At 62.5% G+C, this 53443-nt stretch carries 67 protein-coding genes and 1 pseudogene (1 of these 68 cut by a window edge); 36 read left to right on the top strand and 32 right to left on the bottom strand.

What is annotated here, in order from left to right; all coding sequences use genetic code 11:
- From I2H38_RS11575 to rpsF, 3 genes are all read right to left on the bottom strand, one after another.
- On the bottom strand, positions 1-492 hold the 5' portion of the coding sequence (locus I2H38_RS11575; protein WP_196272022.1) for a DUF2232 domain-containing protein. The gene continues 480 nt to the left of window position 1, outside the view; 492 of the gene's 972 nt are visible here — the first part of the coding sequence; its start codon is at positions 490-492; its stop codon lies beyond the left edge, outside the window.
- A gap of 263 nt (positions 493-755) precedes the next feature.
- Positions 756-1010, bottom strand: a complete 255-nt coding sequence (gene rpsR / locus I2H38_RS11570; protein WP_196272021.1) for a 30S ribosomal protein S18 — start codon at positions 1008-1010, stop codon at positions 756-758.
- Positions 1011-1012: 2 nt separating this feature from the next.
- Positions 1013-1420: a 30S ribosomal protein S6 gene (gene rpsF / locus I2H38_RS11565; protein ID WP_196272020.1), complete on the bottom strand. Its 408-nt coding sequence runs from the start codon at positions 1418-1420 to the stop codon at positions 1013-1015.
- Between the two features lie 379 nt (positions 1421-1799).
- Between rpsF and I2H38_RS11560 the strand changes: the two genes are divergently transcribed.
- Genes I2H38_RS11560 through I2H38_RS11550 form a run of 3 tightly spaced genes read left to right on the top strand, consistent with a single transcriptional unit; the run spans position 1800 to position 3239 of the window.
- Positions 1800-2408, top strand: a complete 609-nt coding sequence (locus I2H38_RS11560; protein WP_196272019.1) for a LysE family translocator — start codon at positions 1800-1802, stop codon at positions 2406-2408.
- Between the two features lie 13 nt (positions 2409-2421).
- On the top strand, positions 2422-3009 hold the full coding sequence (locus I2H38_RS11555) for an alpha/beta fold hydrolase (RefSeq protein WP_196272018.1): 588 nt from the start codon (positions 2422-2424) through the stop codon (positions 3007-3009).
- Between the two features lie 59 nt (positions 3010-3068).
- On the top strand, positions 3069-3239 hold the full coding sequence (locus tag I2H38_RS11550) for a hypothetical protein (RefSeq protein ID WP_196272017.1): 171 nt from the start codon (positions 3069-3071) through the stop codon (positions 3237-3239).
- 74 nt (positions 3240-3313) lie between these two features.
- Here the strand turns inward: I2H38_RS11550 and I2H38_RS21260 are convergent, their stop codons facing one another.
- Positions 3314-5260, bottom strand: a complete 1947-nt coding sequence (locus I2H38_RS21260) for a M10 family metallopeptidase C-terminal domain-containing protein (RefSeq protein WP_196272016.1) — start codon at positions 5258-5260, stop codon at positions 3314-3316.
- Between the two features lie 205 nt (positions 5261-5465).
- On the opposite strand from I2H38_RS21260, the gene I2H38_RS11540 reads away from it, so the two are divergent.
- From I2H38_RS11540 to era, 5 genes are all read left to right on the top strand, one after another.
- On the top strand, positions 5466-6221 hold the full coding sequence (locus I2H38_RS11540) for a pyridoxine 5'-phosphate synthase (RefSeq protein WP_196272015.1): 756 nt from the start codon (positions 5466-5468) through the stop codon (positions 6219-6221).
- Between the two features lie 32 nt (positions 6222-6253).
- On the top strand, positions 6254-6655 hold the full coding sequence (gene acpS / locus I2H38_RS11535; protein WP_196272014.1) for a holo-ACP synthase: 402 nt from the start codon (positions 6254-6256) through the stop codon (positions 6653-6655).
- A 98-nt stretch (positions 6656-6753) separates the two neighbouring features.
- Complete coding sequence (gene lepB / locus I2H38_RS11530) at positions 6754-7530, top strand: signal peptidase I (RefSeq protein ID WP_324617384.1); 777 nt, start codon at positions 6754-6756, stop codon at positions 7528-7530.
- Positions 7531-7533: 3 nt separating this feature from the next.
- Positions 7534-8244 (top strand): ribonuclease III, encoded by a 711-nt coding sequence (rnc, locus tag I2H38_RS11525; RefSeq protein WP_196272013.1) that lies wholly within the window; start codon positions 7534-7536, stop codon positions 8242-8244.
- A complete protein-coding gene (gene era, locus I2H38_RS11520; protein ID WP_196272012.1) occupies positions 8231-9145 on the top strand; it encodes a GTPase Era in 915 nt (304 codons plus the stop codon). The genes rnc and era overlap by 14 nt, the downstream gene beginning before the upstream one ends.
- A 151-nt stretch (positions 9146-9296) precedes the next feature.
- On the opposite strand, the gene I2H38_RS20970 is transcribed toward era, so the two are convergent.
- Positions 9297-10223 (bottom strand): OmpA family protein, encoded by a 927-nt coding sequence (locus I2H38_RS20970; protein ID WP_229426679.1) that lies wholly within the window; start codon positions 10221-10223, stop codon positions 9297-9299.
- 41 nt (positions 10224-10264) lie between these two features.
- Between I2H38_RS20970 and I2H38_RS21255 the strand changes: the two genes are divergently transcribed.
- The 5 genes from I2H38_RS21255 (at position 10265) to I2H38_RS11495 (ending at position 16549) form a co-directional block, all read left to right on the top strand.
- On the top strand, positions 10265-10723 hold the full coding sequence (locus tag I2H38_RS21255; RefSeq protein ID WP_267875962.1) for a hypothetical protein: 459 nt from the start codon (positions 10265-10267) through the stop codon (positions 10721-10723).
- A gap of 807 nt (positions 10724-11530) precedes the next feature.
- A complete protein-coding gene (gene recO, locus I2H38_RS11510; protein ID WP_196272010.1) occupies positions 11531-12262 on the top strand; it encodes a DNA repair protein RecO in 732 nt (243 codons plus the stop codon).
- A 65-nt stretch (positions 12263-12327) separates the two neighbouring features.
- Positions 12328-14571 (top strand): DNA topoisomerase IV subunit A, encoded by a 2244-nt coding sequence (parC, locus tag I2H38_RS11505; RefSeq protein WP_196272009.1) that lies wholly within the window; start codon positions 12328-12330, stop codon positions 14569-14571.
- A 235-nt stretch (positions 14572-14806) separates the two neighbouring features.
- Complete coding sequence (locus I2H38_RS11500; RefSeq protein ID WP_196272008.1) at positions 14807-15229, top strand: YciI family protein; 423 nt, start codon at positions 14807-14809, stop codon at positions 15227-15229.
- Positions 15230-15286: 57 nt separating this feature from the next.
- Positions 15287-16549, top strand: coding sequence for an RNA polymerase sigma factor (locus tag I2H38_RS11495; protein WP_196272007.1), 1263 nt, complete (start codon positions 15287-15289; stop codon positions 16547-16549).
- Between the two features lie 21 nt (positions 16550-16570).
- Here the strand turns inward: I2H38_RS11495 and I2H38_RS11490 are convergent, their stop codons facing one another.
- From I2H38_RS11490 to hemB, 7 genes are all read right to left on the bottom strand, one after another.
- A complete protein-coding gene (locus tag I2H38_RS11490; RefSeq protein ID WP_196272006.1) occupies positions 16571-17812 on the bottom strand; it encodes an MFS transporter in 1242 nt (413 codons plus the stop codon).
- A gap of 118 nt (positions 17813-17930) precedes the next feature.
- On the bottom strand, positions 17931-18470 hold the full coding sequence (locus I2H38_RS11485; protein WP_196272005.1) for a hypothetical protein: 540 nt from the start codon (positions 18468-18470) through the stop codon (positions 17931-17933).
- Between the two features lie 80 nt (positions 18471-18550).
- The gene (locus I2H38_RS11480) at positions 18551-19297 is read right to left on the bottom strand and encodes an arginyltransferase (protein WP_196272004.1); all 747 of its coding nucleotides are present in this window, start codon (positions 19295-19297) and stop codon (positions 18551-18553) included.
- A 106-nt stretch (positions 19298-19403) separates the two neighbouring features.
- Entirely contained in the window at positions 19404-19889 is a 486-nt protein-coding gene (locus tag I2H38_RS11475; protein WP_196272003.1) for an RDD family protein, read from the bottom strand.
- An 11-nt stretch (positions 19890-19900) separates the two neighbouring features.
- Complete coding sequence (locus I2H38_RS11470) at positions 19901-21142, bottom strand: threonine ammonia-lyase (RefSeq protein WP_210324783.1); 1242 nt, start codon at positions 21140-21142, stop codon at positions 19901-19903.
- A 27-nt stretch (positions 21143-21169) separates the two neighbouring features.
- The gene (locus tag I2H38_RS11465; RefSeq protein ID WP_196272002.1) at positions 21170-22525 is read right to left on the bottom strand and encodes a branched-chain amino acid ABC transporter permease; all 1356 of its coding nucleotides are present in this window, start codon (positions 22523-22525) and stop codon (positions 21170-21172) included.
- A 19-nt stretch (positions 22526-22544) separates the two neighbouring features.
- The gene (gene hemB / locus I2H38_RS11460; protein WP_196272001.1) at positions 22545-23582 is read right to left on the bottom strand and encodes a porphobilinogen synthase; all 1038 of its coding nucleotides are present in this window, start codon (positions 23580-23582) and stop codon (positions 22545-22547) included.
- Between the two features lie 193 nt (positions 23583-23775).
- Here hemB and I2H38_RS11455 point away from each other — a divergent pair, with 193 nt between their 5' ends.
- The 16 genes from I2H38_RS11455 (at position 23776) to I2H38_RS11380 (ending at position 38290) form a co-directional block, all read left to right on the top strand.
- Positions 23776-24828 carry an enoyl-CoA hydratase/isomerase family protein gene (locus I2H38_RS11455; protein WP_196272000.1) on the top strand — a complete coding sequence of 351 codons (1053 nt, stop codon included), beginning with the start codon at positions 23776-23778 and terminating at the stop codon, positions 24826-24828.
- On the top strand, positions 24828-25292 hold the full coding sequence (locus I2H38_RS11450; RefSeq protein ID WP_196271999.1) for a DUF6163 family protein: 465 nt from the start codon (positions 24828-24830) through the stop codon (positions 25290-25292). The genes I2H38_RS11455 and I2H38_RS11450 overlap by 1 nt, the downstream gene beginning before the upstream one ends.
- Positions 25293-25612: 320 nt before the next feature.
- Positions 25613-26878, top strand: coding sequence for a L,D-transpeptidase family protein (locus tag I2H38_RS11445; RefSeq protein ID WP_196271998.1), 1266 nt, complete (start codon positions 25613-25615; stop codon positions 26876-26878).
- Between the two features lie 113 nt (positions 26879-26991).
- Positions 26992-27204, top strand: coding sequence for an alkylphosphonate utilization protein (locus tag I2H38_RS11440; RefSeq protein WP_196271997.1), 213 nt, complete (start codon positions 26992-26994; stop codon positions 27202-27204).
- A 184-nt stretch (positions 27205-27388) separates the two neighbouring features.
- Positions 27389-28693, top strand: coding sequence for a serine hydroxymethyltransferase (glyA, locus tag I2H38_RS11435; protein ID WP_407664065.1), 1305 nt, complete (start codon positions 27389-27391; stop codon positions 28691-28693).
- Positions 28694-28740: 47 nt separating this feature from the next.
- A complete protein-coding gene (locus tag I2H38_RS11430) occupies positions 28741-29136 on the top strand; it encodes a hypothetical protein (protein ID WP_196271996.1) in 396 nt (131 codons plus the stop codon).
- Positions 29136-29642 carry a transcriptional regulator NrdR gene (nrdR, locus tag I2H38_RS11425; RefSeq protein ID WP_196272226.1) on the top strand — a complete coding sequence of 169 codons (507 nt, stop codon included), beginning with the start codon at positions 29136-29138 and terminating at the stop codon, positions 29640-29642. The genes I2H38_RS11430 and nrdR overlap by 1 nt, the downstream gene beginning before the upstream one ends.
- Positions 29642-30781, top strand: coding sequence for a bifunctional diaminohydroxyphosphoribosylaminopyrimidine deaminase/5-amino-6-(5-phosphoribosylamino)uracil reductase RibD (gene ribD, locus I2H38_RS11420; RefSeq protein ID WP_267875961.1), 1140 nt, complete (start codon positions 29642-29644; stop codon positions 30779-30781). The genes nrdR and ribD overlap by 1 nt, the downstream gene beginning before the upstream one ends.
- Positions 30781-31416, top strand: a complete 636-nt coding sequence (locus tag I2H38_RS11415) for a riboflavin synthase (protein WP_196271994.1) — start codon at positions 30781-30783, stop codon at positions 31414-31416. The genes ribD and I2H38_RS11415 overlap by 1 nt, the downstream gene beginning before the upstream one ends.
- A gap of 193 nt (positions 31417-31609) precedes the next feature.
- The gene (ribH, locus tag I2H38_RS11410) at positions 31610-32101 is read left to right on the top strand and encodes a 6,7-dimethyl-8-ribityllumazine synthase (protein WP_196271993.1); all 492 of its coding nucleotides are present in this window, start codon (positions 31610-31612) and stop codon (positions 32099-32101) included.
- Between the two features lie 2 nt (positions 32102-32103).
- Positions 32104-32586 carry a transcription antitermination factor NusB gene (gene nusB / locus I2H38_RS11405; RefSeq protein ID WP_196271992.1) on the top strand — a complete coding sequence of 161 codons (483 nt, stop codon included), beginning with the start codon at positions 32104-32106 and terminating at the stop codon, positions 32584-32586.
- Positions 32587-32594: 8 nt separating this feature from the next.
- On the top strand, positions 32595-33584 hold the full coding sequence (gene thiL / locus I2H38_RS11400; protein WP_196271991.1) for a thiamine-phosphate kinase: 990 nt from the start codon (positions 32595-32597) through the stop codon (positions 33582-33584).
- Positions 33559-34782, top strand: a complete 1224-nt coding sequence (locus I2H38_RS11395; RefSeq protein WP_196271990.1) for an MFS transporter — start codon at positions 33559-33561, stop codon at positions 34780-34782. The genes thiL and I2H38_RS11395 overlap by 26 nt, the downstream gene beginning before the upstream one ends.
- A gap of 162 nt (positions 34783-34944) precedes the next feature.
- Positions 34945-37068, top strand: a complete 2124-nt coding sequence (locus I2H38_RS11390) for a sodium-translocating pyrophosphatase (protein WP_196271989.1) — start codon at positions 34945-34947, stop codon at positions 37066-37068.
- Positions 37069-37259: 191 nt separating this feature from the next.
- Positions 37260-37460, top strand: a complete 201-nt coding sequence (locus I2H38_RS11385; RefSeq protein ID WP_196271988.1) for a hypothetical protein — start codon at positions 37260-37262, stop codon at positions 37458-37460.
- Positions 37461-37729: 269 nt separating this feature from the next.
- On the top strand, positions 37730-38290 hold the full coding sequence (locus tag I2H38_RS11380; RefSeq protein WP_196271987.1) for a DUF2087 domain-containing protein: 561 nt from the start codon (positions 37730-37732) through the stop codon (positions 38288-38290).
- 191 nt (positions 38291-38481) lie between these two features.
- On the opposite strand, the gene I2H38_RS11375 is transcribed toward I2H38_RS11380, so the two are convergent.
- Complete coding sequence (locus tag I2H38_RS11375; protein ID WP_196271986.1) at positions 38482-38940, bottom strand: outer membrane protein assembly factor BamE; 459 nt, start codon at positions 38938-38940, stop codon at positions 38482-38484.
- 100 nt (positions 38941-39040) lie between these two features.
- On the opposite strand from I2H38_RS11375, the gene I2H38_RS11370 reads away from it, so the two are divergent.
- The 6 genes from I2H38_RS11370 (at position 39041) to I2H38_RS11345 (ending at position 43447) form a co-directional block, all read left to right on the top strand.
- On the top strand, positions 39041-39586 hold the full coding sequence (locus I2H38_RS11370) for a ubiquinol-cytochrome C chaperone family protein (RefSeq protein WP_196271985.1): 546 nt from the start codon (positions 39041-39043) through the stop codon (positions 39584-39586).
- A complete protein-coding gene (locus I2H38_RS11365) occupies positions 39583-40095 on the top strand; it encodes a YceD family protein (RefSeq protein ID WP_196271984.1) in 513 nt (170 codons plus the stop codon). Before I2H38_RS11370 ends, I2H38_RS11365 begins: the two co-directional genes overlap by 4 nt.
- A 347-nt stretch (positions 40096-40442) precedes the next feature.
- Positions 40443-41477, top strand: coding sequence for a phosphate acyltransferase PlsX (gene plsX, locus I2H38_RS11360; RefSeq protein ID WP_196271983.1), 1035 nt, complete (start codon positions 40443-40445; stop codon positions 41475-41477).
- A 15-nt stretch (positions 41478-41492) separates the two neighbouring features.
- On the top strand, positions 41493-42470 hold the full coding sequence (locus I2H38_RS11355) for a beta-ketoacyl-ACP synthase III (protein WP_196271982.1): 978 nt from the start codon (positions 41493-41495) through the stop codon (positions 42468-42470).
- A 130-nt stretch (positions 42471-42600) separates the two neighbouring features.
- A complete protein-coding gene (locus I2H38_RS11350; RefSeq protein ID WP_196271981.1) occupies positions 42601-42912 on the top strand; it encodes an integration host factor subunit alpha in 312 nt (103 codons plus the stop codon).
- A 22-nt stretch (positions 42913-42934) separates the two neighbouring features.
- Entirely contained in the window at positions 42935-43447 is a 513-nt protein-coding gene (locus I2H38_RS11345) for a MerR family transcriptional regulator (protein WP_196271980.1), read from the top strand.
- Positions 43448-43594: 147 nt separating this feature from the next.
- Here the strand turns inward: I2H38_RS11345 and I2H38_RS21405 are convergent, their stop codons facing one another.
- On the bottom strand, positions 43595-44707 hold the full coding sequence (locus tag I2H38_RS21405; RefSeq protein WP_324617383.1) for a tyrosine-type recombinase/integrase: 1113 nt from the start codon (positions 44705-44707) through the stop codon (positions 43595-43597).
- A 23-nt stretch (positions 44708-44730) separates the two neighbouring features.
- Positions 44731-44877 (bottom strand): annotated as a pseudogene (locus I2H38_RS21500) (helix-turn-helix domain-containing protein); the annotation flags it as partial.
- A 52-nt stretch (positions 44878-44929) separates the two neighbouring features.
- Here I2H38_RS21500 and I2H38_RS11330 point away from each other — a divergent pair.
- Positions 44930-45172 carry a DUF982 domain-containing protein gene (locus tag I2H38_RS11330; protein ID WP_196271977.1) on the top strand — a complete coding sequence of 81 codons (243 nt, stop codon included), beginning with the start codon at positions 44930-44932 and terminating at the stop codon, positions 45170-45172.
- Between the two features lie 390 nt (positions 45173-45562).
- Here I2H38_RS11330 and I2H38_RS11325 read toward each other — a convergent pair whose 3' ends face one another.
- The 17 genes from I2H38_RS11325 to I2H38_RS11245 all read right to left on the bottom strand — a co-directional run.
- Positions 45563-46216, bottom strand: coding sequence for a hypothetical protein (locus tag I2H38_RS11325; protein WP_196271976.1), 654 nt, complete (start codon positions 46214-46216; stop codon positions 45563-45565).
- A complete protein-coding gene (locus tag I2H38_RS11320; protein ID WP_196271975.1) occupies positions 46209-46619 on the bottom strand; it encodes a hypothetical protein in 411 nt (136 codons plus the stop codon). Before I2H38_RS11320 ends, I2H38_RS11325 begins: the two co-directional genes overlap by 8 nt.
- 83 nt (positions 46620-46702) lie before the next feature.
- Positions 46703-46978 (bottom strand): hypothetical protein, encoded by a 276-nt coding sequence (locus I2H38_RS11315; RefSeq protein ID WP_196271974.1) that lies wholly within the window; start codon positions 46976-46978, stop codon positions 46703-46705.
- Positions 46975-47112 (bottom strand): hypothetical protein, encoded by a 138-nt coding sequence (locus tag I2H38_RS11310; RefSeq protein WP_196271973.1) that lies wholly within the window; start codon positions 47110-47112, stop codon positions 46975-46977. The genes I2H38_RS11315 and I2H38_RS11310 overlap by 4 nt, the downstream gene beginning before the upstream one ends.
- Complete coding sequence (locus I2H38_RS11305; RefSeq protein ID WP_196271972.1) at positions 47105-47638, bottom strand: VUT family protein; 534 nt, start codon at positions 47636-47638, stop codon at positions 47105-47107. The genes I2H38_RS11310 and I2H38_RS11305 overlap by 8 nt, the downstream gene beginning before the upstream one ends.
- Positions 47635-48321 (bottom strand): hypothetical protein, encoded by a 687-nt coding sequence (locus I2H38_RS11300; RefSeq protein WP_196271971.1) that lies wholly within the window; start codon positions 48319-48321, stop codon positions 47635-47637. The genes I2H38_RS11305 and I2H38_RS11300 overlap by 4 nt, the downstream gene beginning before the upstream one ends.
- Positions 48321-48851 (bottom strand): hypothetical protein, encoded by a 531-nt coding sequence (locus I2H38_RS11295; RefSeq protein WP_196271970.1) that lies wholly within the window; start codon positions 48849-48851, stop codon positions 48321-48323. Before I2H38_RS11295 ends, I2H38_RS11300 begins: the two co-directional genes overlap by 1 nt.
- Positions 48848-49078: a hypothetical protein gene (locus I2H38_RS11290; RefSeq protein WP_196271969.1), complete on the bottom strand. Its 231-nt coding sequence runs from the start codon at positions 49076-49078 to the stop codon at positions 48848-48850. The genes I2H38_RS11295 and I2H38_RS11290 overlap by 4 nt, the downstream gene beginning before the upstream one ends.
- Positions 49075-49404: a hypothetical protein gene (locus I2H38_RS11285; protein ID WP_196271968.1), complete on the bottom strand. Its 330-nt coding sequence runs from the start codon at positions 49402-49404 to the stop codon at positions 49075-49077. Before I2H38_RS11285 ends, I2H38_RS11290 begins: the two co-directional genes overlap by 4 nt.
- Positions 49404-50153 carry a hypothetical protein gene (locus I2H38_RS11280; protein ID WP_196271967.1) on the bottom strand — a complete coding sequence of 250 codons (750 nt, stop codon included), beginning with the start codon at positions 50151-50153 and terminating at the stop codon, positions 49404-49406. Before I2H38_RS11280 ends, I2H38_RS11285 begins: the two co-directional genes overlap by 1 nt.
- Entirely contained in the window at positions 50150-50536 is a 387-nt protein-coding gene (locus I2H38_RS21495) for an HNH endonuclease (RefSeq protein ID WP_196271966.1), read from the bottom strand. The genes I2H38_RS11280 and I2H38_RS21495 overlap by 4 nt, the downstream gene beginning before the upstream one ends.
- Entirely contained in the window at positions 50533-50865 is a 333-nt protein-coding gene (locus I2H38_RS11270; RefSeq protein ID WP_196271965.1) for a hypothetical protein, read from the bottom strand. The genes I2H38_RS21495 and I2H38_RS11270 overlap by 4 nt, the downstream gene beginning before the upstream one ends.
- Positions 50866-50875: 10 nt before the next feature.
- Positions 50876-51337, bottom strand: coding sequence for a single-stranded DNA-binding protein (gene ssb, locus I2H38_RS11265; RefSeq protein WP_196271964.1), 462 nt, complete (start codon positions 51335-51337; stop codon positions 50876-50878).
- Entirely contained in the window at positions 51334-51999 is a 666-nt protein-coding gene (locus I2H38_RS11260; protein WP_267875960.1) for an ERF family protein, read from the bottom strand. Before I2H38_RS11260 ends, ssb begins: the two co-directional genes overlap by 4 nt.
- The gene (locus I2H38_RS11255; protein WP_196271962.1) at positions 51999-52727 is read right to left on the bottom strand and encodes a hypothetical protein; all 729 of its coding nucleotides are present in this window, start codon (positions 52725-52727) and stop codon (positions 51999-52001) included. The genes I2H38_RS11260 and I2H38_RS11255 overlap by 1 nt, the downstream gene beginning before the upstream one ends.
- A 112-nt stretch (positions 52728-52839) precedes the next feature.
- The gene (locus tag I2H38_RS11250) at positions 52840-53010 is read right to left on the bottom strand and encodes a hypothetical protein (protein WP_196271961.1); all 171 of its coding nucleotides are present in this window, start codon (positions 53008-53010) and stop codon (positions 52840-52842) included.
- The coding region (locus I2H38_RS11245; protein ID WP_210324781.1) for a hypothetical protein at positions 53007-53443 on the bottom strand (437 nt) is incomplete at its 5' end. The genes I2H38_RS11250 and I2H38_RS11245, both read right to left, overlap by 4 nt.

The following is a 53443-nucleotide window of genomic DNA, read 5'->3' as shown; positions in this document are numbered from 1 at the left end:
GCGCAGTTCCGGGTCGAGGCTGTTCGGGCCACTCGACGAGAATTGCAGGTTGACGAAAGTCTCGGCCGTTCTCCGTGCGGATTGATGGAAGGCATCGAAATTGCCGCCCGTGGAAATGAGCGACGCCGCGACGATGGTCAGAGCCGCCGTGGCCGCGATCCAGGCCAGCAATCGCCCAAGCGGATACCACTCGATGACGCCGTTCGCGTCCTGGCGTCCCAGGAGGGCGAGATAAGCCAGCCACCAGGCGGGCAGGGCGGTGATGATGACAAAGCCGAGTCCGCTCATCGGGGACAGGAACGCGGCAATCGCCAGTCCCCCGACCACAGCGGCAACGAGGCCGGAGCGATGGTTCCAGCCGAGCGAGACGATCAGGACGGGAATGGGGGCGAGCAGATACAAAAGGCCTGCCAGCAGCGTCGCCTTGACGATCACCGCCGTGAGAAGGGCCGAAACGAGGCCCGCGCCTATGCCTGCAACAAGAAAATTCATGGTCTCGCTGTCCCGCTGCTCTTCGCAGGGTTAGGGGCCGCTGCCCCAACTGACCCGATGGATTTTCACCGTCGGGCGACGTTTCGTTTGTTCATCCCGATCCCTCAATCCTGAGGAGGACCGCAGGTCCGTCTCGAAGGAGGGTCCGGAGGGAACTGGAACCGCCATCCTCGTCCTTCGAGACGCCGCCGATGGCGGCTCCTCAGGATGAGGATGGCTGATCGTTCAGCCAGCCAATCGTCAGATCGGCTGGCTTGTTTTTCTTAGCGGATCACGTAGGGCAGCAGGCCCATGAAGCGGGCGCGCTTGATCGCCTGGGCGAGTTCACGCTGCTTCTTGGCCGACACGGCCGTGATGCGCGAGGGCACGATCTTGCCGCGCTCGGAAATGTAGCGCGAAAGGAGCTTCGTGTCCTTGTAGTCGATCTTCGGAGCGTTGGGGCCCGAGAACGGGCAGGTCTTGCGCCGACGGAAGAAAGGACGACGGCCACCACCGCCGCCACCAGCACCGAATGCCATGATTAAGCCTCCTCGCCTTCGTTAGACCCGAAACCGACGCCATCGCCGTCACGCTCGCGGCGTTCACGGTCCTTGCGCTCGTCACGGTCGCGCTTCTGCATCATCACAGACGGCTCCGACTCGAGTTCTTCGACGCGGATGGTCATGAAGCGCAGGATGTCTTCGCTGATGCGCATCTGACGCTCCATCTCGGCAACCGCCGGAGCGGGAGCATCGAGGTTGAAGAGGGTGAAGTGCGCCTTGCGGTTCTTCTTGATGCGGTAGGCGAGGGACTTCACGCCCCACATTTCGGTCTTCTCGACCTTGCCACCGTTCTGCTCGATGACGGACTTGTAGGTCTCGACCATCGCTTCGACCTGCTGGGACGTGACGTCCTGGCGAGCCAAAAAGATATGCTCGTAGAGAGGCATAGTGGGCCTTTCTCAGGTTTGAGTTCAAGCCTTGGCACTGTTTTTGAGTGTCTTGGCCGGTTTCGCGCGTCCGATCGGCGCCAAGCCCTTCGAGCCTGCAAGGCCCGAGCGGTTGTCGAAGGCGGAGACACCGGACGACGGGTCTTCAAAAGACCCTGCATGGAAACCATACCGCCCGTTCAGCCCCCGGCCGGAGCGAACGCGAAGCGGTGGCTATAGTCGGTTTGTCGAGGAAATGCAAACCGGCGCAATGCGATGAATAGCAAGGCGGCTTCCAGGGGGAAATCTCGTCTCAAAGCTCGGCACTGGAAGCGGCAACATTGTGTCTTTATGCTCGCGATAGACGAAGAATACGGGCGATTCAGCTTAAGGGAAACCGATGGATTTCACATCTTTAGCAATCTTCACCGCAGCCTATGCGATCATGGTCGCCACTCCGGGCCCGGGGATCGCGGCCCTCGTGGCCCGCGTCCTGGGGCGCGGCACGAAGGGGGCTCCCGCATTCATTGCAGGCTATGTGATCGGGGATCTTTGTTGGTTCACCGGGGCCGCTCTTGGGCTTTCCGCGATTGCGAAAACCTTCGCCACCGCATTCCTCGTGATCAAATATATCGGCGCGGCCTACCTTCTTTATCTGGCCTACAAGATGTGGGCGACGCCAGTCGTTGTCGCGGCCAGGGACGAGGGCGAGGACGCGACCCCCAGGGAACTCTTCACGGCGAGCCTGACCCTGACACTCGGCAATCCGAAACCCATGGCCTTCTTCCTGGCGCTGCTGCCCACCGTGATCGATCTCGAGGTGCTGACGCCGCTTGCCTTTGCTGAGCTTGCAATCATCATCGCCGTCGTTCTGGCGATCAATCAGGCCCTCTACGTGATTTTGGCGGACCGGGCGCGTCGTTTCGTATCGGATGTCCGTGCGATGAGAATCGTAAACCGAATTTGCGATGGAGCCTTGGTTGGGGCTGCCGCTGCAGTGGTGCGGTAAGTGGTTGAACCCTATGGCTGCCCCCCTTGATCTCGCAGAAGGCGTACGAGGCTTTTTCCAAGCGGGTTCGGTTCGTCCGTCCTATGTCGATTTCGGCGGGTCGGATGAGGCCCCCATCCTCGTCGCCCTCCATGGCCATTTCGGATGCGCCCGGAACTTCGCGCCTCTGGCCGAAGCGATGCGGCCGCATTCCTGGCGGGTGTTGGCTCTCGACCAGCGCGGACATGGCTGGAGCGACCACCCGGAGACTTGTGGGCGCGTCGATTATGGTCGCGATGCGGAAGCATTCATTCTTCACATCGCGAAGGGCAGACCCGTGGTGCTGCTGGGGCATTCGCTCGGCGGCGTGAATGCCTATCAACTCGCCGCGCGCAGGGCTGATCTCGTCAAAGCTCTCATCATCGAAGACGTGGGAGCCCGCATCGACCCGCTTCCGGCTTTCGCTCTCGACTGCCGGAACGCTTTTCGTCGCTGTCCCAAGTGCTCGCGTTTATGGAATCGAGAAGCATCGGCGGTGACCGCCACTTCCTCGACAGTCTTTATGAAACCGAAAGCGGCTGGAAATTCAGGTTCGCGCCTGCCTGGATCGCCCGTTCCCTGAAGGCGGTGACGGGCGATTGGAGCGAGGATTGGTGCGCGACGACGTGCCCTTGCCTCTTGATGCATGGACTCAAGAGCTGGGCCGTCAGCACGACCGAGATCGACCGCATGGCCCAGATCAGGCCCGTGGTTACGAGAGTGGTCAAATTCGATTGCGGCCACACCATCCATGACGAAGCGACCACAGAGTTCGCCGATGAGGTCGCCTCATTCCTGTCCCAGTTTCGTTAGGTTGGCCTGTTCACGCCCCCCGTCCGTAAGCTGGGGCGGGCCGCCTCGCGATCCGGTTGTCGCGGCCCACCCCGTCAGATGATAAGGAAGTCGTGGTGGGTGAGGGCGAGGCCCTTCTTCACCTGGGCAAACAGGATCTTCGCCTGGCTTCCGGTGCCGTCGACGTCATAGTAAAGCGCGCCGGCGGTCTTGTCGTAGACGATCCGGTCATTTGAATCATGCGCGGCCTTGCCGGCGTAGAACGCTGAGGACGGCAGCGCGCCCGCTTTCGCGAACCGCGCAAAGATCAATTTGTCGAGGACGATGCGGTCTTCGCCGGGCTTGAAGTCCGTGATTGTGTCGACATTCGTGCTGGCGTTGAGCTTGGTGTCGAAGACGAACGAGTCGCGGCCCGGCCCACCCGACAGGATGTCGTTGCCAAGGCCGCCATGAAGTTCGTCGTTTCCGGCCTGGCCATACAGCACGTCATTGCCGGCGACGCCGAATATCTTGTCGTCTCCGTCTCCTGCGCGGGCAATATCGTTGCCCGACCCGAGAGCGATCACGTCATCGCCCTGGGACGCGAGCACAATATCAGCGCCGCGCGTGCCATTGATGGCATGCTTGGCCGGGGCCGGGACCACCTTGGTGTCGATGATGACATTGTAGGTCTGCGTTGCAGCAGGAGCTTTGCCGGACGCCGTTATCCTCACGGCGTAGACGCCATCGGCCTTGTAGGCGTGGTCGAGGCGTGCGTCGCCAAGAAACGCCGATGTGGTCGCCGCGCCATCGCCCCAGACGACGCTGACTTTCGCGGTGTCAGTCGCCTTGATGTTGAGCACGAGATCGCGCCCGATTCCGGCTGCCGCATTCAGTCCCAGTGCATGGGTGTCGATTAGTACGAGCTTGCTCCCGAGGGTGTCCCGGGCCGGGTCCACCTTCTCGACAGAAACGAAGCGACCGTCGTTCGAGATCTCCTTGACCATAAAGCCGACGGTGCTTCCGCTCGAGTACGGCGCTCCAAGGTCGAAGCTCGTCACCGCGCCGCTCGATCTGTCGGTCACGATCAGCGCGACATTTGCGCCGACAGCGACTTCCTTGGGCAGTGTGGCGACAAAGCGGCCATCGTTCGAGGCGGCTGCGTTGCCGGTGGCGGCCAGTTTGATGAGTTGCCCCGTCACGAGGTTCTTTTGGTAAAGCTCGGCGCTATCACCGAGGATCCTCTTGAAAATAACGGATCGGCCGTTCGCGGAAATGGCAAGGTCGGGGCCGATTTGTCCGGAGATGAACTCCTGGCCGTTCGAGTCCGTACTGGCGCGGACGACGGTTCCCGTGGTCATGTCCTTGCGAAACACATCATAGGCGTTGTTCCTGTCACCCGCGACAAGGTTCGACGCGTTGCTGCTGAAGACGACATAGCGCCCATCGTCCGAAATGGCCGTGCTGATAGCGCTGCCGTTGGCGCCCTGGCCCTTGGCCTGGCTCACGAGATCGAGCTTGCCGCTGACGAGATCCTTCCGGAATACGTCCGTGACGCCGTCCTTGTCCACCGTGCTGAGATTGCTCGCCGCGCTTGTGAAGACCACATAGCGCCCGTCGGCGGAGATGCTGGCGTTGAGACTGTTGCTATCGGCCTGGACGCCGTTCGCAGTCGTCGACGCCCGCACGATGGTCCCGGTCACGAAATCCTTCCGGAACACGTCAACGCGGCTGTTGGTGTCGCCTGAGACCAGATTCTTCGCGCTGCTCGTATAGACCGCGTAGCGGCCATCGGCCGACAGCTTGGATTCGGTACTGGGTCCGTTGCCGATCACGCCAGAGGAGGTTTGGGATGCCAGGACCTTCTGACCGGAGAGGAGGTCCATGCGGACAATATCGGCGTTTTCAATCCGGCCGTATATCCCGACCGTCCCGCCGATCGAGGTATAGGTGAGATATCGGCCGTTATCAGACAGCGACGGGAAAAGTAAATTTGCCGAGATCGAGCGCGCCGAATTTGTAAACGCCCATGTTCCGAGCTCGATATTTGAAAACTTCGCCATCAAAAATGTCCCAATTTCCCGATTTCGCGGAATTCTTACCGAATGGAATAAAGTGACATGGATATTACTTAATAGTGAATCGTCCGTCTGTTCGGCGGTTCCGCTTCAACCTCGAAGGGCCAGCGGCACAGCCGCTCTCGCTCATGGGCACTTGCTCTTGCCGCTGCAGGGCTAGTAGACATTTCCCAGTCCTAGGAGCCACCGAATGGCCATTCTTCCTCTCCGCCTTGGCGTCAATATCGACCACGTCGCGACCGTGCGTAACGCGCGGGGCGGGCCGCACCCGGACCCGATCCGAGCCGCGCATCTGGCGGTTTTGGCCGGCGCGGACGGCATCACGGCGCACTTGCGCGAGGACCGGCGGCATATCCGGGATCAGGATATGGAGCGTCTCAAGCGGCAGCTCTTCGTGCCGCTGAATTTCGAGATGGCGGCGACATCGGAGATGATTGGGCTCGCGACCGCCTTGCGCCCGCATGCCTCCTGCCTCGTGCCGGAGAAGCGCGAGGAGCGTACGACCGAGGGCGGACTCGACATCATCGGCGGACACGCCCATTTGCGTCCGGCGATCCAGGAACTGAAGGGGGCGGGCATCCGCGTGTCCCTTTTTGTCGAGCCTGAGGTGGAGGTCATGGAAGCGGCGCGCGATCTCGGCGCGCCGGTGGTGGAGCTGCATACGGGCACCTATTGCGAGGCCGTCGCTGAAGGTGATCAGGCCCGCATCGACCACGAATTGGAGCGCCTGCGCCGCGCCGCCGCCCACGGAGGCGGCATCGGCCTTGAAATCCACGCCGGACACGGCCTTGCCCTCGACTCGGTTCGTCCTGTCGCTGCCATTCCGCAGATCGCCGAGTTGAATATCGGCCATTTCCTGATTGGCGAGGCCATCTTCATGGGGCTCGACGAGGCCGTTCGCGCCATGCGGGCCGCCATGGACGAGGGGCGGGCACAGATCGTCTAGGTGCTGCCGCTAACGCCGAGCGAGGACGCGTCATGATCATCGGCATCGGGTCGGACCTGTGTGACATCCGCCGCATCGAAAGGTCGATCGAACGCTTTGGGGACCGGTTCACCCACCGCATCTTCACCGAGGGCGAGCGCGCGCGAAGCGATCGCCGGGCCGCTCGTGCCCCGTCCTATGCCCGCCGCTTTGCCGCCAAGGAAGCGTGTTCGAAGGCCCTGGGCACCGGCCTGAGCCACGGGGTGTTCTGGCGCGACATGGAGGTGATCAATCTCCCGAGCGGCAAGCCCACGATGCGCTTGAGCGGGGGGGCCCTGGAGCGACTGCAAGCCTTGATGCCCCAGGGTCACGAAGCCGTGATCCATGTCTCCCTCACGGACGATCCGCCGCTGGCGCAGGCCTTCGTTATCATCGAGGCCCTCCCCATAAAGTAACCAGGCCGCGTTGCGGCCAGCCTCGCCTTGGGCTAGACCCCCCACGACGACTTGAGACGGCGGCAGGCCATCATATTCCTCAAGCATGGATCGATTACGTGAACGAAAACGCCAAGAAATACGAAGGCGATAACGTCAAGAAGGAGGAAAGCGGCCTCTGGGAGACCATCAAGGTCATCCTCCAGGCGCTTTTGATCGCCGTCGTCGTCCGCACAATCCTGTTCCAGCCCTTCAATATTCCCTCGGGCTCCCTCATCCCGACCCTGTTGATCGGCGATTATCTGTTCGTCTCGAAATACTCCTATGGGTATTCGCGCTATTCGATCCCCTTTGGGCCGCCGCTGTTCTCCGGCCGCATCCTCGGTTCGGAGCCGAAGCGTGGCGACATTGCGGTGTTCAAGCTGCCCAAGGACAATTCGACGGATTACATAAAGCGCGTGGTCGGCCTGCCCGGCGACAAGATCCAGGTGGTCGGCGGCGTCCTGCAGATTAACGGCAAGCCGGTTCAGCGCGAGCGGGTTGAGGACTACAAGACCACCGATCTCTATGGCCGCACCATCGCCGTTCCCCAGTACAAGGAGACCTTCCCGGAAGGTACCACTCACTACGTGATCGAGCGCGATAACGACCGGGGCTATTGGGACAATACCAATGTCTACACGGTCAAGCCCGGTCATTATTTCATGATGGGCGACAATCGCGATAACTCGTCGGATTCGCGAGACGAGGCCAGTGTTGGCCAGGTGCCCGCGGAAAATCTCGTCGGTAGGGCGGAGATCATCTTCTTCTCCATCGACGAGGACGCGTCCCTGTGGCGTCCCTGGGAATGGCCGCAGCATATCCGTTGGAACCGCATGTTCGAACGGATCAAGTAACCCGTGGCCCGTCGCAAGCCCAACCCGGATGAATTGCTGGAAAAGCTCGGCTATCGCTTTGCGAGACCTGAGCTTCTCGATGAGGCGCTGACCCATGTCAGCGCCCCCGGCGCGGGCGGTCAAAGTTATCAGAGGCTTGAGTTTCTGGGTGACCGGGTCCTTGGCCTCGCCATCGCCGACATGCTTTACGGAGAGTTTCCCGGCGCGCCGGAGGGCGAACTATCCCGGCGTCTGGCGGAACTCGTGCGCCGCGAAACCTGCGCCGAGATCGCGATTGCTTGGGATGTCGGACCTTACGTGAAGCTCGGCGCCGGTGAGGCCCATGCGGGGGAGCGTCGGAACCAGACCATCCTGGCGGATGTCTGCGAGTCCATCATAGGGGCGGTCTTCCTCGACGGTGGCTATGAGGCCGCCAAGGGCCTGATCGGCCGGTCCTTCAAAGAGCTTCTGAATGCCCCCCGTCGCGCGCTTCGCGACCCGAAGAGCGCGTTGCAGGAATGGGCGCAGGGGCGAGGGCTGCCGACACCGACCTATGCCGTGGTCGAGCAGACCGGGCCCGATCACGCGCCGCGATTCCGGATCGTGGTGAAGGTGAAGGGCACGGAAAACGAATTCGGAAACGGCACATCGAAGCGCATTGCGGAACAGGCAGCCGCGCGAAGCCTTCTCTTGCGTGAGGGCGTCTGGACGGAGGAAGAAAATGGCGTTGCCTGAACAAACCAAAACAAAGGCCGGCTTCGTCGCATTGATCGGCGCGCCCAACGCGGGCAAGTCGACGCTGCTCAATTCGCTCGTCGGCTCCAAGGTCTCCATCGTCTCCCGCAAGGTGCAGACGACGCGCGCGCTCGTGCGCGGCATCGCCATCGAGGGCGAGGCGCAGATCGTGTTCGTCGACACGCCGGGCATCTTCAAGCCGAAACGCCGCCTCGACCGGGCGATGGTGACGTCCGCCTGGGGCGGCGCCGCCGATGCCGACGCGGTGGCTCTGCTGATCGACGCGCGAAAGGGCATCGACGAGGAGGCCGAGGCCATTCTTGACAGGCTGCCCGAGTTGAAGCGCCCTAAAATCCTGATCCTCAACAAGATCGACCTGATCGAGCGCTCGCGATTGCTTGAGCTGGCGGCGAAGCTGAACGAGAAGGTGCCGTTCGCGCACACTTTCATGATCTCCGCCTTAAAAGGCGATGGCATCGAGACCCTGAAGCGCCAACTCGCCGGCTTGATGCCGGAGGGACCCTGGCTCTATCCCGAAGACCAGATTTCCGACGCGCCGTTGCGCATGCTCGCGGCCGAAATCACCCGCGAGAAGATTTACGAGCGCCTGCACGAGGAACTGCCTTACCAGTCCACGGTCGAGACCGATCAGTGGCAGCAGCGGCCGGATGGCTCCATCCGTATCGAGCAGACCGTGTTCGTGGAGCGCGACAGCCAGCGCAAAATCGTGCTCGGCAAGGGCGGTCAGACCATCAAGGCCATCGGCCAGGCGGCGCGCAGGGAAATCACCGAGATTGCCGAAGCCCCGGTGCACCTCTTCATCTTCGTGAAGGTGCGCGAAAACTGGAGCGACGACCCCGAGCGCTATCGCGAAATGGGACTGGAATTCCCGCGCGGGTAAGTTTTCCTCGGTGACATGCCCGGCGCGCGAAGCGCGGGAAGGGGATCCACGACCGGATGCGGCGCTATGGATTCCCTTTCCCTCGAGCGGCATTCGCCGCCTCCGGCCGGGAATGACACTTTTGGCGTCCCGGCCATGACGTTGACGCGTTTTACCGCTGCTGCCCCTGAAGAAGCGGCGTGATCCTTCGGATCGTCACGCGACGGTTCCGGCGTTCGGGAGCTTGCGTGTTGATCTTCAGATATTGCTCGCCGTAGCCCTGCGTCGTCAGGTTTTCCGCAGGGATGCCGAAGCGCTGGGTCAGCACGGTCGCCACCGTCTCCGCGCGCCGATCCGACAGGCTGAGGTTGTCCTCGTCCGAGCCGACCGCATCGGTATAGCCCTCGATGAGGAAGATCTCGTTCGGGTTTTGCGTCAAAACGCGCTGGATCGCGGTGGCGATGCCGGTCAGGGCGCCGAATTGTTCGGGCGAGAGCGCCCACGAGCCTGAGTCGAAGGTGACCGTGTCCACATCGACGCGCCGGACACGCTCACGCAGCATCTGGCTCTGGCGGATTTCGTCGAGGCTGTAAGCCCGTGTGATCGGCATGACGGGCGGCGCGGAGAACGCCTCGTACAGATCATCCTGCGACGCGCCCTCGACATCGACGATGTAGCGCTCGCGCGGAATGGCGATGACGGGCGGCGGCAGTTCCATCACGTCGCGGGGCAGATAGCCATAGGGGAAGCGGGGACGACCCGGCATCTCGTTCTGAATCAGGATCACCTCGCGGCCGTAAGAGTCGCGCCGGATGCGGCGGATGAGATTGCCGTCGGCGTCCCGCTCTGTGAGGATTTCCTCGCCATTGGGCTGGCGGATGATCGTCACCTGATTGGCTCCGCGCTGCTGCACACGAAAATCCGCGCCGCCATAGCTGCGGCGGAACCGGTCTGTCTCGTCATGGCGGATGATGAGACGGTTGCCATCGCGAATGATGGTGCGGTCGCCCGGCTCCTGGATGATGACGCGACGCCCTCCGTCCTCGGCGCGTTCGCGCCGCTGCCGGCGCAGATCGTCGAGATTTCCACCGGGGAACATCCCTGGCATCACGCCGCCCGGGATAGGGGCGCCTGCTGCCGGTGGTTGGCGATATTGCCCCGGAGGCACAGGATATTCGCCCTGCGGCGGCATCTGCCCGCCACCTGCCGGTGGACGCTGATATTCACCGGGGCGCGTGGGGTGCGCGCCTTGCGGCGGCATTTGTCCGCCGGGGGCCGGGCCACCTGCCGGTGGACGCTGATATTCACCGGGGCGCGTGGGGTACGCGCCTTGCGGGGGCATTTGTCCGCCGGGGGCCGGGCCGCCTGCCGGCGGACGCTGATATTCACCGGGCTGCGAGGGATATGCTCCCTGCGGCGGTCGTTGAACGTCCGGTTGCTGAGGCTGCGGTGGTTGGCCGCCGGGTTGATACGGCTGTCCCGGCATGGGCGGACGTCCAGGCGCGGTTTCGATCGGCTGCTGAGCGCCGGGGAATGGCCGCGTCGGTTGCCCTGGAGCCGTCTGAGCAGCAGGGGGTGTTCGCGGAGCTTCCTGCGTGACCGGAGGAGCGGGCGGGCGCTGACCGGGTGATCCTGGCATGGGGCGGGGGCCGCCCGGAAGCGGTTGCGGCTCGAAAGGCCGCGCGGGCGTCCCCGGCGAAGGCGCAGCTGGGGCGGGCGGTGCTTGCGGTCGCTCCATCGCGGGAGGTTGTGGCCTCTCGATCGGAGCTGCAACGGGTGGGCGCGGCCGTTCCGGTTGCTGCATCGGCGCAGCGTTCGGGGGCGCGGAAGGCATGGGCCGCTGCGGCTGCTGGTGGAGCGACGGTTCCGGCCGTTGCGGACGACCCTGAGGCATTTCAGCCGGGAATTCGGGACGCTGCTGGCGCGGGGCCATCTGGCCCTCCGGCGCCTGAGGACGCGGTCCGCGCTCGCCCGGACCCTGCGGCCCCGGTCCTCGCTCTCCCGGGCCCCGTGGTCCCCCTTGGCCGGGGTGCTGAGGTCTCTGCTCCTCGGAACCCTGATCGCCGTTCCGGCGCGGTTTGCGCGGAAGGTCATCCAGCGACGCCTGAGCGACCGTGAAGGAGGAAGGCGCGCTCGATCCGCTGTCGGCGGAGGCCATCGGCGCGAGGCCAATCAAGGAAAGCGCTGTCGTCGTCAGCAACAGGGAATGAATTCGCATAATACCCCAGTCTTGAAATTATAAGTTTTGGCAAATCCGAGTCACTTGGATCCGCGTCGGGGAAACTCGTGTCCAACCATGGCAATTGCGTGTCGAAACTCGACGGATCATCTTGATAAACCATGGCAAAGCGCCTCCGCAACGCCTACATTCCACAGTGATTTCGAGCGCCCACCAGGCAAATTTTGATGCAATGGTCCGATGAAGGCATCGTTCTGGGTGCCCGCAAACATGGCGAGTCAAGCGTCATCCTTGAGGTGATGACGCGCGAGCACGGCCGCCATCTGGGCCTCGTCCATGGCGGCCGGTCCAAGACCCAGCAGCCGGTGCTCCAGCCGGGAAATAGCGTCCAGGTGACGTGGCGGGCGCGGCTCGACGAGCATCTCGGCGTCTTTCAGGTGGAGGGCGTCGATTTGCGCGCTTCGCGCCTGATGGCCGCGCCTTTCGCGCTTTACGGTCTTGCGACCCTGTCCCACCTCTTGCGTGTGCTGGCCGAGCGCGATCCGCATCAGTCCTTATACGAGGCTGTGGACCTGTTGGTGGATCATCTCGACGATCCCGACCTCGCGCCTGGGCTTTTCGTGCGGTTCGAACTCGCTTTCCTCGCCGATCTCGGCTTCGGGCTCGATCTGGCGTCCTGCGCGGCCACGGGACAGCGGGAGGATCTCGTTTACGTCTCCCCCAAAAGCGGCCGCGCCGTCAGCGCGGCGGCGGGCGAGCCCTATAAGGACCGGCTGCTCAAGCTTCCCGGCTTCCTGATCGGGCGGCCGACAGCGAACCGGCCGTCCGTGCCGGATCTGAAGGCCGGATTTGCGCTGACCGATTTCTTCCTGCATCAGAACGTGTTCGAGCCGCGAGGGCAGGCCATGCCGGCGGAGCGGGTGCGTCTCATCGCCTTGGCCACGGCGGAAGACGCTTAAATTCGTTTCTGATATGTTCTCGCGCTCAATGACAATGACTGATTCGGTTTTGAGGATTTTCGTTCATGGGTAAGCCGGTCAATCCGCCTTCCGGCGGGGAGATTGAAAACATCAATCTCAAGGACGCGCTGGAAGAGCGCTATCTTGCCTATGCCCTGTCCACCATCATGCACCGGGCGTTGCCGGACGCGCGAGACGGCCTGAAGCCGGTCCACCGCCGCATCCTGCACGCCATGCGCCTTCTGCGGCTCGATCCGAAATCCGCGCCGAAAAAATGCGCGCGCATCGTCGGCGACGTGATGGGTCAATATCACCCGCATGGCGACCAATCGATCTATGACGCCCTCGTGCGCATGGCGCAGGATTTCGCGCAGCGCTACCCGCTGGCGGAGGGGCAGGGGAATTTCGGCAATATCGACGGCGATAACGCCGCCGCCATGCGTTACACCGAGGCTCGGCTCACGGAAGTCGCGCGGCTTCTGCTCGACGGTATCGACGAGGACTCGGTCGATTTCCGTGAGACCTACGATCAGGCGAACGAAGAGCCTGTGGTTCTGCCGGCGGCCTTCCCGAACCTGCTCGCCAATGGTTCGCAGGGCATCGCGGTCGGCATGGCGACCTCGATCCCGCCGCACAACGCGGCCGAGCTGTGCGATGCGGCGCTCCACCTCATCAGCCACCCGGCTACGACCTCCGATCAGCTGATCAAGTTCGTGCCGGGGCCTGACCTCCCGACCGGCGGTATCATCGTCGATACGCCGTCCTCCATCGCCGAGACCTACATGACGGGTCGCGGATCCTTCCGCGTGCGTGCGCGCTGGGAAAAGGAAGACACGGGCAGGGGTTCCTGGAACATCGTCGTCACCGAGATTCCCTATTCGGTGCCGAAGTCGCGGCTGATCGAAAAGATCGCCGAGCTGTTGCAGGAAAAGAAGCTGCCGCTTCTCGCCGACGTGCGCGACGAATCGGCGGAAGACATCCGCGTCGTGCTGGAGCCGCGCTCGCGGACGGTCGACCCGATCATTCTCATGGAATCGCTGTTCAAGCTTACCGAGCTTGAAAGCCGCATTCCCATGAACGTGAACGTCCTCGCCGGCGGCAAGGTGCCGAAGGTGCTGGGCCTCGCGGAATGCTTGCGCGAATGGCTCGACCATCGCCGCGAAGTGCTGGTGCGCCGTTCGCAGTTCCGCCTCAACGCCATCGACAAGCGCTTGGAAATCTTGGGCGGCCTCTTGATCGTCTATCTCGACCTCGACCGGGTGATCAAAATCATCCGCGAGGAAGACGAACCAAAGGCCGAGCTGATGCGCTTCTTCAAGCTCTCCGAGGTTCAGGCCAACGCCATCCTCGACACGCGCCTGCGTAGCTTACGCAAGCTCGAGGAGATGGAGCTGAAGCGCGAACAAAAAAGCCTGCAGGACGAGAAGGCCACCATCGAAGACCTGCTGGGCTCCGACAAGGTGCAGTGGAAGACGGTCGCGTGGGAGATCAAGGAAGTCCGCAAGACTTTCGGGCCGGAAACGGCTTTGGGCAAACGCCGCACCACCTTCGCTGAAGCGCCGGATACCTCCGACATCGATTTCGCGGAGGCCATGGTCGAGCGTGAGCCGATCACGGTCATCGTGTCGGACAAGGGCTGGATCCGCGCCATGAAGGGCCATGTGGCGGATACGTCCAGCGTGCAGTTCAAAGGCGACGATACGCTGAAAACCGCGTTCTTCGCCGAGACCACGTCGAAGATCATCGTCGTGGCGACGAACGGGCGCTTCTTCACCCTCGACGCCTCCAAACTTCCGGGCGGGCGCGGCTTCGGCGATCCGATCCGGCTCATGGTGGATCTGGAGGAGGGCGAGGATTTCATCGCCGCGTTCCCCTTCAAGGCGGGCACGAAACTGCTCGTCGCCGGTTCCGACGGACGCGGTTTCATCATCCCGGCGGATGATGTCATTGCCAATACCCGCAAGGGCAAACAGATCCTCAATCTCGATGCGCCCGCGAAGGCGGTTATCTGCACCGAAGCGTCGGGAGATCACGTGGCCATTGTCGGCGAGAACCGGAAGCTTCTGGTCTTCCCGCTGACCCAGATGCCGGAGATGACGCGCGGAAAGGGTGTGCGCCTGCAACGCTACAAAGATGGCGGCATTTCCGACGCGAAGGTCTTCAGCCTGAGCGATGGCCTCACCTGGAAGGACACATCCGGGCGCACCTGGACTGTGGAAAAGACCGATCTCATCGAATGGATCGGCAACCGCGCCGAGGCAGGACGGCTGCCGCCCAAGGGCTTCCCGCGGTCGAACAAGTTCGAGTGAGGGCTTCTTGGCGGAGCGGCGACGTGGCTTGGCCTGCGAGCATGCTTGGCCCCAGCGTCGATCCGTTCGGGTCTGCCTGCGTCCTCGCTCCTGTGGCCCTGTTCCGGTTGCGTGTGCTGACCTAGACTTCCTTTCGCGCAAAAAAGTTTCGGCGGGATGTCGATCCCACCGAAGCTCATTCGTCGTGTGAGCAGGGTGGCCGGTTGGGCCTCCCTCGATCAGAGGAGACAAGACAATGCGCGTTATGGTTCTGGTGAAGGCGACGAAGGACAGCGAAGCGGGCCTCATGCCCTCGACCGAGCTCTTCGAGGCCATGGGCAAGTTCAATGAAGAGTTGATCAGTGCAGGAATCCTCCTGGCCGGCGACGGGCTGAAGCCATCGGCGAAAGGCAAGCGAGTGGCCTTCGACGGCCCGGGCCGCACCGTCATCGACGGGCCGTTCGCCGAGACCCGTGAGTTGGTCGCCGGCTTCTGGCTATGGGAGGTCAAGGACCTGGCCGAGGCGGTCGAGTGGGTGAAGCGTTGCCCCAATCCGATGCCTGGTCCGAGCGAGATCGAGATCCGGCCGCTCTACGAGATGGCAGACTTCGAAGAGGCCATGACGCCGGAAGTCTCCGAACTGCATGACCGGAACCGCGAAAAGGTGGCCAGCCGCTAGGCTTCTCCGGTCGCCGCCCACCTTGACTTGCCTCTTTCCGTTTCTTACGCGGGAAAGGTGGCGGCGACCGAAACCCATCAGGCGATCGAGGCAGTCTTCCGGATCGAACAAGCCAGGCTCATCGCAGGCTTGGCCCGGATGGTGCGCGACGTCGACCTTGCCGAGGAACTGGCGCAGGACGCCCTCGTGACCGCCCTGTCCGAATGGCCCCAGACCGGAGTTCCCAAAAACCCCGGCGCATGGCTGATGGCTGCGGCCAAGCGCCGGGCCATCGACAGGCTCCGCCGGGAGAGGATGCTTGCGCGCAAGCACGCCGAGATCAACCGGGACCTGGAGGGTGAACGCGACACCGGTCTCGTGGACATCGAAGCGGCCATGGACGACGATGTTGGCGACGAGCTTCTCAGCCTCATCTTCATCGCCTGTCATCCCGTGTTGCCCACGGAGGCCCGCACGGCCCTGACCCTGCGCCTTATCGGGGGACTGACCACCGACGAGATTGCCCGCGCCTTCTTCTCCAACGAAGCGACTATCGCCCAGCGCATCGTGCGAGCCAAGAAGACACTGCGCAACGCCGGGCTGACTTTCGAGGTGCCTCGCGGCAAAGAACGAAAGGAACGCCTCGCCTCGGTGCTGGAGGTCATCTACCTGATCTTCAACGAGGGATACTCGGCGACCGCTGGCGAGGATCTGATCCGCCCGGCCCTGTGCGTCGAGGCCCAGCGCCTTGGCCGCATTCTCGCCGGTCTCGCGCCCGACGAGCCTGAGGCGTTTGGTCTCCTCGCGCTGATCGAAATCCAGGCCTCGCGTTTAGCCGCTCGCACGGCACCGGACGGCTCGCTCGTTCCCCTGACCGAGCAGAACCGCACCCGCTGGGACCAACTCCTGATCCGCCGCGGCCTCGCCGCGTTGGACCGCGCGGAGGCTCTGGGCGGCGCCAACGGGGCTTATGCGCTGCAGGCCGCGCTTGCCGCTTGTCACGCAAGGGCCCGCAAGGCGGGCGAGACAGACTGGACGAGGATCGCGGCGCTCTACGACACCCTTAAGGACGTCATGCCGTCGCCAGTTGTCGATCTCAATCGGGCTGTGGCGTACAGCATGGCCTTCGGCCCGGAGGCTGGCCTGACCCTAATTGGGGAAATCGATCAGGCAGCGGCCTTACGTAACTACGCTCCCATGCCGGCAGCGAAGGGAGATTTCCTGTTCCGGGCGGGCCGGCTAGCCGAAGCCAAGGTCCAATTCGAGCGTGCTGCCGCGCTCACCCGTAATGAGCGCGAGAAGGCCTTCCTCGTCAGCCGGGCGGCAGCCTGCGGCGGCTGATTTCGCCTCCCGCCTGATGAACTAAGCCACAGCTTCCCGCGTGCTTGCCGGTCCGAAATGGACACCCTTCGCCTCGAAGCCGAACCCGGCAAAGACGGCCACGACAACGGCGACGATTCCCGCGACAAGCGCCAGCGCATAGGCGTAGTCGCCGTTGTTGTGCACGGCGATGCTGGCCTGCATGGTCGCGTTTGCCGACGCGAGAAGGTTCCCGAGCTGATAAACCACGCCGGGGAACGTGCCGCGGATCGCGTCGGGCGAAAGTTCGTTGAGATGAACCGGCACGACGCCCCAAGCTCCCTGCACGAAGAACTGGATCAGGAACGCGCCGATGGCGAGGGTGACTGCGGTGGAGCCATAGGCCCATGGCCAGATCATCGGGATGGCGCAAAGCGCCGCGATCACGATTGCCATGCGACGGCCGATCTTGTCGGACAAATGTCCGAAGGTGAGGCCTCCGAGGATCGCGCCGATGTTGAACACGATCGCGATGAGGCCGACAGTGTGCGTGTCGAAGCCGCGCTGTACTTGCAGGAACGTCGGATAGATGTCCTGTGTGCCGTGGCTGAAGAAGTTGAACGCGGTCATCAGCAGGATCGCCCAGATTGCGAGGCGCAGGTTGCCGCGCATTACCTGCCAAAGGGTCGGTCGCGCTTCTTCCAACTGCCGCGCGAGGAAGACCGGCGACTCCTCCACATGGCTGCGGATGTAGAGAACGAGGAGAGCAGGGGCTGCGCCGACGAAAAACATGCCGCGCCAGCCGATGGTGGAATAGAGCAGGAAGAAGACGAGCGAGGCGATGAGGTAGCCTGTCGGGTATCCGGCCTGAAGAACGCCTGAGATCAGGCCCCGGATCTTCGGCGGAATCGACTCCATCGCAAGCGAAGCGCCGACCCCCCATTCACCGCCCATGGCGATGCCGTAGATGGCGCGCAGGATGATGAGAACCATGAGGCTCGGCGCGAGACCCGAGGCAAATTCGACGCCTGAATAAAGCAGGATATTCGCCATCAGGGTCGGCCGTCGTCCCCAGCGGTCGGCTGCAAGCCCGAACAGCAGCGCACCGATCGGGCGCATGGCCAGGGTCAGCAGAATGGCGATGGTCACGCTCTCGATCGTGGTCGAGAATTCCTGTGCGATGTCTTTCAAAACAAAGACGAGCAGGAAGAAATCGAAGGCGTCGAGGGTCCATCCAAGGAAGCTGGCGACAATGACTTTCCGTTGCTGGGGCGTCAGTTCACGCAAGTCCGACCGCATCGACATGGCTGCCTCCTTCGGCAGGCATCACGCATTCGGGCAACCGAATATGCAGGTTTAACCTTGGGAAAGAAAACCAGTTCCAACACGCCGATGTGAGGTCACGCGATCAATTGTCCCGCTGTCAGGCGGGGGCGGTGCACTTGATCAGGAACCTGAAATGAGGGGCACGGAAATACTCCTGCTCGATCCAAGGCTCGATCGGCCCTTCCTTCATGTAGCCGGCCCATGGAGTGAGCTCAACGGCGCTTCCGGGGCGCCCAAAGGACCCGCGCTGAAGACGCGGTGAGGTCTCCTTGCCTGTAACCTGGTTGGCGATGGCACTGGATGCGTCTCCGACCCGGATCCGAACAACCTCGCCGCGTCGAACTTGAAGCCCCGTGGGAAGGATCGCATTGGCGATCACAGCATCGTCCTTGCCTTGGGCGCATCGATATTGAACCACCCTGCCGGCCCTGATGGCCGGCCCCATGACCCGAGCCATCAGGGCCTGCTCAGACGCGCCGCGCTGTTCCAGTTCTTTCTCGAACGCGGCTTGGGTCCAGTGTGCGAGCACCTCGCCTCTGACTTCCTGACCGGCCGTGAAATTTCCGGTTGCCGATTCTGTGGCGCAGCCTGCCAAAGATGCGAGCGAAAGGGACAGGAGAAGGTAATGCGTTTTCATGGGAAAATGGCCTTGCTTGATTAGGCCACTCTAGCTTGAAACGCCGTGAATGCAACGAAACAACGATATGATTCGGTCGATCAATCGGTCCGAACCCAGCCTTGCGCCAGAAGCCGTTCCTGCGGTTTGAAGCGGGCCTTGTAGGCCATCTTCTTGGAGCCTTCGACCCAGTAGCCGAGATAGAGATACGGCAAGCCCATCGTCCGCGCGCGGCGGATGTGATCGAGGATCATGAAGGTGCCGAGGCTGCGGTCGTGCATGTCCGGCTCGTAAAAAGAATAGACCATCGACAGGCCGTCGCTCATCACATCGGTGAGACACATGGCGATCAGATCGCCCGCGCCCTTTCCGGTGATGCCGCTGTCGATTCCGCGGCGGCGGTACTCGATGACCTGTGTGTCGACGTGGCTGTCCTCGATCATCATCGAATAATCGAGCACGGTCATGTCGGCCATGCCACCATCGGTGTGACGGGCGTCGAGGTAGCGGCGGAAGAGCGAGTATTGTTCGGAGGACGGGCGGTTCGAAATAGCCACGCCGATCAAGTCGTTGTTCGCCTTCAGAACGCGCTTGAGGTTGCCCGAGGGCTCAAACTCGTCGGTGAGGACGCGAACGGACACGCAGGCGCGGCAGGCGTCGCAGGCCGGACGATAGGCGATGGTTTGCGAACGCCGGAAGCCGCCCTGGGTCAGGATCTCGTTCAGCTCCCGGCTGCGGCGGCCCACGATATGCGTGAAGACCTTCCGCTCCTCCCGGTCGGGCAGGTAGGGGCAGGTGGAAGGAGACGTCAGATAAAACTGCGGTGCATCACGCGGCTGGCTCGTCACGCTGGATCGCCTTGTGGTGGAACCTTGAGCGTCAATTCAACGCTCAACGATAACATTGGTGCCGGATGCATCCGGAAGAAAGGTCTCCGGATGCCGCAGGGCCGCCTCATGCGCGAATGAACGTGAGGCCGGTCAAGAGGTCGCGGGCAAAGCGCCGGTCATCGCGAACGAGGCCAACGAGAATGTCGCCGGCCCAAAGAACAAAGGTCGGCGCAGCCACGTAGAAGAGGAGCGCGTGAACCGCCGCCGCCAGGACTGAGGGGCGGCCTCTGGTGACGGAATCGACCACCCGCAAACCAGTCATCCGCATACCGACGGTCGCCTGCGACCGCCCGCCAATCGTTACCGCGTTGTAGATCACGAAAGTAAAGGCGGCGACCGGAAGGCCGATAAGCATCAGCAGCCACGTGAGCCCAAGCGTGAACGGCCCGAGCACCGCAAGTGCGAAGAATACGAAGAACACCCACAGGGCGACGACCACGAGATCGATCATGTAAGCCCAGAAGCGCCGGCTGATGACGCCGCGTGTCAGACGCCAATCTATGGTCTCAGGCCGGTAATTCATGCTCGGCACGATTGGCCCGTTGGCCATTTTCCTCTCCATCAATAGGCGCTTTCCGACAGGCACCGCTGGTCGATGCGCTGCGGGGCCAGTCCGTCAGCCGCCAGGGCTTCGAACACCTCCAATGTATGCTTTCTGTCGCGAGTTTCGATGGTGATGTCGATGGAAACACCCTTGGCCGGAACGTCCAGGAAAAGACGCCCGTGCGATACTTCCAGAATATTCGCGCCAAGCTCGCCCAGACGGCTCGCGACGCGGCCGAGGAGGCCAGGGCGGTCGTGAGAGGTGATGCGGAAGGAGGTGATGCGGTCATCCCGCTCCAGCTCACGCACCATCACCGAGGCGAGGATCCGTGCGTCGATATTGCCGCCGCAAAGCACCACGCCGACGCGCTTGCCCGCGAAGCGCTCAGGCTTGGCGAGCATGGCGGCGAGACCCGCCGCGCCCGCGCCCTCGGCCATGGTCCGTTGCAGGGTGGCGAATGCATTCACGGCCCGCTCGATCAACGGTTCCTCGACGAGGATGATCTCGGAGACGAGGTCGGTCACGACAGGCAGGGGCAACTGGCCCACGGCCTTGACCGCGATGCCCTCGGCCAGGGTCGCGCCGCCGATGGGGCGATCCTCGTGGCGAATGGCGTTCTGGAAGGACGGGTAGAGCGCGGCTTCCACACCCACGATCTCGATTGAGGGCTTGATCGCCTTGGCCGCAATCGTGATACCCGAAATCAACCCGCCGCCGCCGATGGGGACGATGATCTGATCGAGATCGGGCGCATCGGCCAGGATTTCGAGGCCGATGGTTCCCTGACCGGCCATGATCTTGGGGTCGTCGTAGGGGTGGACGAAGACGAGACCCTCTTCGGCCGCGATCTGCCGCGCCCGGTCACCGGATTCGTAAAGCGTCTCTCCGTACAGAATGACGCGAGCGCCATAGGCGCGGGTGTTCTCTGCCTTCACCAGGGGGGCGGTTTCCGGCATCACGATGGTCGAGGGAATGCCAAGCCGTGTCGCGTGATAGGCCACCGCCTGAGCGTGATTGCCCGCCGACATGGCGATGACCCCGCGCTTGCGCTCCTCCGGGGTCAGGCTCTCGAGTTTCGTGACAGCCCCGCGCTCCTTGAAGGACCCGGTAGGCTGCATGTTTTCATGCTTCACATAGACGGTCGCGCCTGTAAGTTGCGAGAGCCGGGGAGCCGGGACGAGGGGCGTCCGCAGGACCTGACCCTGGATGATGGCCGCAGCGCGTTTGATATCGTCGATAGTGATGGCGTAATTTGCCAAGATTGCCTCCGGTTGGTGGTCTGACCCTTAGACGGGCCGTGGTGTTGGATCCCGCATCCCAAGCAGACCGCCCGGACGAAAGATCAGAAAAACGATCAACCCAGCATAGAGAGCCATGTCGCGCGCTTCGATAGGTAGATACGCCGACCACACTGTTTCAAACAATCCCACCGCGAACCCGCCGAGCAATGCGCCGGGGATTGAGCCGATTCCGCCTATGATTGCCGCGATGAGGGCCTTGAGGCCGTACTGGAACCCGCCCGCGAAGCCCAATCCGCCATATTGCGCCACGATCAGCATGCCCGACAGGGCGGCCATCGCGCCTGCGAGCGCCAGGGTCTTGATCAAGAGCCGAGGGCCGTTGACGCCGAAGAGCGCGGCGGCTTTGGCGTCATCGGCATAGGCCCGCCACGCCCGCCCGAAGGATGTGGCCCGCATGAGCCAGAGCAGGCCGATGGCCGCGATGAGACCGATGCCCGACGTGATCACGGTGATGGGAGTCAGGCTGACGAGAAAATCGCCCGCCCGCGCGAGCGGCCAGGGCGTGGACCAGATCGGCGGCAGCCAGACTGTGACCGGACTTTGGACGAGTCTCAGATATTCCATGAGGAAAAGCGACAGGCCGACCGTTGCTATCAGACTCGGCTGGGTGCTCACCGCCTTGATCCGGGCGATGGTGAAATACCCCCCGACCGCGCTGTGGATCGCGCCGGCGAAGAGGGCGGCCATCAGGCCCGCCGCGAGCCCGAGCGTGGGAGAAGTGCCGCCGGAGGTCAGCACGATTGCCGCCCCGGCGACAGTCGCCGCCGATCCGACTGCTGCGAGTTCGCCGAAGGCGAGGTTGATGCGTCCGCTCAGTCCAAAGATAAGGGCATAGGCGACAGCCAGAAGGGCATAGATGGCGGTTCGCGGCAGGCTGACCAGGAATTGCTGCAGGGAATAGGCGGCGCTCGCCGGGATTTCGAGGACGCTTGCATCGGCCCGACTACCCGGATCGTTCGCAACCCCTTCCGGCGTGTCGATATAGTAGTGCTTCAAGAGGTAGAGGCTCGCGCCCGACAGCGGACCTTCCTCGGTCGCAAGTCCAGTCAGCTCGGCCTTGTTGGGCGAGAGCCCTGCGGCGGCGAACCGGCAGATGACGAATCGGTCCAGGGGCGGCCGATTCGGGTATTCGGCTGCATAGGCAATGTGCAGGCTCTGCGGAGCAGGGCCTTCCTGCACGCGCTCAACGGTGATCCGCGCTCCGGGGTTGAGAGCGGGCAGGGCGGAGCGACAAACCCGAGTTTGCTGCGCATCTGTGGACAACCCGCAACCGGCCAGGAGGCCTAGACCCAGAAGCATGGCGATGAACCGCCATGCTCGGAACAGGTTGGAGCGGGTCACGAAAGCCCGAATGTTGGGGTTACGCCTTCAGCTTCTCGGCGACCCGGGGGGCGAAATAGGTGAGGATGCCATCGGCGCCCGCCCGCTTGAAGGCGAGCAGGCTTTCCAACATCGCCCTGTCACCATCGATCCAGCCATTGGCGGCGGCGGCCTGGATCATCGCGTATTCGCCGGAGACCTGATACGCGAAGGTGGGAACGGCGAAGGTCTCCTTCACCCGCTGCACGATATCGAGATAGGGCAGGCCCGGCTTCACCATGATCATGTCCGCGCCCTCCTCAAGATCGAGCGCGACCTCCCGCAGGGCCTCGTCCGTGTTGGCCGGGTCCATCTGATAGGTGCGCTTGTCGCCGATCAGCGTGGCGTTCGTACCGATGGCGTCGCGGAACGGGCCGTAGAAGGCGGAGGCGTATTTGGCCGCATAGGCCATGATCTGCACGTCCTGGAAGCCCGCCTCGTCGAGCGCAGTGCGGATCGCGCCTACGCGCCCGTCCATCATGTCGGACGGGGCGATGACGTCGGCCCCAGCCTCGGCCTGCAGCACTGCCTGCCGGGTGAGGAGAGCGACTGTCTCGTCGTTCAGAATCCGGTCTCCCTCCATCACCCCGTCATGGCCATGACTGGTATAGGGGTCGAGGGCGACGTCGGTGATGATCCCGACCTCCGGCACGGCACGTTTCATCTCGCGCACGGCGCGGCAGACGAGGTTGCGGGCGTTCAATGCCTCGGACGCTGTTTCGTCGCGCAAGGACGGATCGGTGTTCGGGAACAGGGCGATGGCCGGGATGCGTAAGGCCGCCGCTTGCTCGGCCGCCTTGACCGCCTCGCTGATCGTCAGACGCTCGACCCCCGGCATGGAGGCGACGGCCTCGCGGCCGCTCGTTCCCTCGATGAGGAAGATCGGCCAGATCAGGTCATCCGCCGTCAGCACGTTCTCCCGCACGAGACGTCGCGACCACTCGGCCTTGCGGTTGCGGCGGGGGCGGTGGGACAACGCGAGCGAGGAAGAGGCGGCAGCCTCGACGGCCGGGCGGGGAAAGGGGGAGAGCTTCGACATGGGACCTGATCCGACGCCGGCTTCGACGATCGACCGGCGGATACGGATAGGGTTAGCACATTTAACCAGCTCTAAAAAAGGGTTCGAGGTCGCAGAGCACACTTGCGTCTTGTGAAACCCCTCCCAATCGCCTGTTACATTGACCGCGACGGTCGGGCTTGGCTAAGCCGCTTGGAGGATCGAGGAGACGGGTATGGACGAGAACGCCGAAATCGTCTGCGAGCGCCAGGGTGAGGCCGGGCTGATCACGCTCAACCGGCCGCGGGCCCTCAATGCCCTCACGCTGACCATGGTGCGCGAGATGCGCCGGGCCCTCGACGCCTGGGCCACGGACACCGCCGTCACGCGGATTATCGTCCAGGGAGCGGGGGAAAAAGCCTTCTGCGCCGGGGGGGACATCAGGCGGCTCCACGAACTCGGTCTCGCGGGCGAAAAGCACGAGGCGCTGACCTTCTGGCGTGAGGAATATCAGCTCAACATCCGCATCAAGCGCTATCCCAAACCCTACATTTCGCTCATCGACGGCATCGTCATGGGCGGGGGCGTCGGGGTTTCGCTCCATGGCGGCTATCGGGTCGCGGGGGAGCGCTATCTTTTCGCGATGCCTGAAGTCGGGATCGGTTTCTTTCCCGATGTCGGCGGGACCTATGCCTTGCCGCGCCTTCCCGGACAGTCCGGCATGTATCTGGCTCTCACGGGGGAGCGGGTCAAACGGGCCGACGCAATAATGCTCGGGCTTGCGACCCATGCGGTCGATGGCGATCGCTTCGACGGCTTGCGCCAGGCGCTGATCGCCGGCGAGCCCGTCGAGGAAGCCTTGGCGCTAGTGTCAGCCGATCCCGGGCCCGGCCCCTTGGAGGGGGAGAGGGGCGTCATCGATTCCTGCTTTTCCGCCGGCAGCGTCCTGGCCATTCTCCAGCGCCTTGATGACGCCGCCGCGAAAGGGTCGGATTTCGCGGCGAAGACGGCCGCAACCATGCGGACAAAATCGCCGACGAGCATGAACATCGCCTTCGAACAGGTCCGCCGGGGCGGTGCGCTTGAGTTCGAGGAGGCGATGAGGACAGAGTTTCGCGTGGTCTCGCGTATCGTCGAGGACCATGACTTCTATGAAGGTGTGCGGGCAGTCCTCATCGACAAGGATGGCCAGCCGCGATGGCAGCCTGCCTCGTTGGAGGCCGTCGCTCCCGCTGCTATTGAACATCATTTCGCCGACCTTGGGGCGAACGAACTGGAGATTGCCTGATGGCCAAGACCCCCAGCCAGAGGCAGGTCGCCGACCCCGCCCGGGACTACGCCTCCGACCGAATCGAGGAACGTCCAACCTCGCAGAGCGTCATGCGCTGGAGTTTCATCCTCGTCTGGTTCATGCGCGTGCTCGCAATTCTATGGATCATGAAGGGGCTTAGCGCATGGTCCGTGATCCTCGGTATCTGGACGCCGGCAGGGCATTTCGAATCCCGGACGACCGGCTATCAGGCGACCATCATCTACTTTGCCCTGATCGATCTCATCGCCGCCGTGGGTCTTTGGATGGCGAGTTCCTGGGGCGGAATCATGTGGCTCCTGGCCGTCATGAGCCATCTCATCCTCGCGGCCTTCTTTCCGAGCGTGGTTTCAAGCGGCGTTCTGACGATGGTCTTCTTTCTGACGCTCGTCGCCGTCTACCTTGCCGTATCATGGTTGGCCGCGCAGGAAGAGGCGAAATAAAGCGAATATCTCGCAAAAGCTTATCGGAATATGTGCAACCATCACATGAGGGCGAGCGGCGGAAAATCATCCTGACATCACCAAAATGTGTCTCCTCAGCACAACACTTGCTGCCTAGAGATGAAACCTGAGCAGTTATCTAAGCCGATGGCGGTCGAGGCGCCATTTTTGCCATAAAATGGCCTCGATGTTTCGCGGTTTTCGATACTGTTCCTTAATCGTGTCCCGGCATTTTTCGGCTGGAGCGAGGCGGGTCCGGAACGGATTCGTCTGTGCTTTTGCCGTTTGTCCTCACTCAACCTGAAGAAGAGCCTGCGCTCATGTTGTCTCGTCGTTCCCTCCTGACAGGATCGCTCGCCCTCGTTTTTACGCCCGCTGCGGCCCTGGCCCAGCAATTTGCCCAGAGCCAGGCTGAGTGGTCGCAGAATTACGAGGCGGTTTCCCGCACGCGGGTGCAGCGCACCTCGACCCCGATGCTCTCTCATGAGGCCTTTGCCGCGACCGAAGAGATGATCCAGCGTTATCGCGATATCGCGGGTCGCGGCGGCTGGCCGGCGGTCCGTGGCGCCGACGGCCTGCGCGTCGGCTCGAAGAGCGCCGCGGTCGTTGGACTTCGTCAGCGCCTGATCATCAGCGGCGATCTCGACCCAGCGGCCGGCGAGTCTCCGATTTACGATTCATATGTCGAAGCCGGCGTACGCCGCTTCCAGGCCCGCCACGGGCTCAGCTCAACCGGCACGATGACCAGTGCGACCGTGGCCGCGATGAACGTGCCAGTCGAGATCCGCATCCGCCAGCTTGAGATCAATGTGGTCCGCCTGCGGACCTATTCCGGCAATCTCGGCAATCGCTATGTGGTCGCGAACATCCCCGCCGCTCTCGTCGAGACGGTCGAAGGTGGTGTCGTCCACACACGCCACGCGGCTGGCGTCGGCAAGATCGACCGTCAGTCGCCGCTGCTCAATTCCAAGGTCGTGGAGATCAACTTCAACCCCTTCTGGACCGTCCCGGCTTCGATCATCCGCAAGGATTTGATCCCCAAGATGCAGAAGGAGCCGAACTACCTGACCGACAACAAGATCCGCATCTTCAACGGCGCGGGTCAGGAATTGAGCCCAAGCCAGGTTAACTGGTTCTCCGACGAAGCGACCCGCTACCGCTTCCGTCAGGATTCGGGCGGCGAACTCAATTCCATGGGCTTCGTGCGGATCAACATTCCGAACCCGCATGGCGTTTACATGCATGACACCCCGTCGAAGGGCATCTTCGGCGACGATTTCCGCTTTGTGTCCTCGGGCTGTATCCGCTTGCAGAATGTGCGCGACTACATCGAGTGGCTCTTGAAGGACACGCCCGGCTGGAGCCGCGAGCAGATCGACGCCACCTTCAAGGCCGGTTCTCGCACCGACGCGCGCCTTGCCGTTCCGGTCAATATCTACTGGGTTTACATTACCGCCTGGGCGACCCCGGACGGCCTCGTGCAGTTCCGCGACGACATCTACAACAAGGATGGCCTCGGCAATGCGATCCCGGTTGCGAGCCGCGTCCCGAACGAGCCGGATCAGGAAATGTTCCTGCAGAATTGATCGCCCTCAATCGATCCAAAGGACGGCCCGCCCGAAAGGCGGGCCGTTTTGTTTTCGGGCAGCACGGCTGCTAAGGAGGCGCATCGCGCAGTCACATAGCTAAGGAAACGGTCATGGACGTCAGAGACAGCAACGGCACGCCGCTCAGCGACGGCGACTCCGTCACCCTCATCAAGGACCTGAAGGTGAAGGGCTCTTCGGTGACCCTGAAGCGGGGAACCCTCATCAAGAACATCCGCCTTACGGGCAATGAAGAAGAAATCGAGTGCCGGGCCGAGAAGGTCAAAGATCTCGTTCTCAAGACCTGCTTCCTGAAGAAGGCTTAGCTTGTCTTGCTCGCCTTCGGGGGGCGAGCCGGGAGGCCTGTAAATCCAAGTCATTGCAGACCATTTTGATTTGGATAGCCGGCTTCAGGCGACAATGGGCGGCTTGGCGCGCTCGTTGTCGCCGTGATAAAGCGCTGAACGCAGTCGAAGGTCCATTCTCCGCGCAGGCGGCAAAGGGTTTAACATGAGCATGAGCAAAGCGGCGCAAGGTCAACTTTCCAATAGCTTTTTCTCGGCAAGCCTTGCCGATAGCGATCCCGAAATCGCCCGCGCCATCGAGCTTGAGCTTGGCCGTCAGCGCGACGAAATCGAGCTGATCGCTTCGGAGAACATCGTCTCCCGCGCCGTCCTGGAAGCCCAGGGCTCGATCATGACGAACAAGTACGCGGAAGGCTATCCGGGCCGCCGCTACTATGGCGGTTGCCAGTTCGTCGACATCGCGGAGGAGCTTGCCATCGACCGCGCCAAGCGCCTGTTCGACTGCAAGTTTGCCAATGTTCAGCCGAATTCCGGCAGCCAGGCCAATCAGGCCGTGTTCATGGCGCTGATGAAGCCGGGCGACACCTTCATGGGCCTCGACCTCGCCTGCGGCGGCCACCTGACCCATGGTTCGCCGGTTAACATGTCCGGCAAGTGGTTCAATGTGGTGAGCTACAAGGTCCGCGAGAGCGACCAGATCATCGATATGGACGAGGTCGCGCGCCTTGCCCGCGAGCATAAGCCGAAGGTGATCGTCGCCGGCGGCTCGGCCTATTCGCGCTTCTGGGATTTCGCCCGTTTCCGTGAGATCGCGGACGAGGTCGGCGCGTTCTTCATGGTCGATATCGCCCACTTCGCCGGTCTGGTCGCGGGCGGCGCGCATCCGTCGCCGTTCCCGCATGCCCACGTGGTCACCACCACGACCCACAAGACCCTGCGCGGCCCGCGCGGCGGCATGATCCTCACCAATGACGAGGATATTGCCAAGAAGGTCAATTCCGCGATCTTCCCCGGTCTGCAGGGCGGTCCGCTCATGCACGTCATCGCGGCGAAGGCTGTCGCCTTCGGCGAGGCGCTGCGTCCCGATTTCAAGGTCTATGCCCGCTCGGTCGTCGAAAACGCCAAGGCGCTTGCCGACACGATGCTCTCGAACGGCTACGCCATCGTTGCGGGCGGCACGGACAACCACTTGATGCTGGTTGACCTCCGTCCGAAGAAGCTCACCGGCAAGGCCGCCGAGCTGGCGCTGGGCCGCGCGCACATCACCTGCAACAAGAACGGCGTCCCCTTCGATCCCGAGAAGCCGATGGTGACCTCGGGCGTCCGTCTCGGCACCCCGGCCGCCACGTCGCGCGGCTTTGGTGTCGCGGAGTTCCGCAAGGTCGGCGAACTGATCGTCGAGACCCTCGATGGTCTCGCCAAGCACGGCGAGGAAGCCAACAAGGCGGTCGAGGAATCGGTCAAGACCCGCGTTCACGAGCTGACCAAGCGCTTCCCGATCTACGGCTGATGGCAGCGATGGGGCCGCTTCCCGAGCCAGGGCTTGGTAGGCTTGCCATGGGTTTCTTCATGGCACCGCTTGCTGCGGCGATGGCTTACAGCGCGTTCTACGGCGCGTGGGGAGCGGTCTTTTTTGTGACCTTCGCGACTGCGCTTGGTTGCGCCATCATTCTAGGCGCTCCAGCTTATTGGGTGCTTCGCCGATATGTTCGCCCAACGTCGATCTTTATTACCCTGACGGGCGGCCTCTTGGCTTTGGTGCCCGGCTTGTTGATAGCGATCGGCTTTTGGAGCCGTGCCATTGAAGCACGGGATCGTATGCCGGCTGGGATTGTGGCTGCGGAACTGCGGTTCCTTGGCCTCCTTTTCGCTAGTGGTTTTGTGGGCGGTCTGAGTTTCTGGATATGCGCCGTTTGGCACAATCTGAAGCTCTCGAAATCGGTGAATTTCTGATGCGCTGCCCCTATTGCGGGAGCCTGGATACACAGGTGAAGGATTCGCGGCCGACGGATGATGCGTCGGCCATTCGCCGCCGCCGCGTCTGTCCGGATTGCGGTGGCCGGTTCACGACCTTCGAGCGTGTTCAGTTGCGCGAATTGTTCGTCCTCAAGCGGTCCGGCCGGCGCGTACCGTTCGACCGGGACAAGCTCGAACAATCGGTGGCCGTCGCTTTGCGCAAACGCTCGGTCGACCCTGATCGGGTCGAGCGGATGATCAACGGCATCGTGCGGCAGTTGGAGAGCATGGGCGAGCCCGAAGTGCCAAGTGAGACTGTCGGCGAACTCGTCATGGAGGGGCTGAAGGGCCTCGACGACGTGGCCTATGTCCGCTTCGCCTCGGTCTATAAGGACTTCAGCGAGGCGAAGGACTTCAAGGATATTCTCGGAGAACTCGCGCAGGATGCGGCCGCGTCGGCTGCTCCCTCCAAGGCCAAGCGCAAGCCCGTGCAGTCCGACTGATGGGTGCTTCCGGCCCACAAGACATGTCCCCCGAAAAGGCCCGGCGAGACGAGCGCTTCATGCGGCTTGCCGTTACCCTCGGCGAACGGAATCTCGGCCTGACCTGGCCCAATCCCTCTGTCGGCTGCGTGGTTGTCGATGAAAGCGGAGGTACGCCGATCATCATCGCGCAAGGGGCGACCCAGCCTGGAGGCAGGCCTCACGCGGAGCGAGTGGCTTTGGTCGCGGCAGGCGAACGGGCGCGAGGCGCGACGCTCTACGTGTCCCTTGAGCCTTGCTCGCATCACGGCAAATCTCCGCCCTGCATCGATGCGGTGATCGCGTCCGGCATCGCTCGTGTCGTGTCCGCTCTCGAAGATCCCGACGACCGTGTCGCGGGGCTGGGGCATACCCGCCTGCGCGAAGCGGGCATCGACGTGAGTGTCGGATGTCTCGCCCCGGATGCTCTTCGCGCCCATCGTGGTCATATCACCCGTGTGACGAAGGGACGGCCCGCCATCACCGTGAAACTGGCGCGCACGACCGAAGGCTTCGCAGGCAGCAGCCGGGGCGCGCGCCTCATGATCACGGGCGAAGACGCGAATGCTCGCGTCCATCTAATGCGCGCCCACGCGGACGCGATCATGGTCGGAATCGGCACGATTTTGGCCGACGACCCGCTCCTGACCGTCCGTCTGCCGGGTCTCGAAGCACGCTCGCCGGTTCGCGTCATCATCGACAGCCATTTGCGCACGCCCTTGAGCTCGCGGGTCGTGACGGGCGCGCGGGAGATCCCGACCTGGATCGTCACGACGGTGGATGCGCCCGTTGAGGCAGAGCGTGCTCTGGTCGAACGCGGCGTGGATGTTATGCGCGTTTCTGCCGACGCGGCTGGCCACGTCGCGTTGTCCGAGGCGCTGCGGCTGCTCGGTACGCGCGGATTGACGCGTGTGTTCTGTGAGGGCGGCCCTGGTTTGGCGGATGCCTTGGCGCAGGCCGATCTGATCGACGACCTCGTGCTGATCACCGGACGATCCGCCAGAGGCGAGGGCGACGTGCCGGCTCTCGGCCTTGCCCTTCAGGACAAAATGGACGAGCTGAGCTTTATGGGCGAGGACCAGAGCGGTCCCGACCTTTTCATGTTCTGGGAGAAACCTTGATGTTCACGGGGATCGTCACCGATGTCGGTGAGGTGGTGTCGGAAGAGGGCGCGCAGGGCACCTTGAAGCGCCTGCGAATTCACGCCGCTTACGATCCCGCGACGATCGCGCTCGGCGCCTCCATCGCGTGCGGCGGCCCGTGCCTGACGGTGGTGGCTGTCGGTCCCCGCGAAGGTGGCTGCTGGTTCGACGTGGACGCCGCCGCCGAGACGCTGGAGCGCACCACACTACCGGACTGGAAGGTGGGAACGCGCATCAATCTGGAGCGCTCGCTCAAGATCGGCGACGAACTCGGCGGCCATATCGTCACGGGTCACGTGGACGGTGTCGCCACCATTGTCGCGCGCGAGGCGATTACTGCAACCGACGATCCCTGGGGGCCGACGGCGCGCTTCAACATCAAGACATCTCCGGAATTGGCTGCGTTCATCGCGGAAAAGGGCTCCGTCTGCCTCGACGGCACGTCGCTCACGGTCAATTCGGTCGAAGGCAACGTGTTTTCCGTTCTCATCATTCCCCACACGCTCGCCGTCACGACGTGGGGCGAGCGGCAGCTCGGCGACAAGCTCAATCTCGAGGTCGATTTGATGGCGCGCTATGCCGCACGCCTTGCGGATCCGCGCCGGGCGGGGTAGGGACCCTCAACAATTTCCCCGTGCGGAGTGCATAGTTCAAGCGCTTGCACAGCCTCATCCTGAGAAGGACCGTTCGGTCCGTCTAGAAGGACGAGGCGTCTCCAGCGCGCTCTGGACCCTCCTTCGAGACGCGGCCTGAAGGCTGCTCCTTAAGGTGAGGGGCCGAGATATAGGATTCTAGAACGGTTTTCTCATGGTTTCGCATTCCTCTAAGCCCGCCGCCGCCCGTCCACCTGTTCCCGGTGCCCGCATCCTGATCGTGGAAGCCCGCTTCTATGATGACATCGCCGATGAACTCCTGCGCGGCGCGCGCGGTGTCGCCGAGGCGGCGCAGGCGAAGACGGATGTGCTGACCGTCGATGGCGCGCTCGAAATCCCCTCCACCGTCGCGATTGCACTTGATGCCGCTGAAAAGGCGGGCAGGCCTTATGATGCCGTCGTCACGCTCGGTTGCGTGATCCGCGGCGAGACCGGACACTACGACATCGTGGCAGGTGAAAGCGCGCGGGCGTTGATGGATTTGTCCGTGGCGCGGCGCATTCCGCTGGCCAACGGCATTCTCACGGTCGAGAATGATGAACAGGCTTGGACCCGCGCCCGCGTCAATGAATTGAATAAGGGCGGCGGCGCGGTGGACGCAGCCCTGGCTGTGCTGCGCATCAAGCGCAATCTCGAGGAGGCCTGATCATGGCAAAGCCCGCAGAGCGCTCCGCTGCTCGTCTTGCGGCCGTCCAGGCCCTCTACCAGATGGATCTGTCCGGCAAGACCGTCGTCGATGCGCTGGCCGAGTTCGAGGCCTTCTGGATCGGCCGTGAGGTCGAAGGCATCGAGTTCCAGCCCTCCGACAATACATTCTTTCGCAATATTCTCTCGGGCGTGGTGAGCAACCAGCGCGAGATCGACGTCAAGATCGACAAGGCGCTGGCCGATGGCTGGCCCCTGACGCGCGTCGAAGCCGTCCTCCGTGCCATCCTGCGCGCCGGCTGCTACGAGCTGATGTACCGCAAGGATGTCCCGGCCCGCGTCGTCATCACCGAATACGTGGATGTGACCCACGGCTTCTATGATGAGGACGAACCCGGCCTCGTCAACGCCGTGCTCGATACTCTCGCGCGCGAAGTTCGTGTAGGCGAGCTGGAAAAAAAGGCGGCCGCTCAAACCAAGAGGTAGGGCGAGGCATGACCTCCCACGCGCGTCCCGGCGAAGACAGCCTGATTGCCCGGTTTTTCGCGCCCCTGGCAGCGCCGGGCGGGCTGGGGCTCAAGGACGACGCGGCCTGTCTTTCTCCGACGCCCGGTCATGATCTCGTTCTAACGACCGACGCGCTTGTCGAGACCGTGCATTTCCTCCCCGGCGACCCGCCGGGCGCGGTCGCCCGAAAGGCCTTGGGCGTGAATGTCTCCGATCTTGCCGCGAAAGGCGCGGATCCGGCGGGCTTTCTTTTGAGCCTTGCGCTTCCCGCGGATTGGACCGAGGCGTGGCTGACCGAGTTCGCAGCTGGTCTCGGACGGGCCGCTCGCGATTTTTCCTGTCCGCTTCTGGGCGGTGATACGGTGAAGGCGAAGGGGGCCTTGACCCTCTCCGTCACTGCTCTCGGCGAGGTGCCGGCGGGGCGCATGGTCCATCGTTCAACCGCGCAAGTGGGGGACGCGATCTGCGTGACGGGCACCATCGGCGACGGCGCATTGGGGCTTCTACTTCGACGGTCCCCGGCCTGGGCGGAGAGCCTGTCCTTGGACGAGAGAGCCTTTCTCGCTGACCGCTACCTCAATCCGCAGCCGCGCCATCGTCTCGCACCGGCGCTACGGACCTATGCTCGCGCCGCCATGGACGTTTCCGATGGGCTCGCGGGCGATCTCGCCAAAATGCTCCGCGTCAGCCGTGTGTCGGGTGTCGTCGCCGCCGACCGGGTTCCGCTTTCGCCCGCCGCGCGCAAGGCCGTTGAGGCGCAGCCGGACCTGATCGATCGGGTGCTGACCGGTGGGGATGACTACGAAATTCTTTGTACCGTTCCGGAAAGCAATCTCGACAGGTTCGTAAAAGAGGCCGATAGCGTCGGCATCAACCTGTCCGTCATCGGCCATGTCGTTCCGGGACATGAAACGCCGGTCTTTCGGATGAAGGATTTCGAAAGACGCTACGATGTCGGTTCATTCTCGCACTTTTAGTGCCGCCCAAGCTCCAGGCGATGTTCTCGCCAAGCGCAACGCTCTGGTTCTGGCCTGCGCGCAGGCGTTGGGTGGCGCGAGCCCGGCGATCGTTGTCTCCCTTGGCGGGTTGGTTGGGCAAACGCTCGCCACCGACAAGGAACTCGCGACCCTTCCCGTAAGCCTTCTGAACCTGGGCCTCGCCCTCGGCACGATCCCGGCAGCCATGCTGATGCGCAGCGCCGGGCGGCGTGCGGGCTACATGGTCGGGGCGGGGATCGGCGTGTTCGGCGGGTGCATCGCCGCCTTCGGCATCGCTTCAGCGAATTTTCTGATCTTCTGCCTTGGAACCCTCATTGCCGGTCTCTACGGCTCCTTCGTCCAGAGCTACCGCTTCGGCGCGACCGATGCGGCGTCCGATGCGTTCAAGCCCCGGGCGATTTCCTGGGTCATGACTGGCGGCTTGATCGCGGGCGTCATCGGCCCGCAAACGGTCATCTGGACCAGGGACATGATCGTGACGGCACCGTTCGCCGGAGCCTTCGTGGGCCATGCCTCGCTTGCGCTTCTCTCCATGATGGTCGTCTCTTTCCTGCGGCCTGTCCCCGTCAGCGCCGCCGCTCCGAAATCCGGCGGCAGGCCCTTGCGCGAAATCATGAGCCAGCCCCGCTTCATCGTTGCGGTCGTGGCGGCTCTCGTCTCCTACGGGCTCATGAGCTTCCTCATGACGGCCGCGCCCCTGGCGATGATCGGATGCGGCCACCCGGTGGGCGTCGCTGCGCTCGGCATCCAATGGCATATCCTGGCCATGTTCGGCCCGAGCTTCTTCACGGGCCGTCTTATCGGACGGTTCGGCAAAGGCCCGGTCACGGCGACCGGGCTCGGCTTGATTGGCCTATCTGCGGTGATCGGGCTCTCGGGCACGAGTGTCGCGCATTTCTGGACGACACTGATTCTCTTAGGAATCGGCTGGAACTTCGGTTTTATCGGCGCGACGGCCCTCGTGACGGACTGTTATCGCCCCGAAGAACGCACGAAAGTTCAGGCGGCTAACGATTTTCTCGTCTTCGGTTCGGTCGCAATCGCTTCGTTCTCATCAGGCAAATTGTTGAACGCAGGCGGGTGGGACAGCGTCAATTGGCTTGTTTTCCCACCAATTTTGGTCGCATTGGCGCTTTTGGCCTGGCAGCGCCGCGCGAAAGTTGCCGTGTCCGTCTGAAAGTGTCCGCCTAAAGTCTTGCTCCGACTCCGGCAGAAGTCACGTTGCAGGGTGCATGGTTTTTTGGCACCAAATATAGACTTCGCTGGGGGTAGGGGCCATCAAGGCCTAAAAATAGGCTTTGAGAGGGGCGTTCTGCTTTCCCATAACAAGGATGGCACAATGGCACTTACCCTAATCATATTGGGCGGCCTTCTTTCGATTGCGTACGGCCTCTGGGCCATTAATGACGTGATGAAGCGCGATGCCGGCTCGCAGCGCATGCAGGAGATCGCGGGTGCGATCGCCGAGGGCGCAAAGGCCTATCTCAGGCGGCAATACACCACCATCGCAGTCGTCGGCGTGGTGCTCTTCGCCATCATTGCTTATTTCCTCGGCATTCGCGTCGCCGTCGGCTTCGCCATCGGTGCCATTCTCTCGGGCATGGCCGGGTTCATCGGCATGAACGTGTCCGTTCGCGCCAATGTGCGCACGGCTCAGGCCGCGACCCAGTCCCTCGGAGGCGGTCTGGACGTGGCCTTCAAGTCGGGCGCGGTCACGGGCATGCTCGTTGCCGGTCTCGCTCTTCTCGGGGTCGCTCTGTATTTCGGCTATCTTACAAAGGTCGCGGGCCTCGGCTTCTCCGACCGGCAGGTCATCGATAGCCTGGTGGCGCTCGGCTTCGGCGCTTCACTGATTTCCATCTTCGCGCGTCTCGGCGGCGGCATCTTCACCAAGGGCGCCGACGTGGGCGGCGATCTCGTGGGCAAGGTCGAGGCGGGAATTCCGGAGGACGATCCGCGCAATCCGGCGACCATCGCCGACAACGTGGGCGACAATGTCGGCGACTGCGCCGGCATGGCGGCTGACCTGTTCGAGACCTATGCGGTGACGGTCGTGGCAACGATGGTCCTCGCGGCGATCTTCTTCGCTGGCCAGCCGATCCTGGAATCGATGCTGCTTTATCCCCTCGCCATTGGCGCGGCCTGCATCGTGACCTCGATCATCGGAACCTTCTTCGTGAAGCTCGGTCAGAACGAATCCATCATGGGTGCGCTCTACAAGGGCCTTATCGCAACCGGCGTCTTCTCCGCCGCCGCGATTGCGGCCGTGACCTGGGGCATGATCGGCTTCGGCCCCATCGCCGGGACCACGCTCACGGGCCAAGCCCTGTTCTGGTGCGCGATGACGGGGCTCGCGGTCACGGCGCTCATCGTCGTGATCACCGAGTACTATACCGGCGTCGGCTTCCGGCCCGTTCGCTCCATCGCCCAGGCTTCGGTCACCGGGCATGGCACGAACGTGATTCAGGGCCTCGCGGTGTCGCTCGAGTCCACGGCGCTTCCGGCCATCGTCATCATCGCGGGCATCATTCTGTCCTTCAAACTCGCGGGCCTCTTCGGCATCGCGATCGCGGTGACGGCGATGCTGGCTCTGGCGGGCATGATCGTTGCGCTCGATGCCTTCGGTCCGGTGACGGACAATGCGGGCGGCATCGCCGAAATGGCCGGTTTGCCGAAGGAGGTCCGCAAGTCCACTGACGCGCTGGACGCGGTCGGCAACACCACGAAGGCGGTGACGAAGGGCTACGCCATCGGTTCTGCCGGCCTGGGTGCTCTCGTGCTCTTCGCGGCCTACACGTCCGACCTGAACTTCTTCACGCAGAATGCGGCGCAATACCCGTATTTCCAGGGCGTGAAGCCGGACTTCTCGCTCGCGAATCCATACGTCGTCGTCGGCCTTCTCTTCGGTGGGCTGATCCCGTTCCTCTTCAGCGGCATCGCCATGACGGCGGTGGGCCGTGCGGCAGGCGCTGTCGTGGAGGAGGTGCGTCGTCAATTCCGCGAGAAGCCGGGTATCATGGCAGGGACCGACCGTCCCGATTATGGCCGCGCGGTGGACATGCTGACGCGCGCCGCGATCAAGGAAATGATCATTCCGTCGCTCCTGCCGGTGCTGGCGCCCATCGTGACCTATTTCGTGGTCTATTGGATCGCGGGTAAGTCGCAGGCTTTCTCGGCGGTCGGCGCGATGCTGCTCGGCGTCATCGTCACCGGTCTCTTCGTCGCCATCTCGATGACCTCGGGCGGCGGCGCGTGGGATAACGCGAAGAAGTCCTTTGAGGACGGCTTCACGGATGCCTCGGGCGTGACCCATCACAAGGGATCGGAGGCCCACAAGGCGTCGGTCACCGGCGACACCGTCGGCGACCCCTACAAGGACACGGCGGGCCCCGCCGTGAACCCTGCGATCAAGATCACCAACATCATCGCGTTGCTGCTCCTGGCGATCCTCGCGCATTCGTAAAACGCGCCGGAGCCGAAGACACGAAACCCCGCGACGCTCGTCGCGGGGTTTTTCATTGCCGATTCAAGCAGCCGAGGCCGCGGGCCAGGATATGCCAGAGCTTTTTGCCTGCCATAATGCGGCCCAACTGCGAAGGTTCATTCCGCAATGTAAAATATGTTTTCAAAATTGAAAGTAGAGCTGTTTTGCCGATGAAGATGGAACGCAATAACTTCTCGCCGTCGCAAAATACAGAAATTGCCATTAGCCAACTTGAACGAACGATGCAGGCTTCCATTGCATTGATGAAGCGCCTCAGGCGGCAGAGAAAACGCTTTGGTGGCTCTGCTGCCCCAAAGAAAGACGGGCAGGAAATTGCCAAATCAGAGCGAGCACTTCACCTGCCGAACTGAGGCAATGAACCGTTCTCTGCAAATTGCAGGCAAAATTGCTGGTAATGAATGAGAGGGGCGGGCAGCCCGTTTCGTCGAGGATGCTTGATCGTCCTGCAAGACCGTATTATCCAGACTCAACGGTCCGCAGTCACCGAGGCATCGCCGCCCTTACGGGCACGCTAAACCTGCTTTCCAGCTATCGACGGACACCTCTCATCCCGTGCCGCGTCGGAAGGGCGATCACCGGTCATCCCGCGTCGGATAGGCACGACATTGAGGGACAGGTCATGTCGAGGACAGCCTTACCATTTCACGCCAGTGATATTTCCGCCGTTGCGCGCTCCCTGCGGACCCAGCTCGCCGAGCGCAATACAACGCCGGGACATGTCGAACTGCTCAACATGCTCGCCCGCGCCATCGGGCATCGCAATTTTCAGCAGCTTCGCGCGCAAATCACCGCTTCCGAGCGGCTGAACAATCCGCGCTCAACGGACACGGAACCGGTCGATTTCCGAAAGATCGAGCGTCTCGCCCGTTGCTACGACGCCCAAGGATGCCTGCAGCGCTGGCCGGCCAAGCGCAGCGAGCGGCTGGTTGCCCTATGGGTGCTATGGTCACGCCTTCCGGCGAAGGAAGAACTCTCCGAGGCGCAGGTCAACGCGCGGCTCCAGGCCATGCACGGTTTCGGCGATCACGCGCTGCTGCGCCGTGAACTCTGCGATCTCGGCATGATGGAGCGCACCCGTGACGGGCGCATCTATCGCCGGTTGGAGCAGCCCATGCCTGCTGATGCTGTCGCCATGTTGCAGCATCTGAAGCAGCGTTCGGATGCGGCACGCGCTCCCTAGCGGGCCTGCCAGGCTCCTACGCCAAGCGCAATCCAGAGCCACAAGTCGCTGACAGCGCGCAAGCGCGGTGGCTGGAGCCCGCGCGGATCGTCGCAGGCTTCCTGCGCGAACCTCCAGCGGCGGCCCATCTGCTAAAGAAAATGGCCGGGACGAGAGCCCGGCCATCACAGTCTCGAATAGGGTAGGTCGCTTTAGACGCCGAACGGGTTGAAGTTGTTCGTGCCACGGAAGAGCTGCGTCAGGAAGCTGGATTCCTGGCCACCGGCCGGGGTCGTGCGGCTGATGAAATCAAACACCTTGCCGTCTTGCAGGCCGTAGAGCGCGACGCGCTCGACTTTCAGGCCGTTGTCGAAATAAACGGCCGTAACCCGTTGATCCACCACCTGTTCCCCGAGGAACTGGAAGGTGCGCTGGGACGTCTGGCTGATATAGTACCAGCTCTTGTTGCCGACGGTGGATACGGTCGAAGGCGTGCCGAGGGACTGAAGGACCTGGTCGGCGCTCATGCCTTTTTTGACCTGGTTGACGGCGCGCTCATCCACGAGATATCCGCGGTGGAATTCCTCGCCGCCCAGGCAACCGGCGACGGATGAGGCGATGAAGGTCGCGGTGGCCAAGCGCACGAACAAGGTTTGATATCGACGCATCATATGGTTCTTCCAGGAATGCGGCGCGGATAAGCTTGCGCCATTGGATGCGGATGGCGTACCTCGGAGCTGTGATTTTGACAAGGCAGGAAGGACCAGAGCGGTGATCTTCAGTCTCTTCCGCAAGAATCCGCGGCGGACAACGATTGCGATTCTCTATGCACGGATCGCGAGCGCGTCCCGCGCGCCGGGGCTTTATACAGCGCTTGGCGTCCCCGACACCTTGGAAGGCCGGTTCGAGGCCCTGTCCTTGCATGTGATTATTGCCCTGCGCGCTCTGCGCGGACTTCCGGCGCCCGCGGCGGACATCGCCGGCGACCTCACGGACGCTTTCTTCCAGGATCTGGACGCAGCGCACCGGGAAATGGGGATCGGCGATACGACCGTGCCGAAGCGGATGAAGAAACTCGCCGCTTCCTTCTACGGCCGCGCCAACGCCTATGATGCTCCGCTCGATGCGGCAGACGAGGCGGCCCTTGCGGTCGCACTCGGCCGCAATGCCTGTGGTACCGAGGCACCTGCCACCGGTCTGGCGCGTTATGCTCTTGCGGCGGAGCGCGGCCTTAAGGCAGCGGATCTGGCGACCATGCTGGAGCCGGGCCCCGTTTTTCCCAAGCCAGAAGACTTTGCAGAGGAGGGGAACCGATGACACCCGAAACCGTGGGGCCGCTGTCACGGCCGGTTGAAGTCAGGAACCTGCCGCCGCAGGGAACGCAGATTCACGTGGAGGCGACGGCGGACGAATGCGACGCGCTCGCGAAGGATTTCGGTCTTCCCGGCATTAAGTCTCTTTCCTGCGACTTCAAGCTGGTGGATTCGGCCAAGGGCGTCCATGTCACGGGCGTGTTGAAGGCGAGCATTACCCAGATTTGCGTCGTCAGCCTCGAGCCCTTTGACTCCGTTGTCGAAGAGGAGGTCGAAGTGGATTTCGCCGAATCCGCCGGCATGCCACCCGAACCGCCGACCGAAATGCACGAATACGAGCCGCCGGACGAGATCATCAACGGCGAGATCGACCTGGGCGCGCTAACGGCCGAATTCCTGGCGCTTGGGCTCGACCCTTATCCCCGCAAGCCGGGCGTGGACTTTGACTATAAGGACCCAGCGGACCGGGAGGACTCGCCCTTCGCCGCTTTGGGGGCGCTGAAGGATAAGTAAGGTTGAGGGCCGCTCTCCTTGGACAGGCCCTGACAGAGCCTGTCCAACGGCGGTTTGAGCGATCAGATGACAATAAAATCCGTGTGCTTCAGCGCTAGATTCTTCTGAAGAATGGCAAATTGAACGGCCTTGGCCGTGCCTGCCCCGTCCTGGTCGTAATTGAGCGCGCCTGTATTATAGATGACCCGGTCGTCCGCATCGTGCGCTTTCGGACCGAGTGGAACCGGTGATCGGTTTGCCGCCAACGTGCAAGTGGGGACCTGAGATAGAGAATTCGGTTGCGGCGGCACCGCAAACCGCTATTTTCCGGCACCTGTCGAAGAACCAGAAGAAAGAACCGACCGCTTATGCCAGAGGCTGTGCGTATTTCGCTTGATGCGATGGGTGGGGATCATGGCCCGTCCGTTGTGATCCCGGGCGCGGCCTTGGCTCTGGAGCGCCATCCCGACATCCGCTTCCTGATGTTCGGCAACGAGACGGTCCTTTCCTCTCTTCTGAACGCCTATCCGAAGCTCAAGGAAGTGACCGAACTCCGCCACACGGACATCGCCATCAGCATGGACGAGAAGCCGAGCCAGGCCATTCGCATGGGCCGGGGCCGTTCCTCCATGTGGCGGGCCGTGCAGGCGGTTCGGGACAAGGAGGCCGATGCGGCCGTCTCTGCCGGCAATACCGGCGCGTTGATGGCGACCGCCAAGATCTGCCTCAAGACCATGGCGCATATCGAGCGTCCGGCCATCGCCTGCATGTGGCCGACCCTGCGCGGCGAGAGCATCGTGCTCGATGTCGGTGCGACCATCGGCGCGGATGCCGGTCACCTGGTGGATATGGCCATCATGGGTGCAGCCATGGCGCGCATCGTGTTCGACCTCGATCGCCCGACTGTCGGTCTCCTGAATGTCGGAACGGAGGAGATCAAGGGGATCGAGACCGTCAAGGAGGCGGCTCGCATCCTGAGGGAGGCGAACCTGCCACACCTCGACTACCGGGGCTTCGTCGAGGGCGACGATCTCGGCAAGGGAACGGTCGATGTGGTCGTCACCGAGGGCTTCACTGGCAATATCGCGCTCAAGACGGCAGAGGGCACGGCAAAGCAGATCGGCGAGTATCTCCGCGCGGCCATGAGCCGGACCTTGATGGCGAAGATCGGCTACCTGTTCGCGAAGCAGGCTTTCGATGCGCTGAAGGACAAGATGGACCCGCGCAAAGTCAATGGTGGCGTCTTTCTGGGGCTCGAAGGCGTGGTGGTGAAAAGCCACGGCGGGACCGACGCCCTCGGTTTCGCCAGCGCCATCGATGTCGCCTACGACATGGCGCATTTCGAACTCATGAACACGATCCGGAGCATGCTTGAGCATGATCCCATCGATCAACCGGCCTGAGGAAGGCAAAAAAGCTTGAAACGTATCCGTTCCGTAGTGCGCGGCGTCGGCTCCTATCTGCCGAAACGCCTGGTCACGAACCGAGACCTTGAGAAGCTGGTGGAAACCTCGCACGAATGGATCGTGCAGCGCACCGGCATCGAGCAACGCCACATCGCGGACGAAAGCGAGACGACTTCGGTTCTTGGCATCAAGGCGGCTGAGGCCGCGCTCGCCGATGCGGGCCTGACGCCGGCCGACATCGATCTCGTCATCTGCGCGACCTCGACGCCCGACCTCACGTTCCCGTCCACCGCGACCATGATTCAGGCTGGGCTCGGCATGAGCCACGGCGCGGCTTTCGATCTTCAGGCGGTGTGCACGGGCTTCGTCTATGGCGTCGCGACCGCGGACAAATTTCTTCAATCCGGCTCGCACAAGCGGGCCCTCGTGATCGGCGCGGAGACGTTCTCTCGCATCCTCGACTGGAAGGACCGCACCACCTGTGTCCTCTTCGGGGACGGGGCGGGCGCGATCGTCCTGGAAGCGCAGGAAGGTGAGGGCACCTCTGCCGACCGGGGCGTACTGACCTCGCATCTGCGTTCCGACGGCCGCTATCGCGACAAGCTCTATGTCGATGGCGGACCCGGTTCGACCAAGACGACCGGCGTCCTGAAAATGGAAGGCAAAGAGGTCTTCCGTTTCGCCGTCGGTTCGGTGACCGACGTGATCCAGGACGCCTTCAACGCCACGGGCACGACGGCTGAGGACCTGAAATGGTTCGTGCCGCACCAGGCCAACAAGCGCATCATTACGGCCAGCGCCGACAAGCTCGGGATCGCCCCGGAGAAGGTGGTGATCACCGTCGACCGGCACGGCAACACCTCGGCCGCGTCGATTCCCCTGGCCCTGGATGTCGCCCGCAAGGACGGGCGAATCAAACAAGGGGATCTGGTGATGATCGAGGCGATCGGCGGCGGCTTCACGTGGGGCAGTGCCCTGATCCGTTGGTGATAGCCGGGGCTGGTATTCAACTCTTGTGTTAGACCGATTGGCCGCCTCTAAGGTTGACCATAGGGAGGCATCTGCATAGCGTCACCAATCGGGCGCAGGCAAAGTCGGATCTGAGCGCCAGGGGAGCGTTATGGCTGGAAAAACTGTAACGAGAGCGGATTTAAGCGAGGCCGTTTACCAGAAGGTCGGCCTGTCGCGGACCGAATCGGCTGATCTTGTCGAGCGGGTGCTGGCGGAGATTTGCGACAGCCTCGCCGGCGGCGAGACTGTGAAGCTCTCCTCCTTCGGTTCCTTCGTGGTGCGCAGCAAGGGCGAGCGCGTGGGCCGGAATCCAAAGACCGGCGTTGAAGTGCCTATCGACCCCAGGCGGGTCATGGTTTTCAAACCGTCGAACGTCCTCAAGGCCCATATCAACGGCGAAGTCGCCGAGAACGACGACTGATCGCGCGATGGCGAGTGGCGCCATGGACAAGAGCCCCGATGCCTTCCGTACTATCAGCGAGGTCGCCGAGGATCTCGACTTGCCCCAGCACGTTCTGCGGTTCTGGGAGACACGCTTCGCGCATATCAAGCCGCTGAAGCGCGGCGGCGGGCGGCGCTATTATCGCCCCGATGACGTCGATCTGCTCAAGGGCATCCGTCATCTCCTCTACGGCGAAGGCTATACGATCAAGGGCGTGCAGCGCATCCTGAAAGAGGAAGGCGTCCGCTTCGTTCAGGCGATCGGCCGGGGTGAGCAGGCCGTCGCCGCGCCGCATCCCGATGTTGCCGGTTTCGTCAATGACACGGCCGATGACGACGAAGAATACGGCGAGAATCATCCGATCGGCGAAGCGGGAATGCCGAAAGCGGCCTATCAGGCTCCCTTGTCGGGAATGGATTTCCAAAGGCTACAAGCCGCCCTCGACGAACTTTTGGAATGTGACCGCGTGCTTATGTCGTTGCGCACGCCTGCAGAGCCGAACCTCAGCGAATAAGATCGTCACTTTCTCGCTCTAAGAGATTGCGTCCGGGAGCGTCTCAGCCTATATGGCCCCTCAGTCGGAGCGTAGCGCAGCCCGGTTAGCGCACTAGTCTGGGGGAATTGTATTCCGGACCCGATTTGTACCATATTTACCAACATCTTAGGCCGTTTTAACCTCTGCGCTTTGGGGGTTTGTTCGGGACTCGTCGTCGAGCGCCTGTCTCAGGTCGTCCATGGTGACGTGCGCGTATTTCACTGTCGTCTCGATTTTACGATGCCCCAGCAGGCGCTGAACCATCTTCAGGTTGCCGTTCTGACGGAGGAGGCGGGTCGCGCGCGTATGGCGGTTGTCATGCCAGCGATATCCGCGTTCCCAATCCTCGCCCGTGCTCGGCAGCCCCGCCGCTTCACGCGCCCGCCGCCACTCGGTCTTGAGTCCAGCGGCTGTGATGGGCAGGCTGGTGCCGCGCACGCGCTTGCCCCGTGTCCGCTGCACGACGTAGGTGAACACGCTCTCGGTGTGCTGACCCTGCAGCGGCCATAGGATTTCCCGCATCGTCAGCGACAGCGGTATTTTGTAGTTAACCCCGCCCTTGCCCCTAATATGAACCTCGCGCTCCCCCCAATCGACGTCCTTCCAGCGCAGGGCGATGCAACCGCCCAGGCGGACGCCGCTCGCTAAGGAAAACAGAAAAATCGACAAATAGTCGGGCCTGATATTTTCGAGAAGGCTTTGCTCTTCTTTCTGCGTCAGTTCTCGGACCCGTTCCACCGGCTCGGCAAGCATGTGATCTTTCCAGCGGATCGGCTGCACCGTCTGCGACCAGATGTCGCGGGCGCGGTTTAAGACCTTTCGCAAAGGCTCTGTAGCCGACCGGTTCACGGTGGCATTGGCCACGCCCTGGCCCCGCCGTGTGGCCACAATCTCCGCAACCTTGCCATTGCCGATATCCTGAACGGGGGCATCTCGCCCAATCTCATTGTCGAGCCAATCGAGCGCGCGGCGGGTATTCTCCGCCCCCTCGCCAGCGTGATGCTTCCCTACTTCCTCCCAATAGCGGTCACGGGCCTCGCCCCAGCTCATGGGCTTGTCGGGGTGGGATTCTCGGGTAGCCCGATCCACTTCCGCGCGGCGCGCGGGCCGGATTTCCTCCCGGAAGAGCTTTTCGGCTTCGCGGCGGCTCGTGCAGCCCGTTGAACCGGCAAGGCGACTACTTTTATATTGGAAGTCGTAATGGTAGTACGGTGAGTTTTTGTGTTTGTAGACAGACACTTGTCACGTCTCCGCTGCCGTTCCTTGAAGTCGGTGAGATCGTCTTGATCGAACATTCGCCGCCGCCGATGAGTGCCGCGCCCGATTGCGATATATGCTATGTCACCTTGTCGCACGTGTTCGCGCAAGGTTCGCTCGCAGATGCGTAGTTCATCTGCCGCTTCGGCCATGGTGAGCAGCTTTCCCATCCCTCTACCCCTCCACCGCTCTATAATCTGCCCGATGGACCAATGGTTTTCCCCTCCGGTGAAGCTCTGGCTCAAGGCCGACAAAGCTTGGGCGGTGACGCGTGTTGCCTTGGCGGCTGAGATTCTCCTGTTTGACTGGCCGAAGGAGGCTAGGGGCACGGCGAAGCACCGGGCTGCTCGGGAGGCTTGCCTCGCCTGCCTTGAGGGCAAGGGGACGGCTGAGCAAGTTCGGAGCGCTCTGGAGGCCGCTGCGAAGGAAGCCGGGATACTGCACTGACATGGGGCTATCCTTCCGTGAGGGGGAGGGGTGGAAGGGGAAGGCAACGGATAATGCGAGCCGTTTCGATAGCCCGCCGAGCGTGTCTATCGGCGGCACCCCTGAATGCGGTTATGGCAAGATGGGACGCCCTGCTGTGCGTCATGCCATGAGGCGGCAGACGATACGAGAAGCTCAAATGCTTGACATTATTCAATGCTGTTTCGAGTGTCTTGATTGCTTCAAGGTGCCCAGCAACCGCCGCCTCTTCCTTGGCTGCGGTGAGGAGGGGAAGGATGGCGTCTGCGATTCCGTCAATGACAACATCGGCAAGGCACGTGCTGAGTGGGTATTCCGTCACGTGCACGGCGCATATGGCTGCCCTGATCTCTTCCCGCAGTCTGTCTTCGGTCATGGGGAGGGCTCCATCTGGTCGATGTTGCAGCGGTGGACGGTGAAGGTGTAGGCGGCGACCCAGGGGTTGGCTTCCCAGGCGTCGGCGCCGTTGATGGATTCCCAGAGGGCTTCGAAGGATTGCCGATAGGTTGGCCAGCAATCTTCCCACGGCGCGCCCTCCGCAAACGCATCCTCCTCGCTGATGTCCTGAAGCCGCTGCACGCGGACATCGGTCACGATGAGTGTCAGGCGAGAGGCCCAGCGGGGCATGTGGATGGAGGGGCGCAGGCGTTCGACATCGAACGTCTGGTTCATGAAGAAGTGCTTGTCAGCGGCATAGTAGACTGGGCCGTACTTCACCCAGTTGCGGGGCAGGGCGATGTTCTCCCGTACCCACAGCCGGTCGCCAACCGCGAACCGGAGCCCCTTCAACGGTCGCCATTCCTCGCGCTCTGGTTCGCACATGCCGGGGACGAGTGGCCCGCTCCAGATCGTCTCGACCTGACCCCAGCCGCCTTCCTCCTCGCAGAAGAACGGCTTGCTGATGTCGATGACCTTTGCTTGCCATTCGGCGGGCTGCGGCTTCAGAATCCCCCGCGTCTGCGTCTTCCGCCCATCGAGAAGCGCGCGAACCATCGGCCCGCTGAAAAGGATCGATCGATCACCCATGTTCTTGCTCCTGAAGGGCTCTGAGGAGGGCTAGGAGGAGCCCGTTCGGAGACATGAACCCTTGGCTCTTCCCTTCGTGCAGGCTGTTGATGCGCCACCACGTCCAGCCGTTCACCGTCTCCATTTCGACGGCGCACCCCGGCAGCTTCGCCTCCACCAAGCTCATGGCGGCGTCGAGGAACGCCCCGACTTTGCAAAACGCGTGGATCCGGGCAGCATCGGAGGGCGCGATGTCCAGCGCCTTGAGGATCTGCTTGAACAGATGGCGCATCTCGTCAGGATGCCCCTCTGCCTTCTCCAGCCTCTCTATGAGGTGCGAATAATCAGTCATGGTCAGGGTCCTCCCGGCGCAATCGGGCGCGCTCATTCCTGTCATCGCGGAGAAGGTCAGGATCAGGCTCACTCTCTTCCCACGGGCAGAGGCCCATCTCCTCTTCAAGCTCACAGGATCGTTTTGAATAGGCCCCACAGAACGGGCAGAGCGAGTCAGTCATCTTTCCGATCCTCCAGCGCTTTGCGGCCTGCGGGGGTGACGACGCAAAACTCGTCAAGGTACCCGGCCTTAATGAGCGTAATGACCCCAGGGACGATTAGCTTTGAGCCGTTGTCGGGGTCGCGATACTTGTGGCCGTTGTATTCTTCGAGGTATCCGTTTCGCCCATTGTGAGAAACGATCATTGCCCCGTTGGCGATACCCTCTAGCGTGTCGCGGACGGCGGGCTTCTTGGCGTTCTCTCGTGCTTCCTGCTCTGTCAGCTTCATTGCTCACCGCCTTTTGCCCGAGAAGCCGCCATGGCGTGCAAGATGATGAGCAGGAACACCGCTGCGGAATCGATGTCCTTGTCAGCCAGCCCGCTATCTGCAACGGCGGCGAGGGCGCGCTTTATCTCACGCATTCCCGCCTCCTGTTTCCTTGGGTGAGGCGGCGCGGGCGACCTGCAATACGACGATGGCGGCAATAGCCATCCATGCCTTCCCGAGCATTTGGCCGGCCAAGAAGTCGAGCGACCCAAAGGCCAGCCAGAGGAACAGGGCGCTATCGACGACGAGGCCAACTAAGGAGCTTGCTGCAACGGCGGCGATGAATCCACGCTTTCTGAGAGGCGTGTAGACGGCGAAGTCCGCTAGTTCCGACAAGACGAAGGCTGCCGTCGATGCGGCGACAAGAGTTGCTGGAGCGAACGACGCAGACAGTGTCGCGCCCGCCGCAATGGCGACTAGGGACCACTTGGCTCCAAGTTGCTGCTGCACCAAGTCCCGTAGGGCAAGCGCTGCCCCTACGAGAAGCACGCCGCTCGGCGCAACCAAGCCGAAGCCGACCGGGATTAGGCATGGCCCATCGGGCAGACAACTCGTCCCGACATTCCCGATAAGGAAGTTGGCGGCCGGAATAGTCAGGAGGAACAGGGAAAGGGGAATCATGCGATCAGGTCCAGTTGGCTGTAGACGGGGATTGGTTGCCAACGCACGCCGCACTGGCGAGAGTCGATGTTGCGTGCCATCCGCTCCGGGCAGGTGCCGGTATCCTTGAAGTTGCGAGCTACGTTCACGCTGTCGGCTGAGGCGAATGGCCAGCGATCCCCGGCAAGGTTCAAGCCGCGCAACATGTGGATGTGCGGCAGATGACGATGACGACGGGCGAGCGCGTTGAACGCCTCGTCAGCCCGGCGCGCCCAAGATGGGGAACCAACCTGCCAATACTGGCCAGAGCTGCCGAAGCAGATGCGGGGCCATTCTCCGGCGAGCTCTAAGAGGTAATCTATCGGCAACGCCATATGCCAAACGACGCCGCCTAGGGCGCGCGGGAACGGCCACTGTGCGACGAGGTCACGTTGCTGCTCAACGGCCCCATCGATCACGTCAGGGACAACCGCCCAATGCGGATGCCCGAGGCGCGGCTCGACCCATGCATAGAACGCGTTCTCGTCGAAAGACTTGCCCTGCGTAAAGGCCGTAAACTGTCCGTTATCGAACATGATCGACTGGCCGATCTGCTGGCAGATGTCAGCATCCCGTGGGTCGGAGAACGGCACACAAAAATGTTTCCCCGCCATTTTCAGGAGTTCGGCGCGCGGGGTCAGTGGCGTGCCATGGTAGTGCAGCATCACGCGCCTCCATGGATGGCGGCGCGGGCGCGGCGGATAAACTCGCGAAAGTAAGAGGCTGCCTCCACGTCGGCGAATTTCGTTTGGCTATCGTAATCCGCTATCAGCTTGTTGACGCGCTCTTTCAGGCGCTCGTTCTCTTCGGCTTGCTCCTTCACCTTGGCCTCTGCGGCTTCGGCGCGGGTGCGGAGGGCTGCGCCAGCTGGATCGCGATTTAGAACAAATGCTGGGTCGATAAGATTAACCGACCCATCAGCGCTCACTCTCAGATAACCGTACTCAAGATGGACGGCATCTCGGCGAGCCATGCCCACCAGCTCTCCAATGTCTCCTGTGGCTGCTGGAAGGGCGAGGATGGCGTCGGCCTTTTCATATGCCGCGTTGATGTCATTGCCGTGCCATTGATCGGCGCAATCGCGAGCTTCATCCTCGCTATCGCCGTCCTTGATGCAGTAGTCGTATTGCCTCTGCCATGCCGCAAACGGATGCGGTGCAATAACCCGCGCGATCTGCTCTCGCTTCTCAGTCATGGGCGGGGCTCCCTGACCGTCTGCGGCTTGAGATACCAATCCACGATGGCGTTGAATTGATCGCGGGGGATTGAGATGGAGCGTTCGCCGTACGGGGCGATAAGGCTGATATGCCTGCCGCTGTGCAGGATTGACCATTTCCCGGGCTTGCGCGGATGGTTGTCACTTTCCATCTGCAAGAACTCATCGGTGTCTTTGACGTCGTATGGGCGCATCGTCTTGCTCACTTCTCGCCTCCCTTCGCGGCTTCGATCATGGCGCGGGCCTCTGCTTTGGTGATGGCTGCGCGAAGAGCGGCACCGCTCGAAAGCTTCTCGCCTAATTCGCTCTCTGTGTTTTCGATGAAGTTGAGGGCCTTCTTCGCCGCCTCCAGCATGCCGCAGTGCGCATTGCAGGCGCGGGTTATGAACTCAGCGTCCCGTTCGTCGCAATAGATGTCGAAGGCGCGATGTGCGCCCTTTACAGGGTCGCCAGCCGTCAGGAATATGCTTCCGTCACCCCTAACCTTGTAGGTTAGTGGGGCAGGGGACGGCGTATGCTTCACGTCCGCCATCACAGCTTCCCTCCCTGCGAGTGAGAGGGGGGAGGCGGTAGGGGCATCCAGTGGGTGGGCACCCATCGCGGCAAGCCAAGCGGGCTACTCGGAGGCCCGTCGATTAGGTCGTAATCCCCGTCATCAACAACGCGGACCCATCCGACGTGCGGGAACACCTTGTCGCCATCGTGCCAAGAGACGTTCGTCAAACGAATGCCTCCCTGCTCCGGCACGAAATCAATATCGTCGGGCGTGACGCACCACACATCGATCAGCGTCCCATCCTTCGGAGCAGTGCTGATGTCCTGCCATTGTTCTGGAGGGGTGGGGGAAGTGGCGAGCCAAAGCGCATACTGCTCTTGGGCGTTTGTGTAGTCTTCGGCCTCCCAATTCGCTGTATTGAACCGGCGCTCAATCATCGCGTAATCGGCAGCCACCGGCACAACCTTCCATCCCTCCGGTACAGAGACACCGGAGAGGGAAGAGATGATGTTGGGGGAGATGGCGAGAACATGGGAGCGGACTGGCGGCTCTGCTTCGCGAAAAGGAGACACGATCCTCACCATCTCGCCAGCCGGAAGGCAGACAAGGGAGATGGTGTCGTCACCGCGCTTCCATGTGACGGTAACCTCTCCGTCGTCTGGGTCGCGTTCGACGTCGATGCCTTCCAGCGCCACTCTCTCGCTCTTGGATAAGACTTGATCGGTCATGGGTATGGTTCCGAGTCTGGATTTGATGTGGTTGATGACGGTGGTGTCGGAAGTCATCTAGCCGCCTCATAGAGTTGCCGAGGCGGGAGAGGGGCCTTGCCGGGAGGCTTCGGGGCCTTCGGCGGTTGAGGTATTTTCGCCTTCTTCCGGGTCGTACCAAGATGGGCGTCCCGCTGGGCGTCAGCCTTCCGCATGCGCGGTTTGTCTTCTTCCTCGGTCTTGACCGAGTGGCAGGAAGCTCTCGAGCCTGAGCAGAGAACCTTGCAGTTCTCCGAGACCGGCTCCCCGCCAAAGCCATCCGCCTTGATGTGGTCGAACTGGAAGCGACCCGGGCGAAGCGGTTGGCCGCATTCTTCACAGCGCGGATTGTCAGGGCCACCGCATCGTTTGAAGGTCGCGACTTTCACTGCCTTTGGGAACTCTTTGCGGGACCGACTCATACCCGTGCTCCCGCGCGATGGTTCGCGTCTTCCGAAATCCATTGGCTGAAGCGCATCTTGAGATAGTCCCGGCTGACGCGGGCGCGATTGGCGGCTTTGCGAGCCCGCACAATGCCTTCGACATGCTCTCGCCAGCGCCTTGATGCTTTGACTGTCGTCTCTGCCTTCGCGACCGACATTTTCGGGTCTGACCGCAATTCGTCGGAAACCATTTCAGCCAACACGGCGGATTTGGTCTCTTCCAGCATCGAGGCCGCAGCTTCCGCATCAACATGAGCCATAGCGGCGTCGTGCCATTGTTCTGCGAGGGGGCGATTGTCCCGATCCATTGCGAGGCTCCTAGAACGGGATATCGTCATCGAGATCGTTCAGGCCGCCGCCTGACCCGATGCCATCGGCTCGCCGCTGGTCTGCCGCGTCTCCCCGCTGGTGGTCGTCAGAAGCCGAACCACGGCTATCAAGGATCGTCAGTTCACCACGGAAGCGCTGGAGCACGATCTCGGTGGTGTACTTCTCGGCTCCGCTCTGGTCCTGCCATTTGCGGGTTTGGAGCTGGCCCTCAATGTAAACCTTCGAGCCCTTCTTGAGATACTGCTCGGCCACGCGGGCCAAGTTCTCGTTGAAGATCACGACCGAGTGCCACTCGGTCTTTTCCTTACGCTCGCCGGAATTCTTGTCTTTCCAGGTCTCGGAGGTGGCGATGCGCAGGCTAACCACAGGCTCGCCCGAATTGAGGCGGCGAACTTCAGGGTCGCGACCGAGATTGCCGACCAGAATAACCTTATTCACTGAACCGCTCATTCCGCTGCTTCCTTCTGTTGCGGAGCCTTAGCCATCAGGTCGTTTTTGAGGTCGTCGGTCTCGGCTTGTGTCAGGCCGAATGTGCGCCGGTTCTGGGCTTCGTCCTTCCACCACTGAACGAGTTCGCCATATGGCTTTGAGCCGCCATCAATGATCTCGCGACAGGTGCGGAGGTAGACAGCCTTGCTCTCGTCTGATGCCAATGGGCCGAACGGGTCGTCATCAAAACGCGGCGGCGGTACTACTTTCGGCTGCGCTTTCGGAGGAGATCTGTCCATCGCCGCTTCGCCATCGTCGTCAACGGGCGGCAGGCCCAGCAAGCTCATGAGGCTGTACCGGCAGCCATATGTGATGACAGATCCAATGCCCTGCGGGTCTCGCTTCTGAACCGGCATGAGCAAGGTTGTGGATACCCATTCGCCAGAAATGTGCATAAGCGTCGTGGTGATCGGCAGGCCTTCCGCCGTGAGCAGCCCCGGCGATTGTAGAAAGGCGATGCCATTCTCTGTGAGAGGGCCGCGAGCGGCCTCGATCACGCTAGCCAGGGTCGCGTACTCAGACTTAAACGCTGGATTTTTCCGGTCCTTCGTCGCGCCGTGCATGGCTGCTTGAGCCTTGGAGAGAGCGGTCGCGATTTCTTTGAAGTTCTCTGAGCGATCCATTAGACTGCTGCCTTCTCTTCGACCACATCGAAGCCTGGGATTGTGTGTTTGCCGGCGCGAACGTCTTTCTCAGCAAGGGAGAGGAAAAACGCTTCGCATTCCTCGCGCCGAACGGCCCAGTAGTGGCGCGCCGCCTCGACGCCGTTCGTTAGTGTTGGCCGATAGGTCGTGCGCAGGGTGACGGCTCGAGCGCCGCCTTTCGCGTGGGCCTTGTCGTTCTCCGCGCGGGTTGCCGCGACTTCGGCCCTCTTCGCTTCCTTGATGAGCGCCTCTGCCTCTTCGCGGGCGGCAAGATCGGTGGCCTGTGCGGCGCGAATGGCCTCCTGAGCGATGCGGGCCTTTTCGTCGGCTTCCTTACGGGCGGCTTCGGCCTTGGCGCGTTTCTCGGCTTCTAGCTTTTCGAGCCAGGGGGCGAGCGCCTTCTTGCAGGCGTCTGACGCCAGATCGCAGCGGGTCAGGAGGGGCTTGTACTTCTCCTGAACCTCCTTCGCTGCTTCGTCATGCGGGCGTTTTTCTTCCGCCCGCGCCTCGTCGGCAACCTTCTTGGCTTTGCGGATCATATCGAGGAGCTTGGACACCCCGTTCGCGTCCGCTTCCGAATTGACGCCCTCACCATCAAGCCAATGCTTGGCTTCGTCGAAGAGCCCAAGGATGGAGGATTCCGCGAGATCAAAGGGCGTCGGCTCTGGCGGGTTGTTGTGCCCAATAGTTGCGATAGCCGCAGTCATTGCTTCTTCTCCTGGTTGGCTTTCTTCGCCTCGACCCACTTGCGGAGCTTCTCGGTCATCCGCTTCTTCAGCCCGCCTAGGGCCATGTCTCGAATGTCAGGGGAGCGGGTCATCACACGTCCTCCCGATACAAGAGGGACGCGTCTCCGATTGGCTCGTCTGAGAGGTCTTGCTCAAAGGGAGAGACAAGCCACCGGTAGGCGAGGTAGCCGAGCGATAGGAGAAGGATCGGAGAGGTGGCGACCATGGCCACCACGAAAATGATGAATAGCGTTGGGCTCATGATGCGGCTCCATCCTCAACGAGCTTGCCGCCCCTGGCGACGTACCAAGTGTCAGCTTTCAGCCCGTCCGCACCGATGCAGCCCGTGGCGAACCCGATGCACTTGCGATCTTTGAACTCGGCTAGCGCGATCCATGTCCCATCGCGGCCCTTGGCGCGGGTATTGACGCCGGAGGAGGCGACGACTGAATATTCGCCTTCGGAGGCCAGCTGTGCGGAGCCCCCGGAGGAGGCCAGCCGTGCGTAGTGCCCGGAGGAGGCCAGCTGTGCGTAGTCCCCGGAGGAGGCCAGCCGTGCGTAGTCCCCGGAGGAGGCCAGCCGTGCGGAGTCCCCGGAGGAGGCCAGCCGTGCGTAGTGCCCGGAGGAGGCCAGCTGTGCGTAGTCCCCGGAGGAGGCCAGCTGTGCGTAGCCCCCGGAGGAGGCCAGCCGTGCGT

It is taken from the genome of Microvirga alba (genome assembly GCF_015694465.1).
Taxonomy (GTDB): domain Bacteria; phylum Pseudomonadota; class Alphaproteobacteria; order Rhizobiales; family Beijerinckiaceae; genus Microvirga; species Microvirga alba.
This window is presented reverse-complemented; position numbering and strand designations above follow the sequence as displayed.

Bases quoted from the DNA above. Each gene is read 5' to 3' on its own strand.
- rpsR (WP_196272021.1), bottom strand. From the start codon at position 1,010: ATGGCATTCGGTGCTGGTGGCGGCGGTGGTGGCCGTCGTCCTTTCTTC.
- rpsF (WP_196272020.1), bottom strand. From the start codon at position 1,420: ATGCCTCTCTACGAGCATATCTTTTTGGCTCGCCAGGACGTCACGTCC.
- I2H38_RS11560 (WP_196272019.1), top strand. From the start codon at position 1,800: ATGGATTTCACATCTTTAGCAATCTTCACCGCAGCCTATGCGATCATG.
- I2H38_RS11555 (WP_196272018.1), top strand. From the start codon at position 2,422: ATGGCTGCCCCCCTTGATCTCGCAGAAGGCGTACGAGGCTTTTTCCAA.
- I2H38_RS11550 (WP_196272017.1), top strand. From the start codon at position 3,069: ATGCATGGACTCAAGAGCTGGGCCGTCAGCACGACCGAGATCGACCGC.
- I2H38_RS21260 (WP_196272016.1), bottom strand. From the start codon at position 5,260: ATGGCGAAGTTTTCAAATATCGAGCTCGGAACATGGGCGTTTACAAAT.
- I2H38_RS11540 (WP_196272015.1), top strand. From the start codon at position 5,466: ATGGCCATTCTTCCTCTCCGCCTTGGCGTCAATATCGACCACGTCGCG.
- acpS (WP_196272014.1), top strand. From the start codon at position 6,254: ATGATCATCGGCATCGGGTCGGACCTGTGTGACATCCGCCGCATCGAA.
- era (WP_196272012.1), top strand. From the start codon at position 8,231: ATGGCGTTGCCTGAACAAACCAAAACAAAGGCCGGCTTCGTCGCATTG.
- I2H38_RS20970 (WP_229426679.1), bottom strand. From the start codon at position 10,223: ATGTTCCCCGGTGGAAATCTCGACGATCTGCGCCGGCAGCGGCGCGAA.
- recO (WP_196272010.1), top strand. From the start codon at position 11,531: ATGCAATGGTCCGATGAAGGCATCGTTCTGGGTGCCCGCAAACATGGC.
- parC (WP_196272009.1), top strand. From the start codon at position 12,328: ATGGGTAAGCCGGTCAATCCGCCTTCCGGCGGGGAGATTGAAAACATC.
- I2H38_RS11500 (WP_196272008.1), top strand. From the start codon at position 14,807: ATGCGCGTTATGGTTCTGGTGAAGGCGACGAAGGACAGCGAAGCGGGC.
- I2H38_RS11490 (WP_196272006.1), bottom strand. From the start codon at position 17,812: ATGTCGATGCGGTCGGACTTGCGTGAACTGACGCCCCAGCAACGGAAA.
- I2H38_RS11485 (WP_196272005.1), bottom strand. From the start codon at position 18,470: ATGAAAACGCATTACCTTCTCCTGTCCCTTTCGCTCGCATCTTTGGCA.
- I2H38_RS11475 (WP_196272003.1), bottom strand. From the start codon at position 19,889: ATGGCCAACGGGCCAATCGTGCCGAGCATGAATTACCGGCCTGAGACC.
- hemB (WP_196272001.1), bottom strand. From the start codon at position 23,582: ATGTCGAAGCTCTCCCCCTTTCCCCGCCCGGCCGTCGAGGCTGCCGCC.
- I2H38_RS11455 (WP_196272000.1), top strand. From the start codon at position 23,776: ATGGACGAGAACGCCGAAATCGTCTGCGAGCGCCAGGGTGAGGCCGGG.
- I2H38_RS11450 (WP_196271999.1), top strand. From the start codon at position 24,828: ATGGCCAAGACCCCCAGCCAGAGGCAGGTCGCCGACCCCGCCCGGGAC.
- I2H38_RS11445 (WP_196271998.1), top strand. From the start codon at position 25,613: ATGTTGTCTCGTCGTTCCCTCCTGACAGGATCGCTCGCCCTCGTTTTT.
- I2H38_RS11440 (WP_196271997.1), top strand. From the start codon at position 26,992: ATGGACGTCAGAGACAGCAACGGCACGCCGCTCAGCGACGGCGACTCC.
- glyA (WP_407664065.1), top strand. From the start codon at position 27,389: ATGAGCATGAGCAAAGCGGCGCAAGGTCAACTTTCCAATAGCTTTTTC.
- I2H38_RS11430 (WP_196271996.1), top strand. From the start codon at position 28,741: ATGGGTTTCTTCATGGCACCGCTTGCTGCGGCGATGGCTTACAGCGCG.
- nrdR (WP_196272226.1), top strand. From the start codon at position 29,136: ATGCGCTGCCCCTATTGCGGGAGCCTGGATACACAGGTGAAGGATTCG.
- ribD (WP_267875961.1), top strand. From the start codon at position 29,642: ATGGGTGCTTCCGGCCCACAAGACATGTCCCCCGAAAAGGCCCGGCGA.
- I2H38_RS11415 (WP_196271994.1), top strand. From the start codon at position 30,781: ATGTTCACGGGGATCGTCACCGATGTCGGTGAGGTGGTGTCGGAAGAG.
- ribH (WP_196271993.1), top strand. From the start codon at position 31,610: ATGGTTTCGCATTCCTCTAAGCCCGCCGCCGCCCGTCCACCTGTTCCC.
- nusB (WP_196271992.1), top strand. From the start codon at position 32,104: ATGGCAAAGCCCGCAGAGCGCTCCGCTGCTCGTCTTGCGGCCGTCCAG.
- thiL (WP_196271991.1), top strand. From the start codon at position 32,595: ATGACCTCCCACGCGCGTCCCGGCGAAGACAGCCTGATTGCCCGGTTT.
- I2H38_RS11395 (WP_196271990.1), top strand. From the start codon at position 33,559: ATGTCGGTTCATTCTCGCACTTTTAGTGCCGCCCAAGCTCCAGGCGAT.
- I2H38_RS11390 (WP_196271989.1), top strand. From the start codon at position 34,945: ATGGCACTTACCCTAATCATATTGGGCGGCCTTCTTTCGATTGCGTAC.
- I2H38_RS11385 (WP_196271988.1), top strand. From the start codon at position 37,260: ATGAAGATGGAACGCAATAACTTCTCGCCGTCGCAAAATACAGAAATT.
- I2H38_RS11380 (WP_196271987.1), top strand. From the start codon at position 37,730: ATGTCGAGGACAGCCTTACCATTTCACGCCAGTGATATTTCCGCCGTT.
- I2H38_RS11375 (WP_196271986.1), bottom strand. From the start codon at position 38,940: ATGATGCGTCGATATCAAACCTTGTTCGTGCGCTTGGCCACCGCGACC.
- I2H38_RS11365 (WP_196271984.1), top strand. From the start codon at position 39,583: ATGACACCCGAAACCGTGGGGCCGCTGTCACGGCCGGTTGAAGTCAGG.
- plsX (WP_196271983.1), top strand. From the start codon at position 40,443: ATGCCAGAGGCTGTGCGTATTTCGCTTGATGCGATGGGTGGGGATCAT.
- I2H38_RS11350 (WP_196271981.1), top strand. From the start codon at position 42,601: ATGGCTGGAAAAACTGTAACGAGAGCGGATTTAAGCGAGGCCGTTTAC.
- I2H38_RS11345 (WP_196271980.1), top strand. From the start codon at position 42,935: ATGGACAAGAGCCCCGATGCCTTCCGTACTATCAGCGAGGTCGCCGAG.
- I2H38_RS11330 (WP_196271977.1), top strand. From the start codon at position 44,930: ATGGACCAATGGTTTTCCCCTCCGGTGAAGCTCTGGCTCAAGGCCGAC.
- I2H38_RS11325 (WP_196271976.1), bottom strand. From the start codon at position 46,216: ATGGGTGATCGATCGATCCTTTTCAGCGGGCCGATGGTTCGCGCGCTT.
- I2H38_RS11315 (WP_196271974.1), bottom strand. From the start codon at position 46,978: ATGAAGCTGACAGAGCAGGAAGCACGAGAGAACGCCAAGAAGCCCGCC.
- I2H38_RS11310 (WP_196271973.1), bottom strand. From the start codon at position 47,112: ATGCGTGAGATAAAGCGCGCCCTCGCCGCCGTTGCAGATAGCGGGCTG.
- I2H38_RS11305 (WP_196271972.1), bottom strand. From the start codon at position 47,638: ATGATTCCCCTTTCCCTGTTCCTCCTGACTATTCCGGCCGCCAACTTC.
- I2H38_RS11300 (WP_196271971.1), bottom strand. From the start codon at position 48,321: ATGCTGCACTACCATGGCACGCCACTGACCCCGCGCGCCGAACTCCTG.
- I2H38_RS11295 (WP_196271970.1), bottom strand. From the start codon at position 48,851: ATGACTGAGAAGCGAGAGCAGATCGCGCGGGTTATTGCACCGCATCCG.
- I2H38_RS11285 (WP_196271968.1), bottom strand. From the start codon at position 49,404: ATGGCGGACGTGAAGCATACGCCGTCCCCTGCCCCACTAACCTACAAG.
- I2H38_RS11280 (WP_196271967.1), bottom strand. From the start codon at position 50,153: ATGACTTCCGACACCACCGTCATCAACCACATCAAATCCAGACTCGGA.
- I2H38_RS21495 (WP_196271966.1), bottom strand. From the start codon at position 50,536: ATGAGTCGGTCCCGCAAAGAGTTCCCAAAGGCAGTGAAAGTCGCGACC.
- I2H38_RS11270 (WP_196271965.1), bottom strand. From the start codon at position 50,865: ATGGATCGGGACAATCGCCCCCTCGCAGAACAATGGCACGACGCCGCT.
- ssb (WP_196271964.1), bottom strand. From the start codon at position 51,337: ATGAGCGGTTCAGTGAATAAGGTTATTCTGGTCGGCAATCTCGGTCGC.
- I2H38_RS11260 (WP_267875960.1), bottom strand. From the start codon at position 51,999: ATGGATCGCTCAGAGAACTTCAAAGAAATCGCGACCGCTCTCTCCAAG.
- I2H38_RS11255 (WP_196271962.1), bottom strand. From the start codon at position 52,727: ATGACTGCGGCTATCGCAACTATTGGGCACAACAACCCGCCAGAGCCG.
- I2H38_RS11250 (WP_196271961.1), bottom strand. From the start codon at position 53,010: ATGAGCCCAACGCTATTCATCATTTTCGTGGTGGCCATGGTCGCCACC.